51 protein-coding genes and 1 tRNA gene (2 of these 52 only partly in view) are annotated in these 57671 nt (G+C 70.1%); 27 read left to right on the top strand and 25 right to left on the bottom strand.

Translation table 11 applies throughout. The features are described from left to right. The 4 genes in view from ACH4TV_RS00890 to ACH4TV_RS00875 are tightly spaced (at most 28 nt apart) and all read right to left on the bottom strand, a layout consistent with a single transcriptional unit that may run on beyond the window. On the bottom strand, window positions 1–947 hold the 5' portion of the coding sequence (locus ACH4TV_RS00890; protein WP_398392843.1) for an NAD(P)H-dependent flavin oxidoreductase. It extends 109 nt beyond the left edge of the window; only the first 947 of its 1056 coding nucleotides appear in the window; the start codon lies at window positions 945–947; the stop codon falls past the left edge of the window. Between the two features lie 28 nt (window positions 948–975). Then, window positions 976–1707, bottom strand: coding sequence for a CoA-transferase subunit beta (locus ACH4TV_RS00885; protein ID WP_398392842.1), 732 nt, complete (start codon window positions 1705–1707; stop codon window positions 976–978). Next, window positions 1704–2582: a CoA transferase subunit A gene (locus tag ACH4TV_RS00880; RefSeq protein ID WP_398392840.1), complete on the bottom strand. Its 879-nt coding sequence runs from the start codon at window positions 2580–2582 to the stop codon at window positions 1704–1706. The genes ACH4TV_RS00885 and ACH4TV_RS00880 overlap by 4 nt, the downstream gene beginning before the upstream one ends. Next, on the bottom strand, window positions 2583–3326 hold the full coding sequence (locus ACH4TV_RS00875; protein ID WP_398392838.1) for an enoyl-CoA hydratase family protein: 744 nt from the start codon (window positions 3324–3326) through the stop codon (window positions 2583–2585). It abuts the gene before it with no gap. A 118-nt stretch (window positions 3327–3444) separates the two neighbouring features. On the opposite strand from ACH4TV_RS00875, the gene ACH4TV_RS00870 reads away from it, so the two are divergent. Both ACH4TV_RS00870 and ACH4TV_RS00865 read left to right on the top strand, forming a co-directional pair. After that, window positions 3445–4209, top strand: a complete 765-nt coding sequence (locus ACH4TV_RS00870) for an SDR family oxidoreductase (protein WP_398392836.1) — start codon at window positions 3445–3447, stop codon at window positions 4207–4209. 18 nt (window positions 4210–4227) lie between these two features. Beyond that, the gene (locus tag ACH4TV_RS00865) at window positions 4228–5136 is read left to right on the top strand and encodes an SDR family oxidoreductase (protein ID WP_398392834.1); all 909 of its coding nucleotides are present in this window, start codon (window positions 4228–4230) and stop codon (window positions 5134–5136) included. A gap of 197 nt (window positions 5137–5333) precedes the next feature. Here ACH4TV_RS00865 and ACH4TV_RS00860 read toward each other — a convergent pair whose 3' ends face one another. The 3 genes from ACH4TV_RS00860 to ACH4TV_RS00850 form a co-directional block, all read right to left on the bottom strand. Further along, window positions 5334–6071 carry an ankyrin repeat domain-containing protein gene (locus ACH4TV_RS00860; protein WP_398392832.1) on the bottom strand — a complete coding sequence of 246 codons (738 nt, stop codon included), beginning with the start codon at window positions 6069–6071 and terminating at the stop codon, window positions 5334–5336. Between the two features lie 75 nt (window positions 6072–6146). Beyond that, on the bottom strand, window positions 6147–7094 hold the full coding sequence (locus tag ACH4TV_RS00855; protein ID WP_398392831.1) for a hypothetical protein: 948 nt from the start codon (window positions 7092–7094) through the stop codon (window positions 6147–6149). 140 nt (window positions 7095–7234) lie between these two features. Further along, entirely contained in the window at window positions 7235–9004 is a 1770-nt protein-coding gene (locus ACH4TV_RS00850; RefSeq protein WP_398392829.1) for a beta-galactosidase family protein, read from the bottom strand. 116 nt (window positions 9005–9120) lie between these two features. Between ACH4TV_RS00850 and ACH4TV_RS00845 the strand changes: the two genes are divergently transcribed. The 6 genes from ACH4TV_RS00845 (at window position 9121) to ACH4TV_RS00820 (ending at window position 16850) form a co-directional block, all read left to right on the top strand. Next, complete coding sequence (locus tag ACH4TV_RS00845; RefSeq protein ID WP_398392827.1) at window positions 9121–10011, top strand: helix-turn-helix domain-containing protein; 891 nt, start codon at window positions 9121–9123, stop codon at window positions 10009–10011. 78 nt (window positions 10012–10089) lie between these two features. After that, window positions 10090–10434 (top strand): chorismate mutase, encoded by a 345-nt coding sequence (locus ACH4TV_RS00840; RefSeq protein ID WP_398392825.1) that lies wholly within the window; start codon window positions 10090–10092, stop codon window positions 10432–10434. 138 nt (window positions 10435–10572) lie between these two features. After that, entirely contained in the window at window positions 10573–11139 is a 567-nt protein-coding gene (locus ACH4TV_RS00835) for a two-component system response regulator (RefSeq protein ID WP_398392823.1), read from the top strand. Between the two features lie 102 nt (window positions 11140–11241). Continuing rightward, a complete protein-coding gene (gene pepN / locus ACH4TV_RS00830; RefSeq protein WP_398392821.1) occupies window positions 11242–13749 on the top strand; it encodes an aminopeptidase N in 2508 nt (835 codons plus the stop codon). Between the two features lie 261 nt (window positions 13750–14010). Further along, complete coding sequence (locus ACH4TV_RS00825; protein WP_398392819.1) at window positions 14011–15381, top strand: pyridoxal phosphate-dependent decarboxylase family protein; 1371 nt, start codon at window positions 14011–14013, stop codon at window positions 15379–15381. Continuing rightward, complete coding sequence (locus ACH4TV_RS00820; RefSeq protein WP_398392817.1) at window positions 15378–16850, top strand: lysine N(6)-hydroxylase/L-ornithine N(5)-oxygenase family protein; 1473 nt, start codon at window positions 15378–15380, stop codon at window positions 16848–16850. The genes ACH4TV_RS00825 and ACH4TV_RS00820 overlap by 4 nt, the downstream gene beginning before the upstream one ends. Window positions 16851–16893: 43 nt before the next feature. Here the strand turns inward: ACH4TV_RS00820 and ACH4TV_RS00815 are convergent, their stop codons facing one another. Further along, a complete protein-coding gene (locus ACH4TV_RS00815) occupies window positions 16894–18699 on the bottom strand; it encodes a bifunctional metallophosphatase/5'-nucleotidase (protein WP_398392815.1) in 1806 nt (601 codons plus the stop codon). A 150-nt stretch (window positions 18700–18849) separates the two neighbouring features. Here ACH4TV_RS00815 and ACH4TV_RS00810 point away from each other — a divergent pair, with 150 nt between their 5' ends. Together ACH4TV_RS00810 and pyk are read left to right on the top strand one after the other, a co-directional pair. Next, window positions 18850–19566: an SIMPL domain-containing protein gene (locus ACH4TV_RS00810; RefSeq protein WP_398392813.1), complete on the top strand. Its 717-nt coding sequence runs from the start codon at window positions 18850–18852 to the stop codon at window positions 19564–19566. Window positions 19567–19699: 133 nt separating this feature from the next. Continuing rightward, complete coding sequence (gene pyk / locus ACH4TV_RS00805; protein WP_398392811.1) at window positions 19700–21136, top strand: pyruvate kinase; 1437 nt, start codon at window positions 19700–19702, stop codon at window positions 21134–21136. 26 nt (window positions 21137–21162) lie between these two features. Here pyk and ACH4TV_RS00800 read toward each other — a convergent pair whose 3' ends face one another. After that, window positions 21163–21939, bottom strand: coding sequence for a helix-turn-helix domain-containing protein (locus tag ACH4TV_RS00800; RefSeq protein WP_398392809.1), 777 nt, complete (start codon window positions 21937–21939; stop codon window positions 21163–21165). A gap of 87 nt (window positions 21940–22026) precedes the next feature. Further along, a tRNA-Leu gene (locus tag ACH4TV_RS00795) sits at window positions 22027–22110 on the bottom strand. Between the two features lie 104 nt (window positions 22111–22214). Here ACH4TV_RS00795 and ACH4TV_RS00790 point away from each other — a divergent pair. Then, window positions 22215–22871 carry an ANTAR domain-containing response regulator gene (locus ACH4TV_RS00790; RefSeq protein WP_398392807.1) on the top strand — a complete coding sequence of 219 codons (657 nt, stop codon included), beginning with the start codon at window positions 22215–22217 and terminating at the stop codon, window positions 22869–22871. 74 nt (window positions 22872–22945) lie between these two features. Here the strand turns inward: ACH4TV_RS00790 and ACH4TV_RS00785 are convergent, their stop codons facing one another. The 8 genes from ACH4TV_RS00785 to ACH4TV_RS00750 form a co-directional block, all read right to left on the bottom strand. Then, a complete protein-coding gene (locus ACH4TV_RS00785; protein WP_398392805.1) occupies window positions 22946–23662 on the bottom strand; it encodes an ABC transporter ATP-binding protein in 717 nt (238 codons plus the stop codon). After that, a complete protein-coding gene (locus tag ACH4TV_RS00780) occupies window positions 23659–24546 on the bottom strand; it encodes an ABC transporter ATP-binding protein (protein ID WP_398392804.1) in 888 nt (295 codons plus the stop codon). The genes ACH4TV_RS00785 and ACH4TV_RS00780 overlap by 4 nt, the downstream gene beginning before the upstream one ends. Window positions 24547–24549: 3 nt before the next feature. Then, on the bottom strand, window positions 24550–26376 hold the full coding sequence (locus ACH4TV_RS00775; protein WP_398392802.1) for a branched-chain amino acid ABC transporter permease: 1827 nt from the start codon (window positions 26374–26376) through the stop codon (window positions 24550–24552). A 5-nt stretch (window positions 26377–26381) separates the two neighbouring features. Further along, entirely contained in the window at window positions 26382–27314 is a 933-nt protein-coding gene (locus ACH4TV_RS00770; protein WP_398392800.1) for a branched-chain amino acid ABC transporter permease, read from the bottom strand. Window positions 27315–27434: 120 nt separating this feature from the next. Beyond that, window positions 27435–28664: an ABC transporter substrate-binding protein gene (locus ACH4TV_RS00765; protein ID WP_398392798.1), complete on the bottom strand. Its 1230-nt coding sequence runs from the start codon at window positions 28662–28664 to the stop codon at window positions 27435–27437. 216 nt (window positions 28665–28880) lie between these two features. Continuing rightward, window positions 28881–29552, bottom strand: a complete 672-nt coding sequence (locus ACH4TV_RS00760) for a hypothetical protein (RefSeq protein WP_398392796.1) — start codon at window positions 29550–29552, stop codon at window positions 28881–28883. A gap of 222 nt (window positions 29553–29774) precedes the next feature. Further along, window positions 29775–30239, bottom strand: coding sequence for a PaaI family thioesterase (locus ACH4TV_RS00755; protein WP_398392794.1), 465 nt, complete (start codon window positions 30237–30239; stop codon window positions 29775–29777). Between the two features lie 48 nt (window positions 30240–30287). Continuing rightward, a complete protein-coding gene (locus ACH4TV_RS00750; protein WP_398392792.1) occupies window positions 30288–32567 on the bottom strand; it encodes an FdhF/YdeP family oxidoreductase in 2280 nt (759 codons plus the stop codon). Window positions 32568–32735: 168 nt separating this feature from the next. On the opposite strand from ACH4TV_RS00750, the gene polA reads away from it, so the two are divergent. Next, window positions 32736–35462 (top strand): DNA polymerase I, encoded by a 2727-nt coding sequence (gene polA, locus ACH4TV_RS00745; RefSeq protein WP_398392790.1) that lies wholly within the window; start codon window positions 32736–32738, stop codon window positions 35460–35462. Window positions 35463–35989: 527 nt separating this feature from the next. On the opposite strand, the gene ACH4TV_RS00740 is transcribed toward polA, so the two are convergent. Further along, window positions 35990–36904, bottom strand: coding sequence for a DUF4184 family protein (locus ACH4TV_RS00740; protein ID WP_398392788.1), 915 nt, complete (start codon window positions 36902–36904; stop codon window positions 35990–35992). 360 nt (window positions 36905–37264) lie between these two features. On the opposite strand from ACH4TV_RS00740, the gene ACH4TV_RS00735 reads away from it, so the two are divergent. From ACH4TV_RS00735 to ACH4TV_RS00725, 3 genes are all read left to right on the top strand, one after another. Then, entirely contained in the window at window positions 37265–39040 is a 1776-nt protein-coding gene (locus ACH4TV_RS00735) for a lytic transglycosylase domain-containing protein (protein ID WP_398392787.1), read from the top strand. Between the two features lie 169 nt (window positions 39041–39209). Continuing rightward, window positions 39210–39344, top strand: coding sequence for an SPW_0924 family protein (locus ACH4TV_RS00730; RefSeq protein WP_398392785.1), 135 nt, complete (start codon window positions 39210–39212; stop codon window positions 39342–39344). 30 nt (window positions 39345–39374) lie between these two features. Next, on the top strand, window positions 39375–40367 hold the full coding sequence (locus tag ACH4TV_RS00725) for a DUF3068 domain-containing protein (RefSeq protein ID WP_398392783.1): 993 nt from the start codon (window positions 39375–39377) through the stop codon (window positions 40365–40367). Here the strand turns inward: ACH4TV_RS00725 and hrpB are convergent. Further along, on the bottom strand, window positions 40357–42870 hold the full coding sequence (gene hrpB, locus ACH4TV_RS00720) for an ATP-dependent helicase HrpB (protein WP_398392781.1): 2514 nt from the start codon (window positions 42868–42870) through the stop codon (window positions 40357–40359). The genes ACH4TV_RS00725 and hrpB overlap by 11 nt on opposite strands. An 87-nt stretch (window positions 42871–42957) precedes the next feature. Then, complete coding sequence (locus ACH4TV_RS00715; RefSeq protein ID WP_398392779.1) at window positions 42958–43842, bottom strand: class I SAM-dependent methyltransferase; 885 nt, start codon at window positions 43840–43842, stop codon at window positions 42958–42960. Window positions 43843–44153: 311 nt separating this feature from the next. On the opposite strand from ACH4TV_RS00715, the gene rpsA reads away from it, so the two are divergent. From rpsA to ACH4TV_RS00690, 5 genes are all read left to right on the top strand, one after another. Beyond that, on the top strand, window positions 44154–45662 hold the full coding sequence (gene rpsA, locus ACH4TV_RS00710) for a 30S ribosomal protein S1 (RefSeq protein WP_398392777.1): 1509 nt from the start codon (window positions 44154–44156) through the stop codon (window positions 45660–45662). A gap of 359 nt (window positions 45663–46021) precedes the next feature. Continuing rightward, window positions 46022–47548, top strand: coding sequence for a flavin monoamine oxidase family protein (locus tag ACH4TV_RS00705; RefSeq protein WP_398395285.1), 1527 nt, complete (start codon window positions 46022–46024; stop codon window positions 47546–47548). A 114-nt stretch (window positions 47549–47662) separates the two neighbouring features. Beyond that, complete coding sequence (locus ACH4TV_RS00700) at window positions 47663–48601, top strand: PAC2 family protein (protein WP_398392775.1); 939 nt, start codon at window positions 47663–47665, stop codon at window positions 48599–48601. 194 nt (window positions 48602–48795) lie between these two features. After that, window positions 48796–49404 carry a dephospho-CoA kinase gene (gene coaE, locus ACH4TV_RS00695; RefSeq protein WP_398392773.1) on the top strand — a complete coding sequence of 203 codons (609 nt, stop codon included), beginning with the start codon at window positions 48796–48798 and terminating at the stop codon, window positions 49402–49404. A 50-nt stretch (window positions 49405–49454) separates the two neighbouring features. Then, entirely contained in the window at window positions 49455–49841 is a 387-nt protein-coding gene (locus tag ACH4TV_RS00690) for a tetratricopeptide repeat protein (protein ID WP_398392771.1), read from the top strand. A 46-nt stretch (window positions 49842–49887) separates the two neighbouring features. Here the strand turns inward: ACH4TV_RS00690 and ACH4TV_RS00685 are convergent, their stop codons facing one another. Next, the gene (locus tag ACH4TV_RS00685) at window positions 49888–50154 is read right to left on the bottom strand and encodes a DUF6343 family protein (protein WP_398392769.1); all 267 of its coding nucleotides are present in this window, start codon (window positions 50152–50154) and stop codon (window positions 49888–49890) included. Window positions 50155–50256: 102 nt separating this feature from the next. Between ACH4TV_RS00685 and ACH4TV_RS00680 the strand changes: the two genes are divergently transcribed. The 4 genes from ACH4TV_RS00680 to ACH4TV_RS00665 all read left to right on the top strand — a co-directional run bounded on the left by ACH4TV_RS00680 (window position 50257) and on the right by ACH4TV_RS00665 (window position 53100). After that, on the top strand, window positions 50257–51207 hold the full coding sequence (locus ACH4TV_RS00680) for an acyltransferase domain-containing protein (protein ID WP_398392767.1): 951 nt from the start codon (window positions 50257–50259) through the stop codon (window positions 51205–51207). Between the two features lie 74 nt (window positions 51208–51281). Further along, window positions 51282–51959: a class I SAM-dependent methyltransferase gene (locus ACH4TV_RS00675; RefSeq protein WP_398392765.1), complete on the top strand. Its 678-nt coding sequence runs from the start codon at window positions 51282–51284 to the stop codon at window positions 51957–51959. 49 nt (window positions 51960–52008) lie between these two features. Next, window positions 52009–52551, top strand: coding sequence for an MOSC domain-containing protein (locus ACH4TV_RS00670; RefSeq protein ID WP_398392763.1), 543 nt, complete (start codon window positions 52009–52011; stop codon window positions 52549–52551). Window positions 52552–52638: 87 nt separating this feature from the next. Next, window positions 52639–53100, top strand: coding sequence for a DoxX family protein (locus ACH4TV_RS00665; protein WP_398392762.1), 462 nt, complete (start codon window positions 52639–52641; stop codon window positions 53098–53100). A 105-nt stretch (window positions 53101–53205) separates the two neighbouring features. On the opposite strand, the gene ACH4TV_RS00660 is transcribed toward ACH4TV_RS00665, so the two are convergent. Next, window positions 53206–53763 (bottom strand): RNA-binding S4 domain-containing protein, encoded by a 558-nt coding sequence (locus ACH4TV_RS00660; RefSeq protein WP_398392760.1) that lies wholly within the window; start codon window positions 53761–53763, stop codon window positions 53206–53208. A gap of 98 nt (window positions 53764–53861) precedes the next feature. Here ACH4TV_RS00660 and ACH4TV_RS00655 point away from each other — a divergent pair, with 98 nt between their 5' ends. Together ACH4TV_RS00655 and pip are read left to right on the top strand one after the other, a co-directional pair. Continuing rightward, on the top strand, window positions 53862–54566 hold the full coding sequence (locus ACH4TV_RS00655; protein ID WP_398392758.1) for a uracil-DNA glycosylase: 705 nt from the start codon (window positions 53862–53864) through the stop codon (window positions 54564–54566). A gap of 69 nt (window positions 54567–54635) precedes the next feature. Continuing rightward, window positions 54636–55619 carry a prolyl aminopeptidase gene (gene pip / locus ACH4TV_RS00650; protein ID WP_398392756.1) on the top strand — a complete coding sequence of 328 codons (984 nt, stop codon included), beginning with the start codon at window positions 54636–54638 and terminating at the stop codon, window positions 55617–55619. Here the strand turns inward: pip and ACH4TV_RS00645 are convergent. Next, window positions 55616–56041 carry a (2Fe-2S) ferredoxin domain-containing protein gene (locus ACH4TV_RS00645; RefSeq protein WP_398392754.1) on the bottom strand — a complete coding sequence of 142 codons (426 nt, stop codon included), beginning with the start codon at window positions 56039–56041 and terminating at the stop codon, window positions 55616–55618. The genes pip and ACH4TV_RS00645 overlap by 4 nt on opposite strands. Beyond that, complete coding sequence (locus ACH4TV_RS00640; protein WP_398392752.1) at window positions 56038–56739, bottom strand: GntR family transcriptional regulator; 702 nt, start codon at window positions 56737–56739, stop codon at window positions 56038–56040. The genes ACH4TV_RS00645 and ACH4TV_RS00640 overlap by 4 nt, the downstream gene beginning before the upstream one ends. 180 nt (window positions 56740–56919) lie before the next feature. Here ACH4TV_RS00640 and ACH4TV_RS00635 point away from each other — a divergent pair, with 180 nt between their 5' ends. Continuing rightward, window positions 56920–57671 carry the 5' portion of an NCS1 family nucleobase:cation symporter-1 gene (locus ACH4TV_RS00635; RefSeq protein WP_398392750.1) on the top strand. It continues 715 nt past the right edge of the window, so the window shows 752 of its 1467 coding nt (coding positions 1–752); the start codon lies at window positions 56920–56922; its stop codon lies off the right edge, out of view.

Raw genomic sequence — 57671 nt, 5'->3', positions numbered from 1 at the left:
TGCCCGGACGCCATCACCCCCAGGTCCGTACGTCCGTCCACCATCGACGCCCTGAGCAGCATCGGTGTGTTCGCGGCGAGCAGGACCTGACTCCAGGACAGGTCCTTGCCGTGCCGCAGGGCCAGGCCGTCCCGGACCAGGGCCGGCCAGGTGAGGCCGGACAGCCTCCGGAAGCCCGCCGCGTGCCGCACCGCCCGCAACAGGGTCCGCGCACGTCCGTGCTTCTCCAGCGAGTCGACCAGTTCCGTACGCAGCATGCGGTGCGGCAGGCCGTCGACCGCCGTCGTGACGGTGACGTCCTTGACCGTCGCCGCCAGATACCTGGCCGTGACCGCGTCCGGGACCGTCGATTCCGACGTCAGCAGGAACCGCGTACCCATCGCGACCCCCGCCGCGCCGTACGCCAGCGCCGCCACCAGCCCCCGCCCGTCGAAGAAACCGCCCGCTGCCACGACCGGTATCCCGACCGCGTCCACCACCTGCGGCAGCAGCACGGTCGTCGCCACCTCACCGGTGTGCCCGCCCCCCTCACCGCCCTGCACGATCACCGCGTCCGCGCCCCACGCCGCGACCTTCTCCGCATGCCGCCGCGCCCCGACCGACGGCACGACCACCACCCCCGCCTCCTTGAGGTGCGCGATCAGCTCCCGGGACGGGGCCAGCGCGAAGGACGCGACGCGCACACCCTCGTCGACGATGATGCGCACCCGGTCCCCGGCGTCGGCCGCGTCCGCCCGGAGATTCACCCCGAACGGGGCGTCCGTACGGGACTTGACCTCCCGAATCGCCTCCCGCAGCCGCTCCGGGGTCATCGTCGCCGAGCCCAGGATGCCCAGCGCGCCCGCGTTCGCCGCCGCCGAGACCAGCCGGGGGCCCGCCACCCAGCCCATCCCGGTCTGCACGACGGGGTGCCGGACACCCACGAGCCGGGTGAACGCCGTCTCCATCAGGACACCTCCATGTCAGGGACCTCCATCAGGAGCGGACCTCGCGTGCCCGGGCGCCCGCCGGATCGATCACTTCCCGTATCAACCGCAGCTCCTCCGGGGTCGGTTCACGGGTGGGCGGTACGTCGTCGGCGATCGTCAGCGTGAAACCGGTCGCCTCCCGGACCTCGTCGAGGGACACCCCCGGATGCAGCGACGCCGGCCGCATCGAGTGGTCGGGCGTGGCGAAGTCGAACACGCCCAGGTCGGTGACGACCCGTGGGATGCGGTGGAAGCGCGCGGTGCCGGGAAGCTCGGCCGCCCGGTCGTACCCCACCCCGCACACCATGTCGACCTTCTCGACGAAGACCCGGCGCGAGTGCTTCGGGACCCAGTAACTCGTCGGGTTGTTCAGCGTGTTGACCGGCGCCCCGCGCACCCCGAGCAGCTGCCTTCTGGGCTGTGCCCAGTCGCCGATGCAGGAGATGTTCTGGTTGCCGAAGCGGTCGATCTGGCTCGCCCCCATCATCACGTGCCGCCGCCCGCCGGTGACCAGCGCCAGGTGCTGCCGGTAAGGCAACCAGCCCTCCGGTGTCCCCTCGGGACCTACCAGCAGTGCCTCGCCGTCGGTCAGGAGGAGGTCCGGCGAGAAGGTGCGCCGGGCCAGCCGGGCCCCTATCGACGGGATCACACCCATCGGGCTCGCGAGGATCTCCCCGGCGTCCCGCCATGCCTCGGCACAGGCGAGGACGCAGTACTCGGCGCGGGTCACTCCGCTCACGACGGTTCCTTTCCCGACGGTTCTTCTCCGGACCGCTCCCTGTGCCACGCATCCGTGGCCGACCGGTACCTCTGCTCGTCCCCGGCGAGGAACCGCTCGGCGAACTCCGGCCAGGGTGTGGTCGCGTAGTGCTTCTGGAAGGCCTCGTCCCGGTCGTGGTCGGGGGCGCAGGAGGTGAAGTGCGCGCCGTTCGGGGCCTCTACGACTCCGGTCACCGTGTGGCGCTTGATCAACAGGGTCTGCGGTGCCGCCTCCTTCGTCAGTTCCGCCGTGTCGACGAGCCGCTCGCAGGAGACGTACGCCGTGTCGGCCGCCTCGCAGAAGAGGTCGTCGAAGTACGGGTCGGGGCCCAGATACTGCCCGTTGCCCCGCCGGTCCGCGCGGTTGACGTGCACCAGGGCCGCGTCCAGCCGCAGGGCGGGCATCGCGACGAACGTCTCCTGGTCGTCGTACGGCGAAGTCACCGTGCGCAGGCCGGGGTTGACCCGCATCACGTCCGAGCCGAGACCCGCCCGCACCGGCAGGAAGGGCAGCCGGTTCGCGGCGGCGCGCAGCCCCCACATGAACATCGCCTCGTCGATCTCCGTCAGTTCGAAGGCGCCGCGCTCACGGGCCGCGCGGTAGTGCGGTTCGAGGGGGATCGAGTCGAGGGTGACGAAGGCGGCGACCAGCTTGCGGATCCGCCCCGCCGCCGCCAGCATCCCGACGTCCGGGCCGCCGTACGACACGACGGTGAGGTCGGTGATCTCCGACCGGAGCACCGCCCGTACCAGGGCCATCGGCTTGCGGCGCGAGCCCCAGCCGCCGATACCGAGGGTCATGCCGCTCTCCAGCCGGGAGACGACCTCCTCGGCGGTCATGGTCTTGTCGCCCATCTACCCGCCCTCCTTCCCGAATGTGTTCCGGACCCGGTCGGCCACCCCTGAGACGCTCGCCTCGTAGGTGAAGCCCTGCTCGAAGCGGTAGCTGCGGCGGACGTCGACCGGGTCGATGCCGTTGATGGCCGCCTTGGCCAGGCGGATCAGCTCCCCGTCCTTGGCGGCTATCTCGCGGGCCAGCTCCAGGGCCGCGGCGTGCAGTTCGGTCCTCGGCACCACCCGCCACACCGAGCCGTGCGCGTGCAGTTCGGCCGCGCTCGCGGTGCGCGAGGTGTAGTAGAGCGCGCGCATCAGATGCCGGGGAACCAGCCGGGCCAGATGCGTGGCGGCGCCCAGGGCTCCCCGGTCGAGCTCGGGCAGCCCGAAGGTGGCGTCGTCGCTCGCCACGATCACATCCGCGTTTCCCGCCAGCCCTATGCCCCCGCCCAGGCAGAATCCGTGCACTGCCGCGACCACGGGGACCTCGCACTCGTACACCGCGGAGAACGCCTCGAAGCAGCCGCGGTTGGCGCCGACCAGCGCAGCCGGCCCCTGCGCCTGTATCTCCTTGATGTCCACGCCCGCGTTGAAACCCCGTCCCTCGGCGGCCAGGACCACGCAGCGGACCTCGGGGTCGCGGCCCGCCGTGCGCACGGCGTCGGCCAGGGCGTACCAGGCCGCCACCGGCAGCGCGTTCACCGGCGGGACGTCGACCGTCACAACCGAAATCCCCTTTTCCGGGGACGAGGTGGAGACACCCATGAGCACATCAGCTACCTTTCCACCAAACATTTGTTAGGTGTGAGGCTTTGAAGCTAGCAGCCGACAGATCCGAGCGGGAGGCCCTGTGGATAACTCGATCCGCCCGCCGTCAGCACCCTTGAACAGTTGTCTGGACGGTCGTACCGCCGTTGTCACCGGCGGTACCCGTGGAGTCGGTGCGGGCATCGCACGGGCCCTTGCCGAGGCCGGTGCGCGGGTGGTGGTCTGTGCCCGGCGGCCCCCCGAAGTGCCGCTGCCCGGTGTGGAGTTCCAGCCCGTCGACCTGCGCGACCGGACCGCCGTACGCGACTTCGTCGACGGCCTGCCGCGCCTCGACGTGCTCGTCAACAACGTGGGGGGCAGCCCCTATCGGCCGTTGGCTGAGGCCGATACCGGGGCCGGTTCGGACGTCGAGCGGCATGCCCGGGTCATCGAGCTGAACCTGCTCACGCCGCTGACCGTCTCCCTCGCCGCGTACGAGCACCTGAAACGGGCCCGGGGATCCGTCGTGATGATCGGCAGCGTCAGCGGGAGCCGTCCCTCGCCCGGGACCGCCGCGTACGGCGCCGCCAAGGCCGGGCTGGAGCATCTCGCCCGTTCGATGGCCGTGGAATGGGCCCCCGACGTACGGGTCAACACCCTCGTCGTCGGCATGGTCCGCACGGAACTGTCCCACCTGCACTACGGCGGCACCGACGGCCTCGACGCCGTCGCCCGCACGGTCCCGGCGGGCCGCCTCGCCGACCCGTCCGACATCGGCGCCGCCGCCGTCTTCCTCGCCTCCGACGCCGCCGCGTACATCAGCGGGGCAAGCCTCCTCGTGCACGGCGGCGGAGAACGGCCCGCCTTCCTCGACGCGGCCACCGCCAACAGGGACTGTTGATAAGGGAGTTGAGCTGACATGAGTGGAATCTGCGACGGGCGGGTCGTCGCCGTCACCGGTGCGGGGCGCGGGCTCGGCCGCGCGCACGCCCTCGCGTACGCCGCCGAGGGCGCCCTCGTCGTCGTCAACGACCTCGGCGTCGGCCTCGACGGTACGCCCGGCCCGGGCAGCCCGGCCACGCTGGTCGTCGAGGAGATCCGTGCGGCGGGGGGCGACGCGGTCGCACACGGGGGCGACATCGCTACGACCGAGGGTGCCGCGTCCCTCGTCGAGACCGCCCTGGAGGCGTACGGCCGGCTCGACACCCTCGTCAACAACGCGGGCTTCCTGCGCGACCGGATGCTGGTCAACCTGGACGAGGACGACTGGGACGCCGTCGTGCGGGTCCATCTCAAGGGGCACTTCCTGCCGTTGAAGCATGCCGCCGGGTACTGGCGGGCGCAGGCCAAGGCAGGGCGGACGCCGGTGGCGCGGGTCGTCAACACCAGTAGTGGGGCCGGGTTGCTGGGCTCGGTGGGCCAGGGCAACTACAGCGCCGCGAAGGCCGGGATCGTGGGGCTGACGCTGGTCGCGGCGGCGGAGCTGGGGGTGTACGGGGTGCAGGTCAACGCGATCGCGCCGGCGGCTCGTACCCGTATGACGGAGGGCGCGTTCGCCGAGACGATGGCCGCGCCGGACGCGGGGTTCGACGCGATGGCTCCCGAGAACGTGTCGCCGCTGGTGGTGTGGCTCGGGTCCGGGGGCTGTACGGGCGTGAGCGGACGGGTGTTCGAAGTGGAGGGTGGGCGGGTTGCCGTGATGGAGGGATGGCGGGCAGGCGCCAGCACGGAGAAGGGCGCCCGGTGGGAGCCGGGGGAGGTGGGGGAAGCGGTGCGGGGGCTTCTCGCGGAGGTGGGGGAGGGGGCGCGGGTGTATGGGGCGCGGTAGGGGTGGGGGTGGGTTGGTTCGCCCCCGCCGCCCTTACCCGTTCCCATCCCTGGGGGCTGGCGCCCGCAGACCCCCGCTTCGGCCCTGGACGGGCTTTGTCCTCAAACGCCGGACTGGCTGAAAATGCGGGCTGGCATCGAGAGGTTCAAGGCCGCCTGGCAATCGGGCCGAGACGGGCGGGTGGGTGGGAAAACCCTTCACCGACCCCCCAGCACCCCCTCCAACACCTCCACGATCTCCGCGTGTCCCGTCCCCTGGTCAACCCCCGCCACCACCTCACCGTCCCGCACCAGCTCCACCGCCACCCCGTCCGCCCAGCGCCGCATGACGTACTCCCCGCCGAACCCGTGAGCCCGCTCCAGGCCGGCCCGCAGCTCCGACGCCACGTCCAGCCGTGACCAGCGGCGGGCCTCGGTCAGCGCCTCCTCCCGCGACCCCGCGCCGTGCGCCAGCAGGGACTGTACGCAGGCGGGAGAGCCCCGGCGGGCGGCCGTGACCAGGGGAGGCTCGCCGGTCGGACCGGGACGGTTCGGGTCCGCGCCCGCTGCCAGCAGGGCCTCCGTCACCGCCGCGTGGCCGCATCGCAGGGCCCAGGCCAGCGCCGTGAAACCGAAGGCCTCCACCGCGTCGGGAACGGCCCCCGAGGCCAACAGTGCGCGTACGACCTCCGCATGCCCGCCGCAGGCCGCCCCGCACAGCGGGAGGTCCGACCCCGCGCTCAGCCGGTCGGGCGCGGCACCGGCGGCCAGCAGCAGCCGTACGACGCCGGGCGCGTCGCCCACCGCCGCCGCGTACAGGGCGCTCTGGCCGTCCTCGTCCACCGCTTCCGGGCTCACACCGAGACGCAGCAGCCGTACGACCGCGTCCTCGTCACCCGCGTACACCGCCGTGAAGAGATCGCGCTCACTGCCGATATGCGGTCCTTGCCCGTTCATACCTTCCGACCTTCGCTCGCGATGGGCCGGTGAGGCAAAGGGTTTCGGGGTGAGGTGTCCCACGCCTCCCCGACCTCAGGTGTCGCACTCCAGCACCGTCCGGCACACCCCGCACCGCGCCCGCACCCGGCCCCGTACCGGCACCCTGATGCGCTGGTGGCAGGTCGGGCAGGGGAACGAGACGCGCAGCGGACTGTGGCTGTCATGGTCGGCACGGCTGTCGGGGGTGCCGGGGATGTCGGGGATGTCGAGGGTGAAGCTGTACGGGACGCCGCTCGGTTGCGACGCGCCCGGCGGGTGGTGGTCCTGGGCGTGGCGGCGGTCGCGTGCGTAGCGGCGGCGGCCCGCCCAGCCGGCCGCCGTCAGCGGGGGCTGGCGCGTGTCGCGGCGGGCCAGCTCCATGCCCGCCGTGTACGCCGTGTACGCCTGCGGGCTGGTGAACCAGATCGCGGGATCCTCGTCGAAGACCAGGGCACGCTTGGCCAGGACGTACCCGAACTCCTCCGGCGTGAGATAGCCCAGCTTCTGCGAGGAGTCCGCGTCCTCGCGGAACGCGTCGAGGAGCAGCCAGCCCGCGCCCAGGTACGCCGCCGCCGTGTCCGTGAGGATCTCGTTGTCGCGCGTTCCCGGGAAGGACAGGTCGAGGCGGTGCAGATAGACGTGCATCACCTCGTGCGCGAGGGCCGCACCGATGTCCCTGCGATGGGTACGGAAACGGTCGTTCAGCTCGATGAAGTACTCCGGCCCCGCCGCCAGTTCGACGTTCGCCGCATGGGACATCTCGCGGAAGCCGACGATCATGCGCGCGTCGGGAAGCCGGTAGTGACGCACCATTTCGTGGGCCACGCGCTGCGCGCCCAGATACAGGTCGTCGGTGTCGCAGAAGGCCACGTCGACCGGGGCCACACTGGTCGAGAAGGCCTGGACGGTGTCGTACGACAGCCTCTTGTAGAGCGCGTTGATCGCGGCCCGCACCGTCGCCAGGTGTGGGTAGCCGTGCTCGACCGGTCCGTCGTTCGCCACGTCCGTACCCCCAAGACGCCCTGAACTGTTTTCCACTTTGTGCCGGGTGAGCGGTACCGCGTCTTCCCCTGGTCGGGCGGGCCGTGCCCGTGCCCGTCGTAGGAGGAACGCCCGCCGCGCGGAACGAGTTCCCGGACGCGTCACCCCGTGCTCGGTCCCACCGGCCTCAAGGCCGGCCCCGTCCGCCCGGCGCCCTCCAGCTCCAGCACCCACACCTCGTTCGCGCCCTCCCGCAGCACCGGCCCGGGCACGTACAGCGAGCGCTGCGGGCCCACGGACCAGTAGCGCCCCAGGCAGAACCCGTTGACCCACACGAACCCCCGTGTCCACCCCGGCAGTCCGAGCAGGGCGTCCCCGGCCCCGCGCACCAGGACGGTCCCCCGGTACAGCCCGGGGACATCCTGAGAGGGCAGCCCCGCGAAGGGCAGCTCCCGTACGGCACGCTCCTCGAACGCGTCCAGCCGCAACCCGCGCGCCCGCACCCCGTGCAGAAACTGCCGCTCGTGGAGCACGCCCCCGGTGATGCCCTTGGGCTCGCCGATGCGCGGCCCGTAATTGACCCTCCCCAGGGACTCCACCCACAGCTCCACGCGCGCGTGCCCCGCGACCGGCTCCGCGAGCCGTGCATCCCCCTCGCCGAGCACCCCGGCCCGCACCCCGTCGACGTACACCACCGCCAGATCCCGCAGCCCGCGCACCGACAGCGGATACGGCCGCCGGGGCCCCGGAACGGTCACCGCGTAACGCACGAGACCGCGGTCCACGTCCAGTTCCTCGAAGGTGGGTGGCACGGCATGCTCCGTCTCGGGACCGCCGAGCGTGTCGAGTACGGCGGCGAGGGACGCCCAGTCGGACAGGTGTACGGCGGCGGGGGCGCCCAAGGGGGCAGGGGTGGGCGGCGGTTCGGGCGGCGGGGAGTCCGTGTACGCGGAGAGCACCTCCCTGAAGCGCCAGAACTTCTCCGTGGGGCGCCCGTGTTCGTCGATCGGGGCGTCGTAGTCGTACGACGTCACGTCCGGCTCCAGAGCGCCCTCGTGGACCTCCCCGAGATCCGCGCCGCCGGCCCGGTTCGCACCCGACCAGCCCGCGAAGCTCGTACCGCCGTGCGCCATGTAGACGTTGACCGACGCGCCGCACTCCAGGATCTCGCGGAGTGCCCGCGCGGCGTCCTGAGGATCCCGTACGGCGTGCTCGGCGCCCCAGTGGTCGAACCAGCCACACCAGAACTCCATGCACATCAGCGGACCCGTCGGCCGGTGCCGGCGCAGCGTCTCGAAGGCCACGCGCGCGTGGGACCCGAAATTCACCGTCGCCAGGACTCCCGGAACCGAACCGCCGGTCAGCATGTGGTCCTCGGGGCCGTCCGAGGTGAACAGCGGGACGCGCACGCCCCCGCCGCGCAACAGGCCGGCCAGCCGGCCCAGATACTCCTGGTCGGAGCCGTAACTGCCGTACTCGTTCTCGACCTGCACCATCAGCACGGGGCCGCCGCGGTCGACCTGACGGGACACGATCTCCGGGAGGAGACGCCCGAACCAGCGCTCCACGGCACGCAGAAAACGGGCGTCACGCGTGCGCGTGTGTCCCGTCAGCCAGTGCGGGAGACCGCCGTTCTCCCATTCCGCGCAGATGTACGGGCCCGGGCGCACGATCGCCCACAGTCCCGCCTCCCGCGCCGCGTCCAGGAAACGGCCCAGCCGTCCGACGTCACGGAAGTCACCAGGGCGCGGCTCGTGCAGGTTCCACGGGACGTACGTCTCCACACAGTTGAGGCCCATCGCCCGCAGCATCGCCAGCCGGTGCGCCCACTGCTCCTCGTGCACCCGGAAGTAGTGCAGGGCCCCGGACAGCAGCCGCAGCGGCCGGCCGTCCAGCAGGAAGTCCGTGTCCCCGACAGTGAACTCGCTCATGTGCCCCACCCTCACCTCTGGCGGCCGACAGCGTCCATGGACAAAGATCAACGCCAGTTGGACCGGGCTTCGACCGTCAACCGTCAACCGTCGGCCTTCGACCGGGAGGACCGCGGATGTACCGCACCTGGATGCGCTTCTTCACCCCCGCACCCGCCCACCACCGCCTCGGCCTCGTCTGCCTCGGCGTCGGCCTCCAGCACGGCACCCTGCCCACCGTCGGCCCGCGCACCCTCGACCACCACGTGGCCGTCGTCGTCAGCAGCGGCCGCGGCTGGTTCCAGGGCGCCGACGGACACCGCAGGACCGTCACTGCGCCCACCCTGATCTGGCTCACCCCCGGCGTACCGCACCACTACGGGCCCGACCCCGACACCGGCTGGGACGAGGGTTTCGTCGACTTCACCGGGCCCGCCACCGTCCCGTACACCGAACTCGGCTACATCGAACCCGAGCGGCCCGTCGTACCGCTCACCGACGCGGGCCCCGCCCGGGCCGTGATCGGGCGCACGGCCCGCGCCGCACGCCGCGGAAACCCCGTCCTGGAGGTCGAGACGGCCGCCGCCGTGCACGAACTCCTCGTCGCCCTGCGCCGCACCCGCGCCGACCTCGCCCCCGACGGCGACCAGGTCCTCGCCGCCCTCGCCCGCGACGCCTGCCGGCCCCTGACGGTCGCCGAACACGCGGCCCGGCACGGCATGACCCCCGCCGAACTGCGCACCGCGGTACGACGCGGCGCCGGTTGCAGCCCCAAGGACTACCTCCTCGGCATCCGGCTGGGCCGCGCCAAGGAACTCCTCGCCGCCACCGAACTGCCCGTCGCCGCCGTCGCCCGCCGCGTCGGCTACGACGACCCCGCGTACTTCTCCCGGCTGTTCACCCGCCGCGTAGGCATGGCACCCGTCCGCTTCCGTGCCCAGCAGGGACGCACCGTCCCCGGCGGCTGGAGCGACCGCGTCCCCGACCCCGCCGATCCACCGATGATCGAACACCCGCACGCCCCGTAACGCCGAGATCCCGCCTACCCCACGCGACCCCGACGCCCCACGAGCCCGCCCGAACCGTGCCACGTAGGGTGGACGCCCATGACCACCAGCAACAACCGTGAAGTCGACCCCGAGATCCGCGCGGAACTCGGCCGGCTGCGCGAGAGCATCGACAACATCGACGCCGCCGTCGTCCACATGCTCGCCGAGCGCTTCAAGTGCACCCAGCAGGTCGGCCACCTCAAGGCGGCACACCAGCTGCCGCCCGCGGACCCCAACCGCGAGGCCCAGCAGATCGCCCGCCTGCGCAGACTCGCCGAGAGCGCCAACCTCGACCCCGCGTTCGCCGAGAAGCTCCTCAACTTCATCATCGCCGAAGTGATCAGGCACCACGAGCGCATCGCCGACGACGCCGTGAACGGCGGGAAACCACCGGTGAATTGACCCCCGGGGCGTGACAGCCGGGCGCCCGCGGGGGCATGCTGCGCTGTGCACCTTGTGCACTCGTTGTCAGCTGACGGACACTGCGCGTCAGCACCTCGGGGCACAGACTGGTTGTCCACGCGGGAGGGACGTCGGGCCATGCCGTCGGATGCCAAGATCCTCATCGTCGACGACCACGAGGACACGCTGTACGCGCTGGAGAGCGCCCTGGCCCCGCTCGGCTACCTGCTCGCCCGCGCCACCAGCGGCGACGAGGCGCTCAAGCAGGTACTGCGCGGCCAGGTCGGCCTCCTCCTGCTCGACGTCCGCATGCCCGGCGTCAGCGGCCTCGACGTCGTGCGCTACATGCGCCGCCTGGAACAGACCCAGCACATCCCCGTCGTCCTGCTCACCGGCTTCGGCCCCGACGCCGAACTCACCTCCGCGGCCTTCGGACTCGGCGTCGCCGACCTGGTCATGAAACCCATCGACCCCTGGACACTGCGCACCAAGGTCCGCTACCTGTACGACGCCCACCGCCGCCACCGGGCACTCGAACAGGAAGTGCGGGAACTCCGCGCCCTCGTCAAGGACCACGACGTCCTCACCGAACACACCCCGCGCCCCGCCCTCCCGCACCCCGATGCCCTGGTGCCGAACCGGCGCGAGAGCCACGAGGAGCCTCCCCGGGCCCCCGACCCGAAACTGGAGGAGGGCCGCACATAGGCCCCGACCGGCCGGACCTGGGGCAGGGGCGCACGACCGGACAAAGGCCGTGTACCGATCCGCCCCTGTGCCCTGTCAGTGCGATCAGGCAGCATGTCCTCCATGTCCGTACTGACGCGCGATGAAGCGCAAGCCCGTGCCACCCTCCTGGACGTCCACCGGTACACGGTCGAACTCGACCTCACCACCGGGGACGACACCTTCGACTCCCGTACCGTGATCCGCTTCTCGGTGACGGCGGGCCACACCGGCGCGGACACGTTCATCGAGGTCAGGCCCGCCGAACTGCGCTCAGCCACCCTCGACGGCACCCCCCTGGACACCGCCGCACTCACCGACGGCCGGCTGCCCCTGAAGGACCTCGCCGAGGGCGAGCACGAACTGCGCGTGGACGCCGCGATGCACTACTCCCGCACCGGCGAGGGCATGCACCGCTTCACCGACCCCGTCGACGACGAGACCTACCTCTACACCCAGATGTCCCTGGAGGACGCGGCAGCCGTCTTCGCCAACTTCAACCAGCCCGACCTCAAAGCCGTCTTCGAGTTCACCGTGCGCGCCCCCGAAGGCTGGACCGTCCTCGCCAACGGCATCACCACCGAGATCGCCGACGGCCTCTGGCAGGCCGCCCCCACCCCCCGCATCTCCACCTACCTCGTCGCCGTCGCCGCCGGCCCCTGGCACTCCGTCCGCAGCGAACACCGCGGCCTCCCCTTCGGCCTGCACTGCCGCCGCTCCCTCGCCCCCCACCTCGACACCGACGCCGACGAACTCCTCGACATCACGCGCGCGTGCTACGACCGCTACCACGAGAAGTTCGAGGAGCCCTACCCCTTCGACTCCTACGACCAGGCGTTCGTCCCCGAGTTCAACTTCGGCGCCATGGAGAACCCCGGCCTCGTCACCTTCCGCGACGAGTTCGTCTACCGCTCCGCCGTCACCGACACCGAACGCCAGACCCGCGCCATGGTGATCGCCCACGAAATGGCCCACATGTGGTTCGGCGACCTCGTCACCCTCCAATGGTGGGACGACATCTGGCTCAACGAGTCCTTCGCCGAGTACATGGGCTACCAGACCCTCACCGAAGCCACCCGCTACACGGACACCTGGACCGACTTCGGGGTCTCCCGCAAGGCCTGGGGCTACGACGCCGACCAGCGCCCCTCCACCCACCCCGTCGCCCCCGAAGCCGTCGACGACACCGCCGCCGCCCTCGTCAACTTCGACGGCATCTCCTACGCCAAGGGCGCCTCCGCGCTACGCCAACTCGTCGCCTGGCTCGGCGAGAAGGACTTCCTCACCGGCATCAACACCCACTTCGCCCGCCACCGCTTCGGCAACGCCACCCTCGCCGACTTCATCGACTCCCTCGCCGCCGCCACCGAACGCGACGTCCACGCCTGGGCCGACGCCTGGCTGCGCACCACCGGCGTCGACACCCTCACCCCCCGCGTCACCACCGGCGAAGCCGGCATCTGCACCCTCACCGTCCGCCACGACGGCAGCCGCCCGCACCGCGTCGCCATAGGCCTCTACGACCACGACGGCGTCGGCGACGGCGGGCTCACCCTCCGAGAGCGCGTCGACCTCGACGTCCCGCAGGACGCCCCGCAGCCCATCGGCAAGCGCCCCGCCCTGCTCCTCGTCAACGACGGCGACCTGACCTACGCCAAGGTCCGCTTCGACCCCGACTCCTTCAAGACCGTCCGCACCGCCCTCTCCGGCCTCCCCGACCCGCTCACCCGCGCGGTCGTCTGGAACGCCCTGCGCGACGCGGTCCGCGACGGCGAACTCCCCCCTGCCGACTACCTGGAGACCGTCCGCGCCCACCTCCCGCGCGAAACGGACCTCGCCCTCGTCCAGGGCGTCCTCACCTTCGCGTCGGCCGTCGTCGCCGACCGCTACCTGCCCCCGCAGGAACGCCCCGCCGCCCTCGCCGCCCTCGCCTCCCTGTGCCGCGACCTCATCCGCCGCACCGAGGACGGCGACCACCCCGGCCTGCGCCTCATCGCAGTACGCCACTTCATCGACGTCGCCGCCCACCCCGACACCATCGCCGCCTGGCTCGCCGACGGCACGGTCCCCGGCGGACCCGAACTCGACCCCGAACTCCGCTGGCGCGTCCTGGGCCGGCTCGCGGTACTCGGCGCCGCCGACGAGGCGCAGATCGACGCGGAACTCGCCCGCGATCCCAGCGCCTCCGGCCAGGAAGGCGCCGCCCGCTGCCGCGCCGCCCTGCCCGACGACGAGGCCAAACTCCGAGCCTGGGAACAGATGTTCACCTCGGACGACCTCTCCAACTACCTCTTCGTGGCCACCGCCCAGGGCTTCTGGCAGCCCGAACAGGCCGACCTCACCGAGGAGTACGTCAAGCGCTACTGGACCGACGCGGTCGCCGTCGCCGCCCGCCGGGGCCCCGCCATGGCCGACGCCGCCGGCCGCTGGGCCTTCCCCGCCCACGCCGTCGACGCCGAGACCCTCCGCCTCGGCGAAGAGTGCCTCCGCGACGCCGACCCGATACCCGGCCTGCGCCGCAAACTCATCGACCAGCTCGACGACCTGGGACGCGCACTGCGCGTACGAGAAGGGGCCCAGAAGCAGGCATAGGGCCCGGACACGGGACCACACGCCGTACCGGCCTCCTGACACGAGGAGGCCGGCGCAGCGGGGCGCGTCCGTACGCCGACAAGCGCCGCAACCCCGCCTCGGCACCCGGCTGTTCAACGCCGCCGCCCCTTGCCCGCTCCACCCGCCCCACGCAACCCCCCCCGTACCCCCTTTCGGGTTCCGATCGTTGGTCTTCCTGGGCGTGTCGCCCCCACCCCGTACAAGCTGGAACTCCCCAGCCACGCGCCCCGGGAGGACCCCATGCGCACGCCTCCCCTCGCCTCGGGCCCCGAAGGCCCCGACGCCCTGCGGCCGTTGCTCGACACGGTCCTCACCGCGCTCGCGGACGGCGGACACGCGCGCGGCGGACCACTGCCGGCCGGCGGACCGCAAGCCGTCGCCGAAAGAGTGCGCGACGCCATCGGGGACGTACTCCCGGACAAGGGCGACGACAACGCCCTGTACGACCTCGTGCGCGCCCTCGCCGAAGGCGCCGCCGACCCCGCCCACCCCCACTGCGCCGCCCACCTCCACTGCCCGCCCCTCGCCGTCGCCACCGCCGCCGACCTCGCCGCAGGCGTCCTCAACCCGTCCCTCGACTCCTGGGACCAGGCCCCGGCCGCCTCCGAACTGGAAGCCCTCGTCACCCGCGCCCTCGCCGCCGAAGCCGGGGCCGCCGACGCCCTCGTCACCACCGGCGGCACCGAGTCCAACCAACTCGCCCTGCTCCTCGCCCGCGAAGCACACAGCGCAGGCCCGGTCCGGCTCGTGTGCGGGGCCAACGCCCACCACTCCCTGCCCCGCGCCGCCTGGCTGCTCGGACTCCCCGAACCCGTCGTCCTCCCCACCCCCGCCGGCACCCTCGACCCCGCCACCCTCGACGAGGCCCTGACGGAACTGCCCGGCCCCCGCGGCTCCCTGCTCGTCGCCGCCACCGCCGGAACCACCGACGCCGGACTCATCGACCCGCTGCCCCGGATCGCCGCCCTCTGCACAGCCCACGGCGCCCGCCTGCACATCGACGCCGCCTACGGCGGCGGACTCCTCTTCAGCGAACGCCACCGCACCAAACTCGCCGGCCTCGAACACGCCCACACCGTCACCCTCGACCTGCACAAACTCGGCTGGCAACCCGTCGCCGCCGGACTCCTCACCGTCAAGAACCCCCACGATCTCGACGCGCTCGCCCACCACGCCGACTACCTCAACGCCGACGACGACACCGACGCAGGCCTCCCCGACCTCCTCGGCCGCTCCCTGCGCACCACCCGACGGCCCGACATCCTCAAAATCGCCGTCACCCTCAAAACCCTCGGCCGCGACGGACTCGGCGCCCTCGTCGACCAGGTCTGCGCCCACGCCCGGGAGTTCGCCCGGCTCGTACAGACCCACCCCGGCTTCGAGCTCTACGACCCGCCCACCATCAGCACCGTGCTGTTCCGGCCCGCCGAGGCATCCGACGACGCCGTCGCCGACGTACGCCGAAAGCTCCTCCACGACGGACGCGCCGTCCTCGGCCGCGCCCTCCTCGACGGCCGGCTCTGGCTCAAGGTCACCCTCCTCAACCCCCACACCCGGCCGGGCGACCTGGCCGCACTCCTGAAGCTGGTGGAAGGAAACACCCCCCTATGACACCCCCCACACCCCCCATCGATCCAGCCGCAGCCCCCACCCCCGACGCCGAAGCCCCCCGCGACCTCGTCGGCATCGGCATCGGCCCCTCCAACCTCTCCCTCGCCGCGCTCGCCCACCCGCTCCCCGAACTCGACACCGCCTTCTACGAACAACGTCCCTGCTTCGACTGGCACCCCGGACTGCTCATCGACGGCGCGACCGTCCAGGTCCCCTTCCTCGCCGACCTGGTCACCCTCGCCGACCCGTCCAGCCCCTGGTCCTTCCTCAGCTACCTCAGGACCCGCGACCGGCTCTTCCCGTTCTACTTCGCCGAGCGCTTCCACATCCAGCGCGCCGAATACGACGCCTACTGCCGCTGGGTCAGCGAGAACCTCCCCGGGCTCCACTTCGGCCACCAGGTCGACGCCGTCCGCTGGAACCCCGAACGCGACCTGTTCGAAGTCGACTTCACCCAACTCGACACCGACGGAGAAGCCGAAGCCCTGGGACGCACCTACACCAGGAACATCGTCCTCGGCATCGGCAGCGAGCCCTACATCCCCGAACCCCTCAGACCGCTCGTCGACGCCCCCACCGTCCCCGTCCTGCACGCCGCCGACTACCTCGCCCACCGCGACCGCCTCCTCGCCGCCGAACACGTCACCGTCATCGGCTCAGGACAGACCGGCGCCGAAGTCTTCCTCGACCTCCTGCGCCACCGCCCCGCCGGACGCGAGAAAATCCACTGGCTGGGACGCGCCGAAGCCTTCGCACCCATGGAGTACTCCAAACTCGGGCTCGAACACTTCACCCCCGACCACACCCGCTACTTCCACGCCCTCACCGAACCCGTACGCGACCGGCTCGTCGCCTCCCAATGGCAACTCCACAAAGGGATCGGCGCCGACACCATCGCCGCCATCCACGACGAGCTCTACCGCCGCACCCTGCACGGCGGCTGGCCCGAAGCCGTCCTCACCCCCGGCGTCCACGTCCGCACCGCCGGCCGCGTCGCCACCACCAAAGTCGAACTCCACCTCGAACACACCCAGCAGGGCACCCGCTCCCGCCTCACCACCGACGCCGTCGTCCTCGCCACCGGCTACCGCGACCGCCCCCTCGACCGCGTCCTCGCGGGCCTCGACCCCTACCTCCGCCGCGACAGCGCCCACCGACCCCGCATCGACGAACAGTTCAGACTCGTCCTCGACCCCTCCGTCACCGGCACCGGCTGCCACATCTACGTACAGAACGCCGAACTCCACACCCACGGCGTCGGCGCCCCCGACCTCGGACTCGCCGCCTGGCGCAGCGCCACCATCCTCAACACCCTCACCGGCAAGACCCCCTACCCCCTGCCCACCAGAACCGCCTTCACCACCTTCGGCCTGGAACCAACACAGCCCCAGGTCCCGACCCCCCGGCAGAGCCCGGAACGAGAACAGGGCCAGCACTATGTGCTGACCCCTCTCGTGGACGGAACCTGAGGCAACCCACGGCCCAACGGCCGCAGCCCAGCGGCTCAGCGGCTCAGAACACCGGCGTACCGTCGCGCGTCAGCTTCCAGTCCACCGACGCGAACTCCTTCGGATCCAGCACACCCTTCGCCGTCGCCCACTCGGAGATCCGCGTACGGATCTCCGTCGACTCCGACCACAACTCCTGCGCCGCCGCCACATGCGGGAACGCCCCACCGCCATTGGCACGGTAGTTGTTCACCGCGAACACGAACTGCTGGGCATCGTCCAACGCGGCACCGTTGTAGGCGAGGTTCTTGATCCGCGACCCCGCCGCCTGCGCGATGTCGATGTCGTACGTCAGCCCCGACACATAGTCGTAGTTGTAGTCCGGCCGGTTGCCCGCGTTCGTCAGCTTCGCCACGTCGACCACCGCGTCCGCCGCCGTCTGCACGAAATACTGCGCCGAGTACTCCAGGTACGCCCGCACCTGCGCACCCGTCATCAACTTCGCGACCAGCGTGTTGTCGTACACATACAGACTCGACAGATCCCGGATCGTCACCTCGCCGGCCGGGATCGCCGAGGTCCGCGAGAACGGCGACGCCTGCGCGATCACCGGCAGCGACGCATACGACGTCCCCACCAGGGCCGCCTTCACCACGTCCTCCTGGACCTTCGTGATCAGGTCGATGATCGGAGCGTCCTTGTAACGCGCCTCCACCGTCGTCAGCGTGTCCGTCGCCGTACCGACCACCTGATTGACATACGCCACGACCACGTCGTGCTCGTCCTTCAGCAGCTTGGTGATCCTCGGATCATCGGCGACCGTCTTCGAGTCACGAACCGTCGCCGCGACCGACTCGACGGCCCACTTCCCCTTCTCGAAGACCAGCCCGATGTCGAACAACGACAACCGCTCCGCATACGCAAGCGGCTCCGACAGAACCACCGTCTTCCCCGTCGCCGTGTTCGTGACCTTCAGCTCGGCGATCTCCGTGTGCGCATGCCCGACAAGAATCGCGTCGATCCCCGGTACCTGCTGCGCCACGAGCGCCGCCGAGTTCTCGATGTACGGCAGCTGATCACCGTACGAAGAAGTCCCCGAAGACCCCGAATGCGCCGACACCACCACCACATCCGCGCCCATCGAACGCAGCTTCGGCACCCACTTCGCCGCCTGCTCCTCCAGCCCCGGGAACGTCAACTTCCCCTGGACATACGCCTTGTCCCAGATCGCGATACCAGGATTCGTCAGCCCCAGCACAGCCACCTTCACCGGCGGAGCACCCTGCACCCGGAACGTCTTCATGAAGTACGGAGGAAACGCCGGCTTCAGCGTCTTCGCGTCCAGCGCGTTCGCACCCAGCAGCGGAAAACGGCACTGCGACTCGAACTTGCGCAGCGTCTCGATGCCGTAGTTGAACTCGTGGTTGCCCAACGCCACCGCGTCGTACCCGATCGCGTTCATCGCCTGCGCCATCGGATGCACCGGACCACCCTTCGCGGTGATCGGGTCGACCTTCGCGTAGTAGTACGTCAACGGCGTGCCCTGAATCGTGTCGCCCGCGTCGATCAGCAGCGTGTTGCAACGCCCCTTCTCCTTGCGGACCTGATCCACCAGCGTGGAGATACGGGCCAGCCCCTGCGCGTTGCCCTGGGCGTCGGCGTACTCCGCGTTCTTGAAGTAGTCCCAGTTGAAGATGTGACCGTGCAGGTCGGTCGTGCCCATCACGGTCAGCGAGTACCGCTTCACCGGCTTCGCGGGCTTCTTCGCCTCCGCGGCCTGCGCCGCCGGAGCCACGACAGCACTGGTCAGAGCGACCCCTGCCCCGGTCACAGCGGACTTCTTCAAGAACTTCCGACGGTTCAACGGCATGTTTCGGGCTCCTAGGGCAATGGTCAACGACGCGCGTAGATTCTGACCCGAGCATGACCGGCGGCAACAGCCCCCAAAGGTTTCGATCTGGTGACCGGCAGCCTCCACAACCAGCACCGCGACCAGACCAGGACTGACAGAGTGGGACGTATGACCTCCACCCCGGAGCACCCCTCAGCCGTCCCCTACGGCACCCCCGACGCCCCCCGCATCGCCGTCCGCGGCGAAGCCCACCTCGAAGTCGACCCCGAGATCGCCCGCATCGGCATCACCGTCAGCGCCAGGGGCACAGACCGCCGCTCCGCCCTCGACGACCTCACCCGCCGCAACACCACCGTCCTCGACCTGGTCAAAACCTACGGCGACGCAGTGGAACGCCTGGAAACAGGCGCCTTCTCCATCGCCCCGGAACTCACCAGACACGGCCGCGGAGAACGCGTCCGCGCCTACCACGGCCGCGTCCACCTCACCGCCGAACTCACCGACTTCACAGCGCTCGGCGAACTGACGAGCCGCCTCGCCGACCTCGACCTCACCCGCGTCGACGGCCCCTGGTGGGCCCTGCGCCCCGACTCCCCGGCCCACCGCGACGCCCGCCGACAAGCGGTACGCGAAGCGGTACAACGAGCCCGCGAATACGCGGAAGCCCTGGGAACCTCACTGGCGGCCCTGGTGGAACTGGCCGACGTAGGAGCGGAGGACGCACAACCCATGGGGTACGAGGTCCAGTCCCGCTCCCTGAGCCGCGCGGCCTTCGCCGGCGCCGAGGTCGCGGACGAGGCGGCACCGCTCGACCTGGAACCACAGCGGCAACAGGTGTACGCCCAGGTGAACGCCCGCTTCACGATGGTGCCACCGGCACTGTGAACAGACCGCCGAAATGCTCATCGGAGCGACCTTGCGCACAATTCAACAGTTGTCAATAACCCTTCACCCAAAGGTTGTTGAGTAGTCATGCACGGCGAATTCGCTACCCACCGGTAAGGCCTACGCTCGAAACATGCGCCGAGCAAAAATCGTCTGTACCCTGGGCCCCGCCACCGACTCGTACGACCAGATCAAGGCACTGGTCGACGCCGGAATGGACGTAGCCCGATTCAACCTCAGCCACGGCACCCACGCCGAACACGAGGTGCGATACCAGCACGTCCGCAAGGCCGCCGACGAGACCGGCCGCAGCATCGGCCTCCTCGCCGACCTTCAAGGCCCGAAGATCCGACTCGGCCGCTTCACCGAAGGCCCCGTACTCCTTGAACGCGGCGACACCTTCACCATCACCGTGGAAGAAGGCGTCGAGGGCGACCGCCTCACCTGCGGAACGACCTACGCGGGCCTCGCCTCCGACGTCACCCCCGGCGAACGCATCCTCGTCGACGACGGCAAGGTCTGCCTCGAAGTCACGTCCGTCGACGGCCCCCGCGTCCACACCACGGTCGTAGAAGGCGGAGTGATCTCCGACCACAAGGGCCTCAACCTCCCGGGTGTAGCGGTCTCCGTCCCCGCCCTCTCCGACAAGGACGAGGCAGACCTGCGCTGGGCACTGCTCACCGGCTTCGACGTCGTCGCCCTCTCCTTCGTACGCAGCGGACGCGACATCGACGACGTCCACCGCATCATGGACGAGGAACACCGCCGCCTCCCGGTCATCGCCAAGGTCGAGAAGCCCCAGGCGGTCGACGCGATCGACGGCATCGTCGCGGCCTTCGACGGCATCATGGTCGCCCGCGGCGACCTCGGCGTCGAAATGCCCCTGGAACAGGTCCCCATCGTCCAGAAGCGCGCGATCAAACTGGCGAAGCGCAACGCCAAGCCGGTCATCGTCGCGACGCAGATGCTCGACTCGATGATCGAGAACTCGCGCCCCACGAGGGCGGAGGCCTCGGATGTCGCGAACGCGGTCATCGACGGCACGGATGCGGTGATGCTGTCCGGTGAGACGAGCGTGGGCAAGTACGCCATCGAGGCGGTGCGGACGATGGCGAAGATCGTGGAAGCGGCCGAGGAGGACATCCTGGCCAAGGGCCTGCCTCCCCTGACGGAACGCAACAAACCCCGCACCCAGGGCGGCGCAGTGGCCCGTGCGGCTGCGGAAATGGGCGACTTCCTCGGCGCCAAGTTCCTGGTGGCGTTCACCCAGTCCGGCGACACGGTGAAGCGCCTGTCCCGGTACCGGTCCCCGATCCCCCTCCTGGCCTTCACCCCGGACCCGGCGACGCGCTCTCAGCTGTCGCTGACGTGGGGTGTGGAGACGTTCCTCGGCCCGCATGTCGGCTCGACGGACGCGATGGTCCACCAGGTGGACGAGCTCCTGCTGAAGTACGGACGCTGCCAGAAGGGCGACGTGGTGGTCATCACGGCCGGCTCCCCGCCCGGCGTTTCCGGCTCGACCAACCTGGTACGGGTCCACCACATCGGCGAGGACGACGGTCCCAAGTAGACGTCCGCTGAAGGGCCCTTCGCGATTCAGTGCTTGGGGCCCACGTGAACGTCCATCAGGGCTACTGAGGCTTTGCGGGCGACGGAGATGTTGCGGAAGTTTGCCTGCTTCCAGTCGACACCAACCTTGTCGAGAGTGTCGGTGTAGAGCTGTCTGATGTCCTCGGAGAGGTTCGAGAAGAAGTACCGCGGGTATTCGTAACGCTTCTTCTCGCCCGCGATGACGCGCGTGGTCCAGTTGGTCATACGGCAACCGTCGGAGTGGATGAGTCCCCGGATGAACTGCCACGGGTGTGAATCGACGATTGCCTGTTGCCATGGTTCGAGAGCGATGAGGCGTTCGTGCTTTTTGCCGGGGCCGTGCTGTGGGAACAGACAGCGAAGGTGGTTGGAGCAGAGCTTCACGTCGTGACAGCCGATCTTGCGGGCGCGGCAGACCGAGTTGTCTGGGAAGACCGCGCGCATGGCCAGTTCGCACTCGTCCATAAGACCGGGCCAGGAGTCGTCGCAGGTGATGGCGAGGCTGGGACTCCGGTGACCAGACCACTGGACGATGTATCCGTCGCCAAGATAGAGGCCAAGCAAGTAGGCGTACGCAACCTCGTCGAGGGGCCGATCGTCGCAGCGGGGGCACCTCGGCACTCGTCGCCCGGGGCACTCCCCGCGCTTTGCGCGATCCACGTGGAGCCACTTGCCGACAGTGCCCGCGGGGACATTGAGTCGCCGTGCGACATCCGCGTTTCGCATGCCACCGCGCAGAAGGGTGATCGCCTTATCCCGCACGTCAGTACCGTGAAAGTTCATGCGAACACTCTGTGTCACTGATCGTGACGGCGCGCAGCAAAAAGCGGATGTTCACGAGAACGTGGACATCCGCTTTTCTGGTGAAAGTACCCGGTGTGGGATTCGAACCCACACGCCCCGAAGGGCACGGCGTTTTGAGCGCCGCGTGTCTAGCCATTCCACCAACCGGGCAGGCCAGGTGACCGATGAGAAGTGTACCGGGTCACCGTAGCTCCCCGCCGCTAGGTAGTCTGCATAAGCAGCACTACCTGCCCGGCCCGTAACAAGGAGCCCCCGTGACCGCCCCCGAGTCGCCCCAGCCCGCAGACGCGCCCGACGACGACAAGTCGCACGTGCCTCCGCTGACGACCCGTGTCGTCATTGCCGAGGACGAGGCGCTCATTCGGCTCGATCTCAAGGAGATGCTCGAAGAAGAGGGCTACACCGTCGTCGGTGAGGCCGGCGATGGTGAGGAGGCCGTGGAGCTTGCCCGTAAGCACCGGCCCGATCTCGTCATCCTCGATGTGAAGATGCCGAAGCTCGACGGCATCTCGGCGGCCGAGAAGATCGCCGAGGAGTCCATCGCGCCGGTGCTCATGCTGACCGCCTTCTCGCAGCGCGACCTCGTCGAGCGGGCCCGCGATGCCGGCGCCATGGCGTACCTCGTGAAGCCGTTCAGCAAGAGCGATGTTGTACCCGCGATCGAGATGGCCGTCTCGCGGTTCAGCGAGCTGCGGCAGCTGGAGAACGAGATCGCGGACCTCACCCAGCGCCTGGAGACCCGCAAGCTGGTCGACCGGGCCAAGTCCGTTCTCCAGACGGAGTACGGCCTGACCGAGCCCGCCGCCTTCCGGTGGATCCAGAAGACGTCGATGGACCGCCGGATGTCCATGCAGCAGGTCGCCGAGGCCGTCATCCTGGATGCCGAGGAGAAGAAGGCCGCGAAGGACTAGCCCTCACCCGGTACAGCGGAAGAGGCCCGCGCCCCTGTCAGGGGCGCGGGCCTCTTCGTACGTCTGGGGAGGGTTCAGTCCTCGCCGAGGTACGCCTTCCGCACGGACTCGTCGTGCAGCAGGTCCTGCCCGGTGCCGGAGAGCACGATGTTACCGATCTCCATGACGTGTCCCTGGTCGGCGAGGGAGAGCGCCGCCTGGGCGTTCTGCTCGACGAGGAGGATGGTCGTACCGGATGCCTTGAGTTCGGCGATGGTGGCCATGATCTTCTGCATCATGATCGGCGAGAGGCCCATGGAGGGTTCGTCGAGCATCAGCAGTTTGGGCTGTGACATGAGCGCGCGGCCCATGGCCAGCATCTGCTGTTCGCCGCCCGACAGCGTTCCCGCGGCCTGCTTACGGCGCTCGCCCAGGATGGGGAAGAGGTCGTAGGCGCGCTGGATGTCCTTCTCGATGCCCGCCTTGTCGTTGCGGAGGAAGGCGCCGAGCCGCAGGTTGTCCTCGATGCTCATGCGGGGGAAGATGTGCCGCCCCTCGGGGGAGTGGGCGAGCCCCAGGGAGACGATCTGGTGGGCGGGGGTCTTCTTCAGCGACTTGCCGTCGAACTTGATCTGGCCTCCGGCGGGCTTGAGGAGGCCCGACAGGGTGCGCAGTGTGGTGGTCTTGCCGGCGCCGTTGGTGCCGATGAGGGTGACCACCTGGCCGGCTTCGACGCTGAAGGAGATGCCCTTGACGGCTTCGATCTTGCCGTAGGCGACCCGGAGGTCCTCGACTTCCAGGAGTGCGGTCATCGGTCGGTCTCCTTGCCGGGCGCGGCGTCCTTGGTGGTGTCGACGTGCGCCTCGGCTGCCTCGACCTCGGCGATCTCCTCGTCGCCGGGGGCGCCTTCGAAGGGTTCTCCGAGGTAGGCGGCGATGACTCGCTCGTCACCCTGCACGGTCGCGCTGTCGCCTTCGACGAGCTTTTCGCCCTGTACCAGGACGGCGACGCGGTCGCAGAGATTGAAGATGAACCGCATGTCGTGCTCGATGACGAGTACGGCGATGCCCTGGTCGCGGATGGCGAAGACGAGTTCCTCGGTGGCCCGGGTTTCCTGCGGGTTCATGCCGGCGGTGGGCTCGTCGAGGAGGAGCAGGCCGGGCTCGCTGGCCAGGGCTCGCGCGATCTCGAGCTTGCGCTGCTCGCCGTACGGAAGGTTCCTGGCGAGGTGGTCGCGCTTGTGGGCCAGGCCGATGAACTCCAGGAGTTCCATGGCGCGTTCTTCGGAGGCCTTCTCGGCCTTCTTGAAGCCGGGGCCGCGCAGGAGTGCGGACCAGAGGCCTTCTTTGGTGCGGGTGTGGCGGCCGACGAGCACGTTTTCGAGGACCGTCATGTTGGCGAAGAGACGGATGTTCTGGAATGTGCGTGCGACGCCGGCCGCGGTGACCTTGAAGGACTTGGGCGGCAGGATGGCGCCCTTGTAGCGGACCTCTCCCTCGGTGGGGATGTAGAGGCCGGTGAGGCAGTTGAAGAAGGTCGTCTTACCGGCGCCGTTGGGGCCGATGAGTCCGACGATCTCGCCGCTGTTGACGGTGAGGTCGACGTTGCGTACGGCGGTGAGGCCGCCGAAGCGCATCGTGACGCCGCGGGCGTCGAGGACGGTCGTCCCGAGGGCGGTGTTGGTGTCGGTGGTCATGTGTCAGGCCCCTGTCTTGCCGAGGACTGTGGGCGCTTCGGCCTCTTCGTGGAATTCGAGCTGGCGGCGCCGGTTCGGGATGAGGCCCTCGGGGCGGAAGCGCATGAGGAGGACGAGCGCGAGTCCGAAGGCGAAGAGCTGGTAGTCGCCGAGGAACTGGAGCTTGGCCGGGATGAGGTAGAGGAGTGCGGCGCCGACGAGGGGGCCGGCGATGGTGCCCATGCCGCCGAGGACGACCGCTGCGAGGAGGAAGGCCGAGTTGGGCGGTACGACGTGGGCGAACTGGTACTGCTCAGGGGTCACGGTGTAGGTGACGTGGGCCTGGACGGCGCCGGCGAGGCCGGCGAGGGAGGCGCCGAGAGCGAAGGCGATGAGCTTGACGCGGAAGCCGTTGATGCCCATGGCGAGGGCGGCGGTCTCGTCTTCGCGGATGGCGATCCAGGCGCGGCCGATGCGGGAGTCGCTGCTGCGTTGGAAGACGACAACGACGATCAACGTGATGACGAGCATCAGCAGGAAGTAGTTGGCGAATCGCGCGATGGTGAACCCGAGGATGGTGTGTTCGGCGCCGAAGTCGAAGCCGAGGATGTTGAGGTTCGGGATCGAGGAGATGCCGTTGGAGCCGTTGGTGATGTCGGGTCCTGAGGTGCCGTCCATGTTGAGGACGGTGATGCGGAAGATCTCACCGAAGCCGAGGGTGACGATGGCGAGGTAGTCGCCGCGCAGTCGGAGGGTGGGGGCGCCGATGAGGACGCCGAAGACCATGGCGACCGCGGCGCCGAGGATTGCGGAGAGCCAGAACGGCAGGTGGATGTCGAACGGGGAGGAGGGGGAGCCGGAGACCATGGCCGCGGTGTAGGCGCCGACACCGAGGAAGGCGACGTATCCGAGGTCGAGGAGGCCGGCGAGGCCGACGACGATGTTGAGGCCGAGGGCGACGGTGGCGAAGATCAGGATGTAGACGCCGATGGTCGCGTACTGGTCGTCGGACTGGGTGAAGGGGAAGAGCGCGGCGGCGATGAACGCGCCGAACATGGTGATGGTGCGGTGCTTGCCGGTGATGGCCGAGACCCGGGCCACGAGCCCGGCCTTGGCGAGGGCGGCGAAGCCGAAGCTGACGGTGATGAGGAAGCCGACGAATTGTTCGTCGTACTCGGTGCCGATGCCATAGGTGAAGACGGTCAGGCCGACGGCCATGGCGGCGACGATGACCAGGATCTCGGCGTAGGCGGGGAGCTTGGGTGCCTTGCTGGGGGTGCCGGAGGCGATGGCCGCTTTGAAGATGGACCAGTTGTGGCGTGCGGTGTGCCTGAACTGCTCCCAGCCGGTGTCGTCGGGGTCGAAGGGGTCGGGCTCCGGCCGGGTGAAGGGCAGGGCGAAGGAGCCGAGGACTGCGGCGAGGGTGACGATCGCAGCGATGTAGGCGCCGGGTTCGAGGTTGACGACGCCGCCGAGCTGGGCGCTGATGGCGATGGCGGTGTACCAGGCGGTGGCGAAGGTGCCGAGTGCGGCGAGTTTGAGGGCGCTGTCGGCGCCGGCGGGGGTGAGCCAGCGCAGGCCCTTGACGCCGTAGGAGGCGAGGCCGAAGAGCGCGGTGAGGGCGCCGCCGATGAGGACGAGGACCTGGAGGCCGCCGGGGTAGCCGTAGACGGTGAGGTCGCCGGGGAATTCGCTGGTCCAGGTCCATGCGAGGAAGGTGGAGACGACGGCGAGGACGCCGCCGGCGGTGGCAAGGGCGCGGCCGACGTTCTCGGGGAGGCCGATGAGGCCCTTGGCGTTGCCGTCCTTGCTGACGGGGGCGCTGGGGTTTTCGGTGGTCTGTGTGGTCATCGGTGTCACGCCCTGTCAGCGACGCGCTCGCCGAGCAGGCCTTGTGGCCTGACCAGGAGTACGAGGATGAGGAGTACGAAGGCCCAGACGTTGGCCCAGGACTGGCCGCCGAGCAGGTCGAAGCCGGGGACGTCGGAGATGTAGGCCGTTGCCATGGTCTCGGCGAGGCCGAGGACGAGGCCGCCGAGCATGGCTCCGTAGATGTTGCCGATGCCCCCGAGGACGGCTGCGGTGAAGGCCTTGAGTCCGAGAATGAAGCCCATGCGGAACTGGACCTGGCCGTACTTGAGGCCGTAGGCGACGGCTCCGACGGCGGCGAAGACGGCGCCGAGGGCGAAGGCGACCACGATGATGCGGTCGGTGTTGATGCCCATGAGTTTCGCGGTGTCGGGGTCCTGGGCGGTGGCCTGCATGCCGCGGCCGGTGCGGGTCTTCATGACGAAGTAGGCGAGGATCGCCATGCTGATGGGTGCGGCGACGAACAGGAAGACGTCACCGGTCTGGATGATGACGCTGCCGATCTCGAAGGGGCCGCCCGCGATCTCGGGGAAGTTGATGGATTCCTTGGCCCCGGGGTACCAGGCCCACACCGCCTGCTGGAGGGCGAGGGAGAGGCCGATGGCGGTGATGAGGGGGGCGAGGCGTGGTGCGGTGCGCAGCGGGCGGTAGGCGAACCGTTCCGCTCCTACGGCGACGAGGACTGCGGCGATGACGGCTCCGAGGAGCATCAGTGGCAGTGCGAGCCACATGGTGGTGCCGTCGGGCAGTACGTACAGATAGACCGTGAGGGCGCCGAATCCTCCGATCATGAAGATCTCGCCGTGGGCGAAGTTGATGAGCTGGACGATGCCATAGACCATTGTGTAGCCGATGGCGACCAGCCCGTACATGGATCCCAGTAGCAGGCCGTTGACCAGCTGCTGCGGCAGTTCGTTCACCGCATGTCCTCCGAGACTTCGGATTGGTTTCGACGGATGTGTGGCCGGATGCGAGTCCGCGCGGGGCGCCAGTGGAACAGCGCCCCGCGCGGCTCGTTCAGGTGGTGCTGCGGGTCTCGATCAGCCTGTGTAGGTGCCGGACTTGACGGCCTTCCAGGCGCCGTTCTCGACGGCGTAGACGGTGAGCTGCTTGTTGGTGGCGTCACCGTACTCGTCGAAGGAGACCTTGCCGGTCACACCGTCGAACGACACGTTCTGGACGGCGGCGGTGATCTTCGCGCGGGCGTCGGACGGCAGCTTGCCGTCGTTGTCCTCGACGACCTTCTTGACGGCGAGGATGATCGTCCAGGCGGCGTCGTAGGAGTAACCGCCGTAGGCGGCGTAGTCGTCCTTGTAACTGGCAGCCTTGTAGTCGGCGACGAACTGCTTGGCAGAGGCGAGCTCCTCGACCGGGGCGCCGACGGAGGTGGCGAGGTCGCCGGCGCTGCCCGCGCCCGCCAGCTCGACGAACTGCGGGTCGAAGATGCCGTCGCCGCCGACGAGCGGGATCTTGGCGCCGGACTGCTTGATCTGCTTGCTGAGCGGGCCGGCCTGCGGGTATTCGCCGCCGTAGTAGACGACGTCGGCGCCGGAGTTCTTGACCTTGGTGGCGACCGCGGAGAAGTCCTTGGAGTCCGGGTCGATGTGGTCGGTGCCGACGACCTTGCCGCCGAGCTTCTTGAACTCCTCGGTGAAGGTGGCGGCGAGGCCGGCGCCGTAGGTCTTCTTGTCGTCGATGACGAAGACGTTCTTCTTCTTGGCGTCGTTGAAGACGTACTGCGCGGCGAAGGGGCCCTGGATGGCGTCCGTGGTCGCGGTGCGGAAGTACGACTTGTAGGTGCGGACCTTCTCCTTCTGCCAGTTGACACCCTGGGTGAGGGCCGGTCCGGTGTTGGCGGGGGAGATCTGGACGAGCTTGGCGTCGTCGAAGACCTTCTGCATGGACTCGGCCACGGAGGAGTTCAGCGGGCCGACGGCGCCCAGGACGGACTTGTCGCTGACGAGCTGGACGGCGTTGGCCTGGCCCGAGGAGGGCTGGGCCTGGTCGTCGAGAGATTTGATCTTGAAGGTGACGCCGTCTACGAGCTTCTGCTTGTTGGCGATGTTCGCGGCGAGGTCGACGGAGTTCTTGATGCCGAGGCCCAGCGCGGACAGGTCGCCGGTCAGCGGGGCGTCGACACCGATGGTCACGGTGGTGCCACTGCTGCCGGGGTCCGAGCCACCGTTGTCGTCGCGCGAGCCGCAGGCGGTGAGGGTGAGAGCTCCTGCCGCCAATGTGGCGGTTATGGCTATGAGCGAGCGTTGACGCACGATCAGTCCTTTCCTGGCACGTCCCTTCCCCGTGGAAGCGACTGAGTCGAGCGCTGGGCCGAAACGACTTCGAGTCCGATGGCGCGGTGACTGGCCGTGACTCTAAGCCTGGTCCGAGCGTGGAGGCATTGTGTGGGCTGGCTTGTGACTTTCTTGTTATGACGTGCCGCTTGATGACCCCTGGGAAGTAGGCGTTATTGGTGCATTTGTCAAGACTTAGCCTCGGTCCACATTTTGAGAAGTTGCACTTCCCGTTGCCCGTGGGCTTGGCCGCGAGGGCACCGGGCCGCAGGCCACGTGGAGCAGTTCGGAGAGGTCGTCAGGGTACGCGCCACCGAAGATGAAACTGTGGTGCTGTATTGCGCGTGTGTTACGCAGCGTTACGTCAAGAAAGGGCATGCCCGCGTCGAGGGGGAGTCCCTCGCAGTCGACCACGGATATCTGGACGGTGAGGCGACGGGTGGTCCCGGCGCTGATGGTGAAGGTCTCGGCGGGTGTGATGCGGGCGGCGAGACCGTCGAAAGCGGCGCCGGTGACGCGCACGGTGACGGGTGGCCCGCTGTGCACGGTGACCGCGAACCGGAACAGTCCGCTGGCGGGCGTGGAGTCGAAGGTCGCGGCGAGTCCTGTGTACCGGAACGTGGTGACGTTCGCGGGCCAGGGCATCGGCGTGAGGGTGCCGGGCGGGGTGGACTGATGCGGGGGCAGGAGGACGATGACTCCGGCCGCCGCGGCGGCCAGCGCGGCCGTGCCGAGCGCGGCTCTGCGAACGCGCGGCGGCAGGCCCCGCCAGCGGTCCGTGAGGCGTGGTGCGTCGGCACCGATGACTTCGTAAGTCTCTTGCGCGTCCGGCGAGTTGACGGGTTCGACGGGGCCGATGCCGGTCATGGTCGCAGCCTCATGGGGGAACCGTAGTGGGGGTTGGGGCCGAGGTCGATGCGGGTCCGGCGTTCGAGAGGTGGGGTCGATGCCGTCCGGGCGCTTTTTCAGCCCGTCCGGCGTTTTGAGGAGGGGGCCTGTCCGGGGCCGTGGCGGGGGCCTGGGGGGCCCAGCATCCAGGACGGGACGGGGGACGACGGGCAGGGGAGGCGGGGCGAGCCCCTGGGGTCCTCAGCCCGCCGCCGGCGCGTCACGCAGCAGGCACGTCAGACGGCCCGTGCACACGCGCTTGTCGTTCTCGTCCGTGATCACGACCTCGTACGTCGCTGTCGAGCGCCCCCGGTGGACGGGTGTGGCCACGCCGGTGACCAGGCCGGAGCGGGCTCCGCGGTGGTGGGTGCAGTTCAGGTCCACGCCCACGGCGATCTTCGTGCTGCCCCCGTGCATCATGGCGCCCACCGACCCGAGCGTCTCGACCAGCACCGCGGACGCGCCCCCGTGCAGGAGCCCGTACGGCTGTGTGTTGCCCTCGACGGGCATCGTGCCGACGACCCGGTCGGCCGACGCCTCCACGATCTGGACGCCCATCCGGTTCCCCAGGTGTCCCGCGGAGAACATGGCGACCACGTCCACACCGAGCGCCGCGTACTCGTCTATGACCTCTTGCGGGAACTTCACATGCTGCTGCTCACCCATGGGGCCCGGCTCCGTTCGTCGACCTTCGTCCGTCCGCTGAGCAAACGCTCAGTCGGTGGCCGATTGTTCCAGACGCACGACCACGGACTTGCTGGCCGGGGTGTTGCTGGTGTCGGCGGTGGCGTCCAGCGGGACCAGGACGTTGGTCTCGGGGTAGTAGGCCGCCGCGCATCCCCGGGCCGTCGGGTAGAACACGACCCGGAATCCGGGCGCCCGCCGCTCGACGTCGTCCTTCCACTCGCTCACGAGGTCGACGTACGAACCGTCGGCGACCCCGAGGGTCCGTGCGTCCTCGGCGTTCACCAGGACCACCCGGCGGCCGTTCTTGATGCCCCGGTAGCGGTCGTCCAGGCCGTAGATCGTGGTGTTGTACTGGTCGTGCGAACGCAGGGTCTGAAGGAGCAGGCGGCCTTCGGGGAGCTTGGGGAACTCGACGGGGGCCGCGGTGAAGTTGGCCTTGCCGGTGGCTGTCGGGAAGCGGCGCTCGTCGCGAGGTGCGTGCGGGAGGGTGAAGCCCGAAGGGTCGGCCACGCGCGCGTTGAAGTTCTCGAAGCCCGGGATGACGCGCGCGATGCGGTCGCGGACCGTGGCGTAGTCCTTCTCGAACTCCTCCCAGGGGGTGCGGGACTCCTCGCCCAGGACGCGCCGGGCCAGGCGGCAGACGATGGCCGGCTCGGAGAGGAGATGCGTGCTCGCGGGCTCCAGGCGGCCCCGGGAGGCGTGCACCATGCCCATGGAGTCCTCGACCGTCACGAACTGCTCGCCACTGCCCTGGAGGTCGCGCTCGGTGCGGCCGAGCGTCGGCAGGATCAGGGCACGCGCGCCCGTGACGGCGTGCGAACGGTTCAGCTTCGTCGAGACGTGCACGGTGAGGCGGGCGCGCCGCATGGCGGCCTCGGTGACCTCCGTGTCGGGGGAGGCGGAGACGAAGTTGCCGCCCATGGCGAAGAAGACCTTGGCCTCGCCGTCGCGCAGGGCGCGGATCGCCCGTACGACGTCGTAGCCGTGCTCGCGGGGCGGGGCGAAGCCGAACTCCTTCTCCAGGGCGTCCAGGAAGGCGGGGGCGGGGCGTTCGAAGATGCCCATCGTGCGGTCGCCCTGGACGTTGGAGTGGCCGCGGACCGGGCACACACCCGCGCCCGGGCGGCCGATGTTGCCGCGCAGGAGAAGGAAGTTGACCACCTCGCGGATGGTGGGCACGGAGTGCTTGTGCTGGGTCAGGCCCATCGCCCAGCACACGATGGTGCGCTCGGAGGCCAGGACCATGCCGAGGGCTTTTTCGATCTCCGAGCGCGTGAGGCCCGTCGCGGTGAGGGTCTCGTCCCAGTCGGCGGCGCGGGCCGCGTCGGCGAACTCCTCGTAGCCGTGGGTGTGTTCGCGGACGAACGGCTCGTCGACGGCACCTTCCGTGTCGAGGATCAGCTTGTTGAGGAGGCGGAAGAGGGCCTGGTCGCCGCCGATGCGGATCTGCAGGAACAGGTCGTTGAGTGCGGCGCCCCTGAACATGCCCTGGGGGGTCTGCGGGTTCTTGAAGCGTTCCAGGCCCGCCTCGGGCAGCGGGTTGACGCTGATGATCCGCGCGCCGTTCGCCTTCGCCTTCTCCAGGGCGGAGAGCATCCGGGGGTGGTTGGTGCCCGGGTTCTGGCCGGCGACGATGATCAGATCGGCCTTGTAGAGGTCCTCCAGGAGGACGCTGCCCTTGCCGATGCCGATGGTCTCGGAGAGCGCGGAACCCGACGACTCGTGGCACATGTTCGAGCAGTCGGGGAGGTTGTTCGTGCCCAGTTCGCGGGCGAACAGTTGGTAGAGGAACGCGGCCTCGTTGCTGGTGCGGCCCGAGGTGTAGAAGAGTGCCTCGTCCGGCGAGCCGAGAGCCTTGATCTCCTCGGCGACGATGCCGAAGGCACGCTCCCAGGAGACCGGTTCGTAGCGGTCGGCGCCCTCGGGCAGGTACATGGGGTGGGTGAGGCGGCCCTGCTGGCCCAGCCAGTAGCCGCTGCGGCCGGCCAGGTCGGTCACCGTATGGGCGGCGAAGAACTCCGGGGTGACACGGCGAAGGGTGGCTTCCTCGGCGACCGCTTTCGCGCCGTTCTCGCAGAACTCCGCGGCGTGCCGGTGCTCGGGCTCGGGCCAGGCGCAGCCCGGGCAGTCGAAGCCGTCCTTCTGGTTGACGCGCAGGAGGGTGAGCGCGGTACGGCGGACGCCCATCTGCTGCTGGGCGATGCGCAGGGTGTGGCCGATGGCGGGCAGTCCGGCCGCGGCATGCTTCGGCTCGGCGACCTGCGGCGCGTCCTGAACCGGATCACCCTTGGGCGGCTTGCTGGCCATTGCTGAACCCCTTCCCTTGCACGTGTCTCTCCGCTTGCACGCGGTGGGCGTGCGCATGGTTCACCTGCGTGTCTGCCACCTGTTCGATCCTCGCACGGGGTGGCGACAACCGCGGTGCTGGGTTCTGGACGGCCCGCGTTGTCAGTGGCACGTGGCAGGATCGGGGTCGTGGCAGAAACAGCAGCGAAGAAGACCGAGAAGACCTCCGGCACGGGCCGCCCCCTGCTGATGCTCATGGACGGGCATTCGCTGGCGTACCGCGCGTTCTTCGCGCTGCCCGCGGAGAACTTCACGACCGCGACGGGCCAGCCGACGAACGCGATCTACGGCTTCGCGTCGATGCTCGCCAACACGCTGCGCGACGAGGCGCCCACGCACTTCGCGGTGGCGTTCGACGTGTCCCGCAAGACCTGGCGCTCCGAGGAGTTCACGGAGTACAAGGCGAACCGGTCGAAGACGCCGGACGAGTTCAAGGGGCAGGTCGAGCTGATCGGCGAGCTGCTCGACGCGATGCACGCGGAGCGGTTCGCGGTCGACGGTTTCGAGGCCGACGACGTCATCGCCACGCTGACCACGCAGGCCGAGGCCGCCGGCTTCGACGTACTGATCGTCACGGGTGACCGGGACTCCTTCCAGCTGGTCACCGAGCACACGACGGTGCTGTACCCGACGAAGGGCGTCTCGGAACTGACCCGGTTCACTCCGGAGAAGGTCTTCGAGAAGTACGGGTTGACGCCGGCGCAGTACCCGGACTTCGCGGCACTGCGCGGCGACCCGTCCGACAACCTTCCCGGTATCCCGGGGGTCGGTGAGAAGACGGCGGCGAAGTGGATCAACCAGTTCGGGTCGTTCGCGGACCTGGTCGAGCGGGTCGAGGAGGTCAAGGGCAAGGTCGGGCAGAACCTGCGCGACCACCTGGACGCCGTCAAGCTCAACCGCCGGCTCACCGAGATGGTCCGGGACGTCGAACTCCCGAAGACGGTCACGGACTTGGAGCGCGCCGCATACGACCGTACGGCGGTCGCGATGGTCCTCGACACCCTGGAGATCCGGAACCCCTCGCTGCGCGAGCGGCTGCTGGCCGTCGATCCGGGCGCCGAGGAGGCCGACGCCGGACCGGTCGCCGAGGCCGGTGTCGAGGTGGACGGGACAGTGCTCGGCGCGGGCGAGCTGGCCCCCTGGCTCACCGAGCACGGCACGGAGGTGCTCGGCGTCGCCACGGTCGACACCTGGGCGCTGGGCAGCGGCTCGGTCGCCGAGGTCGCGCTCGCCGCGCCCGGGGGAGCGGCCGCCTGGTTCGACCCGGCGGAGCTGGACGAGGCCGACGAGAACGCGTTCGCGGCCTGGCTGGCCGACACCGGCCGGCCCAAGGTGTTCCACAGTGCCAAGGGCGCGATGCGGGTCTTCGCGGAGCACGGGTGGACCGTGGCCGGGGTGAGCATGGACACGGCTCTCGCCGCGTACCTGGTCAAGCCGGGGCGCCGTTCCTTCGACCTGGACGCGCTGTCCCTGGAGTACCTCGGCCGTGAACTGGCGCCCGCCGCGACGGCGGACGGCCAGCTGGCCTTCGGTGCGGACGAGGGCGCCGAGGCCGATTCCCTGATGGTGCAGGCCCGCACGATCGTCGACCTGGGCGAGGCGTTCGGCGCGCGCCTGAAGGAGGTCGGCTCGGCGGACCTGCTGCGGGACATGGAGCTGCCGACGTCCGCGCTGCTGGCCCGCATGGAGCGGTACGGCATCGCGGCGGACCGGGCCCACCTGGAAGCCATGGAGCAGATGTTCGCGGGCGCGGTGCAGCAGGCGGTGAAGGAGGCGCACGCGGCGGCCGGCCACGAGTTCAACCTCGGCTCGCCCAAGCAGCTCCAGGAGGTCCTCTTCGGCGAGTTGGGCCTCCCGAAGACAAAGAAGACCAAGACCGGCTACACGACGGACGCTGACGCCCTGGCCTGGCTGGCGGGCCAGACGGACAACGACCTGCCGGTCGTCATGCTCCGCCACCGCGAGCAGGCGAAGCTGCGGGTCACCGTCGAGGGCCTGATCAAGACGATCGCCGCGGACGGCCGTATCCACACCACCTTCAACCAGACGGTGGCGGCGACGGGCCGCCTGTCCTCCACCGACCCCAACCTCCAGAACATCCCCGTCCGTACGGACGAGGGCCGGGCCATCCGCCGCGGCTTCGTGGTCGGCGAGGGCTTCGAGTCCCTCATGACCGCGGACTACAGCCAGATCGAACTCCGGGTGATGGCCCACCTGTCGGAGGACGAGGGTCTGCTGGAGGCGTTCACGTCCGGAGAGGACCTGCACACCACGGTCGCCTCCCAGGTGTTCTCGGTCGAGCGGTCGGCGGTGGACGCGGAGATGCGCCGCAAGATCAAGGCGATGTCGTACGGATTGGCGTACGGCCTGTCGGCCTTCGGTCTGTCCGGGCAGCTGAACATCGACGCGGGCGAGGCACGCGTCCTGATGGACACGTACTTCGAGCGCTTCGGCGGCGTACGGGACTATCTGCGCCGGGCCGTCGACGAGGCGAGGGCGACGGGCTACACGGAGACCCTCTTCGGCCGCCGCCGCTACCTGCCCGACCTGAACAGCGACAACCGTCAGCGCCGCGAGATGGCCGAGCGCATGGCCCTGAACGCCCCGATCCAGGGCACGGCCGCGGACATCGTCAAGATCGCCATGCTGAAGGTCGGCCAGGCGCTGGAGGAGGCGAAGCTCAAGTCCCGCATGCTGCTCCAGGTCCACGACGAAATCGTCCTGGAGATCGCCCCCGGTGAGCGCGAGGCGACAGAGGAACTGGTCCGCCGGGAGATGGCGGGCGCGGTGCAGCTGCGGGCACCGCTGGACGTGTCGGTGGGGTCGGGGCTCGACTGGGAGTCGGCGGCACATTAGCTCCGCTGGTTGGGCGGTTTGTTGTCTGCGGCCCGGTGGGGGCTGATCGCGCAGTTCCCCGCGCCCCTTGAGAGCAGGGGCTGCGCCCTGCAGACGAAAGACAGGGGCGCAGCCCCGTCTTTCAGGGGCGCGGGGAACTGCGCGACCAGCCACGACGGCGCCGCAGACAACAAACTGCCCAACCCCCGGAGGGCCCGTCACCCGCGTGGCCCCCGCAGGCACGCCTCCGCAAGGGGTGCCCGCCAGGATGCGGGCATGGGTATACGCACGCTCACCCGCCGGATCGACCCCACGCGAACCTCCTCGGTGCAGGCATTCGCGGCCGACGCGAGCACCGCCCGCGTTCCCAGGAGCAGCCCCATCACCGCACCCCTCAGGTGCCGCACCGACGTACTCCGGCATGCACTCGCCCCGCGCCCCGCTCACCTCGGCTCGCGTCCCGGCCTCCCCATACCCGGCCGCGCGCGGGCCTGGCGCCGCTGGACCGGCTGGGGGCGCGGGTGGCTGCGCCGGCCGTTTCGCACAGGTCAGCGAGAACCCGTACGCCCTCCGGCCCGCCCTCCCGCGTGATCCGCGGCCTCCCCCTCCGTGCGCTCTTCCTCTGTACGGCGGTGACGGTCTTCCGGGGCACGAGCCCCCGTCCGCTCCCCCAGGCGCCAGAACCTGACGCCCGCGGCGTACAGGATCAGCCCCGGCAGCAGGCCCGCGCCCGCTCCGAAGCACACTGTCGGGATCAGCTCGTAGGCCTCCGCCGTAGAACCCCAGGACGCCCACCAGCGCAGCGCCCGCTGCACCGCGCCCACCGCCGCGCAGCCGCCGATCACGGCGCAGGCCAGCCACCGGTCCCGTACCGACAGCACCGGCACGCCTGCCGGTCTGCCCGGGGCGGTCCGCCGCAGCGCGTGGTACACGAATCCGGCGATCACCGCCGCGGCCAGCGCCGAACCTCCGTACTGGAGGTACCAGTACAGCGGTGAGCCCCCCATCTCGCGGTCCAGGACGGGGAACAGCCGCAGCCCCCACCGGTCGTGGTGCGTGAACGCGTCCCAGACGACATGGGTCAGTGCGCCGAGCGCGGCCGACGCGTACCACCGGAGCGTCAGGGACGGCGTCGTCCGCGCGCGTGGGGCTCCGCAGCGCAGCAGGGTCGCCGTCCTGCCCTGCCGGGCGCGTGGCAGCAGGGCCACCAGTGGCTCGCGGAGCAGCAGCCACAGGCCCACCAGTGCCCAGGCGACGGCTACGTCGATCGTGAAGACGCCGGGGAAGGAGTGGGTGACGTCGCCGAACTCCATCGCCTCGGGCAGGAAGCTCGCCGCGTAGTAGGTCATGTCGGGGGAGAAGGAACCGGCGACGAGTACCGCCGGTACCAGTCGGCCGCGTCCGGTTCCGTCGGCGCGTACGGCGGGCAGTACGGCCGCCGCATGGCTGAGAGTGAACGGCAAGTGGGCTCCCTGGGGCGGATGTTGACGGGGGCGAACCGCCCCGGTGATCACCGGCGTCCAGTATGACGGGACGGCATGGGACCGCGCCGGGCTGCACGGGTCCCACGCAGACCGTAGGAGGGGAGTGTGAAAAGCCGCGTGAGGGCCACCCGGGTCCGCGGAACGCGGCAGAATCACATATGGCCAATCGGTGAATATCGGGCACGAACGGGTGTTCGCGCAACGGAAGTTGTCGTAGGGTCGCCTGGGTCGGTCTACGGGGAGAGTGCGGGGGAGTACGGCCGAACGCGGAAGCGCAACGAAGGCGAAGGAAAACGGGCGGAACAGGGCGACTTGTCGCCCGCGGGAGGGGTTCTCTGTATGGCGGCGTACATCGGCAGGAGGCTCCGCAAGGGGGCGGCGACCACCGCTGTGGCCGCGCTCGCGGTCGCGGCTCTGTCCGCATCCCAGGCTCCGGGGGTGACGGTCGACGACCAGGGCAGACGGACCGCCAGTGACTCCCAGCCCACGTCCGATTCGGCGGCCGACGACAGCGCCACGGGCAACTCGCCGTACTACACGGACCTTCCGCCGCTCAACAGTCCGAACCCCAGCCCGAGTCCGTCGCAGTCGTCGACCATAGGCACGCCGGTCTCACGCGGTGAGGCCGAGGCAGGCATACCCGCGACCGTCCTCGACGCCTACAAGAAGGCCGAGGCGGCGCTCGGCACGGCCAAGCCCAGCTGCAACCTGCCCTGGCAGCTGCTCGCGGCCATCGGCAAGGTCGAGTCGGGCCAGGCCCGCGGGGGCAGGGTCGACGCGAACGGCACCACGACCAGCCCGATTCTGGGCCCGCAGCTGGACGGCAACGGCTTCGCGCTCATCAGGGACACCGACAACGGCGCCTACGACGGCAACAGCAGCTACGACTCGGCCGTCGGGCCCATGCAGTTCATCCCGTCCACCTGGGCGTGGGCCGCCCGCGACGGCAACGGCGACGGCAAGGAAGACCCCAACAACATCTACGACGCGGCCCTCGCCGCCGGCCACTACCTGTGCCGGTACGGCTGGGACCTGTCGACGCAGGCCGACCTCAACCGCGCGATCCTCAGCTACAACAACTCGACGGACTATCTGAACCTCGTCCTGTCGTGGCTGGAGTACTACCGCAAGGGCACCCACGAGGTCCCCGACGGTACGGGTACGGTGCCCGTCAGCCGCAGCGACGACAACGTCGCGGCGAGCCGCTCACCGTCACCGACCCCGGGTACGACGACGCCGAGCCCGAGCCCGTCTCCCGCCAAGCCGGGCACCGCGCCCCCGGCCAAGCCCGCCGTGCCGACCCCGACACCCCCGCCCACGCAGACGCCGACGCCGACTCCCACCGACACGGTGCACCACCTGGAGGACGCGGGTACTGCCAAGCTCACGGCGATGGCGGGCGACACGTTCACCAAGAAGATCAGTACGCGCGCGGAGACCGCGGCCGGCAAGGCGGTCGGCAAGGTCAGGATCCGCTTCACGATCGTCGGCGACACCGACACCGTCTTCACCGGCGGCGAGAGCGTCGCCACGGTCGTCACCAGCAGCACCGGAGTCGCGGTCGCGCCCGCGCTCAAGGCCGGTGAGAAGACCGGCGACTTCACGGTCCGCGCGGTCGTCGTCGGCCGTACGGTCGGCGCCCTCGACTACGCGGCCACCGTCACCGCCCGGGCCGCCGACACCCTCGCCCGCACCAGCACCACCGCGCTGACCTGCGTGGCGGGCGGAGAGTTCGCCGACCAGGTCGAGCTGAAGGCGACGTACGCGGGAGCCGTCGCGGACGGTGTCGCGGCCACCGCGACCCTGATCGCGTCGGCCGACGACGCGACCGCGAACGACAAGGGCCCCTACTTCAAGGACGCGGACGGCAAGACGGTCCGCACCCTCACGGGCCTCGAAACGGACGCGAACGGTCTGCTCAAGCTGCCGAAGCTGTACGCGGACGGCACCGCCGGCACCTTCCTGCTCCGCGTCACCACCACCGGCGGCGCAACCGTGACGGTCGAGCTGACGGTGACGGCGCCGGCCACCCCGACCGAACCGGCCACCCCGACGGAAACGTCGACTCCCATGGAGTCGGCCACCCCCTCGGACTCCGCCTCCCCGAGCGCGTAAACCGCCGTACGTACTTGTACGTACGAAATACGCATGAAAGCGGCACCCCTCCGATGCGAGGGATGCCGCTTTCGCGTGTGCGGGTTGTTCTCATCTCGCCCGCCCGTTGCTACGGTGCCCCCGACCTGACACCCCGTCAGTTCACTGTCGGCAGCCGGGGAGGACCCGTATGCGTGCCCTGATCGCCGCCGCGACCGGACTCGCCGTCGCGTTCGCGCTCGTCCTCACGATCACGGCCATGGGCGCGCCGACGGGCACGACATCCCCGAAGCCGCTGCTCACGACGGTCCCGTCACACCCGTAGCCGCCGCACCTCTTTGGGAGGGAGGCCGAGATGCGCCGCAAATCCGGCCTGGTCCTGCTCGCCCTCGCCGTGTTCTTCGCGGCGCTGTCCCCCCTGCTGCGCTGGTACGCCTTCCCGCGCCTCGCCAAGGTCCCGGCGAACCAGTACCAGGACATGGTCCTGGAGGCGAAGAACGCGACCCTTCTCGACTACGACGGGTTCACGGCCAAGAAGGTCCCCAAGGTCACCATCGTCCAGACCCTCAAGGGCAACGTCGAGGCCTCGGAGGCGATCGAGAAGACGGCGGGGCGTGACGTGGTCGTCTGGGACGGCCTCTCCTATGTCCAGGGGCCCGACGGGAAGATGGTGTCGAAGATCCCCGAGCGCTACATCTTCGACGCGCACACCCAGGAACCGGTCCACGCCACCGGCGAGGCGGTCGACGGCGACCCGGTGAAACGGGAGGGCATCGAGTTCAAGTGGCCGTTCCTGGTGGAGAAGCGGGACTACGAGTACTTCGACGCGCAGACGCGCACGACGGCCCCCATCCACTACAAGGGCACACGGGACTTCCGCGGTGTCCAGGTCTACTACTTCGAGCAGACCGTCCCGTGGACGAAGGTCGCGTTCCCCAAGTCCATGCCGGTCAAGGGCATCACGCCCGCGATGGTCGCCGCGACCGGCACCACGCGCTGGTACACCACGGTCCGTAAGTTCTGGGTGGAACCGGTCACCGGTGCACCCGTCTACGGCGAGGAGATCCACCAGGAGGAGCTGCGCGGCGGCACCCTCCTGGGAGGGCGCGAAAAGGTGACGGCCTTCTCCGGGCACGTGAAAATGCGCGAGGACTACATCAGGTCGACGGTCGACCTGGTCAAGTCGCAGCGCGTACTGGTCCTCCTGATGACGTCGTACCTGCCCTGGGGCTTCCTGACCCTGGGTGTGCTCCTGCTGGCCCTCGCCCTCTACCTGGAGGCGCGCGGCCGAAGGCCCGCCGACCCCGTGCCCACGGAGACCTCCGCCCCCGAGCCGGTCACCGCCTGAGCCGCGCGTTCGTGTACCGGGTCGGCTCGGCGGTCGCCGGATCCTCGGGCCACGGATGCTTGGGATACCGCCCGCGCAGCTCGGCGCGTACACCCTTGTAGCCGCCCTTCCAGAAGGAGGCGAGGTCCGCGGTGACGGCGGCCGGCCGCCCGGCGGGCGACAGCAGATGAACGAGAACGGGCACACCGGCCACGGCGGGCGATTCCTGGAGCCCGAACATCTCCTGCAACTTCACGGCGAGCACAGGCCGTTCGGGATCGGAGTAGTCGATCCGGATTCTGGACCCGCTCGGCACCGCCAGCCGCTCGGGCGCGAGCTCGTCGAGGCGGCCGGCCTGACCGGAGGCCCACGGCAGAAGCCGATTCAGCGCCTGCCCCGCCTCGATCCGCCCCAGGTCCGCCCGCCGCCGCGCCCGGCTCAGCTCCGGCTCCAACCACTCGTCCACGCGCGCGTGGAGGGCGTTCTCGGAGACGTCCGGCCACGGAGCCCCCAGATGCAGATGAAGAAAGGCGAGCCGCAGCCGCAGCACCCCGGCATCCGCGGACCACCGCAACAGCCCGAGCCCGTCCTGCCGCAGCCCCTCAAGAAGTGCGTTGCGTACGAGTACGGGGTCGGGGTTCCGCAGCGGACGCACCGCCAGCTCCACCGCCCCTAGCCGCTCGACCCGCCGGGCGACGACATCCCCGTCGGCCCAGTGGACCTCCTCGCCCGTGGAGTGCAGGGCACCGGCCGCCGACCGCGCGGTGTCCTCGTCGACGGTGGCGGCGAGCCGCACGCGCGCGTGCCCGGCCCCGACCGGCCGGTCCGCCACGGCGACCGCGATCCAGGGAGCGCCTCGCAGCGCGGAACCGTCACCGGCCTCGGCGCGGGTACCGGACAGCATCAGATACGAACCGCCCTGAGCCCTGGCGAGCCGCTCGGGAAACGCCAGCGCGGCGACGAGCCCCACGGCACGGTCGTCCCCGACGGCGGGGGCGGGTTTGTGGGGCGCGGGATCCGGTGCCGCCGAGCGCAGCCGCCGGGCCTCCGTCCGCCAGCGGGCGGCGTACGCGTCGCCTCCGCGCCGGGCCGCCCGCCAGGCCGCCGCGAGGTCGTCGCCGTACTCCCGCGGCGGCTCCTCGCTCAGCAGTGCGACCACCTCCGCGGCCCGGACCGCGCCCACCTCGGGCGCCGCGTCCAGCAGGGCCCGGGCCAGCCGGGGGTGCAGACCGAGGCGGGACATGCCGACGCCCCGGTCCGTGGCCCGCCCGCCGGCGTCCACCGCGCCGATCGCCCTCAGCACCGCCCGCGCCGCCGCCATCGCCCCGCCCGGCGGCGGGTCCAGCAGTGCCAGCCCGGAGGCGTCAGGATCGCCCCAGCAGGCCGCCTGAAGCGCGAACGCCGTCAGGTCGGCCACTTTGATCTCCGGCGACGGGAAGCGCGTCAGGCGGGCGTCCTCAGCCTCCGTCCAGCAGCGGTACACCGCCCCCGACGCCTCACGCCCGGCCCGCCCCGCCCGCTGCCGTCCCGCCGCCTGCGAGGCCCGCACCGTCGCCAGTGCGCTCAGCCCGCGCGCGTGGTCCACCCTCGGCTCCCGGGCCAGCCCGGAGTCGACGACCACCCGAACCCCCGGAACCGTCAGCGACGACTCCGCCACCGACGTGGCCAGCACCACCCGGCGACCCGCCCCGCCCGCCAGCACCGAGTCCTGCACCGCCGCAGGCGCCCGCCCGTGCACCTGGAGCACCTCGACCGCAGGCCCTAGGTCCCGCAACTGGCCCGCCACGCGCGCGATCTCCCCGACGCCGGGCAGGAAACACAGCACGTCCCCCGCACGCTCGGCCAGCGCCCGCCGCACCACCGACGCCACATGCGTCAGCAACGCCGGGTCGACGCGCATACCGTGCGGTGGCCGTACGGGCCGCACCGGTGGCGCCCACACCACGTCCACCGGATACGACACGCCCGCCGCCTCGACCACCGGCGCGCCGCCCAGCAGCCGCGCCCAGCCCTCGGCATCGGTCGTCGCCGACGCCGCCACCAGCCGCAGTTCGGGGCGCAGCGCCTCCCGTACGTCGACCAGGAACGCCGCCGCCGTGTCCGCGTCCAGGTGCCGTTCGTGGCACTCGTCGAGCACGACCACGTCGACGCCCGGCAACTCCTGGTCCCGCTGGAGTCGTTGCAGCAGCACACCCGTCGTGACGACCTCCACGCGCGTGCGGCGCCCGACCACCCGCTCCCCGCGCACGGTGTACCCGACGCTGTCGCCCACCCGCTCGCCCAGCAGCCACGACATCCGTCTCGCCGCCGCCCGCGCGGCGATCCGCCTCGGCTCGGCGACCACGACCCGCCGCGCCGGCCCGCCGTCCTCCAGCAGTCCCGCCAGCGCCAGCGGCACCAACGTGGTCTTGCCGGTGCCGGGCGGTGCCACGAGCACCGCGGTGCCGTGTGCGTCGAGCGCGTCGGTCAGGCCGGGCAGGGCCCCGCGTACGGGCAGGACGTCCAGGGCGTCGTAACGGATCACGCCCCCAGTGTCGTACGTCGACGGAAAACGCCCTCCACGCGTGCGTGGAGGGCGTTTGGCACAGTGGGTTCTTCCGGGCCGGGTTACTCAGTCACGCTCGCACACGAAGATCGCCGTCCCCGGGATGAGACCGCCGCGCAACGGGGACCAGCCGCCCCAGTCGGAGGTGTTCCAGGACGGCCACTGCGGCTCGACCAGGTCCACCAGCCGCAGGCCGCCGGCCACGATGTCCCGGACGCGGTCGCCGATCGTCCTGTGGTGCTCGACGTACACCGCGTTGCCGTCGTCGTCCTGCTCGACGTACGGCGTGCGGTCGAAGTACGAGCCGGAGACCGACAGCCCCTCGGGGCCGGGCTCGTCCGGGAACGCCCAGCGGATGGGGTGCGTCGTCGAGAAGACGAAGCGCCCGCCCGGACGCAGCACCCGGCGCACCTCGCGCAGCACCAGCACCGGGTCGGCGACGAAAGGCATGGCCCCGTACGCCGAGCACACCAGGTCGAAGGAGCCGTCGGCGAAGGGGAGGGCGCCCGCGTCCGCCTCCACCAGGGGGACCCCGCCGCCGATGCGCAGGGCGTGCTGGAGCTGGCGGTGGGAGAGGTCCAGGGCCACCGGGCGGGCACCCTGGGCGGCCAGCCAGCGCGAGCACTGGGCCGCGCCGGCGCCGATCTCCAGGATGTCCTTGCCCTTGAGGTCCTCGGCCGGACCGAGCAGCTCGGCCTCCACCTCGTCGAGGCCCTCGGGACCCCACACGAAACGGTCGTCGCCGAGGAAGGTGCCGTGCTCGTTCTGGTAGTCGTCCGCGTTCCGGTCCCACCAGCCCCGGTTGGCCCGGGAGCTCTCCGTGACTCCGGCGTCACGCCGGGTGGCCTCCGGCTCGGACGATTCGGGCTCTTGGATGATCGGCTCCCTCGTATTAGTCTGCGGGCTCTTCCGCCCGGCAGGTCCCGGTGGCCGACACGAATGGGGCGCCATCGCGCCCGCGTGGCCTCCTGGGACACGTCTTGTGCCGGGTATGCGGCGATCCGCCCCGGGTGTGCGCCTTCGCGCATTGACCCTGCCCGGCTGCCCCCGTATGCTACAAGTTGCGCTGCGGGCCTGCGCACCTCAGACGTAGCAGGCTGCGCTCGCATCTGTATGTATGTCCCCTCGGTTGTCGAGGCGCCACCGGATCATTCGGTCCTGGTGTGGCGCTTCCTTGGCTGTCCGGCCTTCTGCAGAGCGAAACGGGCTCCCGGCGTAAGCAGTACCTACGACTCTCTGTCCGTACCGGAGCCCTTTCCCACATGACGAGCAGCACCGAGATCACCGCCACCACCCCGCAGGTTGCGGTCAACGACATCGGTGACGAGGAAGCATTCCTCGCCGCTATCGACGAGACGATCAAGTACTTCAACGATGGTGACATCGTCGACGGCGTCATCGTCAAGGTTGACCGGGACGAGGTTCTCCTCGACATCGGTTACAAGACCGAAGGTGTCATCCCGAGCCGCGAGCTCTCGATCAAGCACGACGTCGACCCCAATGAGGTCGTCAAGGTCGGCGACGAGATCGAAGCCCTTGTTCTCCAGAAGGAGGACAAGGAAGGCCGCCTGATCCTCTCGAAGAAGCGCGCCCAGTACGAGCGCGCCTGGGGCACCATCGAGAAGATCAAGGAAGAGGACGGCATCGTCACCGGCACCGTCATCGAGGTCGTCAAGGGTGGTCTCATCCTCGACATCGGCCTCCGTGGCTTCCTGCCGGCCTCCCTTGTCGAGATGCGCCGCGTCCGCGACCTCCAGCCCTACGTGGGCAAGGAGCTCGAAGCCAAGATCATCGAGCTGGACAAGAACCGCAACAACGTGGTCCTGTCCCGCCGTGCCTGGCTCGAGCAGACCCAGTCCGAGGTTCGCCAGACGTTCCTCACGACCCTGCAGAAGGGTCAGGTCCGCTCCGGCGTCGTCTCCTCGATCGTCAACTTCGGTGCCTTCGTGGACCTGGGTGGCGTCGACGGTCTCGTGCACGTCTCCGAGCTCTCCTGGAAGCACATCGACCACCCCTCCGAGGTTGTCGAGGTCGGCCAGGAAGTCACCGTCGAGGTCCTCGACGTCGACATGGACCGCGAGCGTGTCTCCCTGTCGCTGAAGGCGACGCAGGAAGACCCGTGGCAGCAGTTCGCCCGGACGCACCAGATCGGTCAGGTCGTCCCGGGTAAGGTCACGAAGCTCGTCCCGTTCGGTGCGTTCGTCCGCGTGGACGAGGGCATCGAGGGTCTGGTCCACATCTCCGAGCTGGCCGAGCGCCACGTGGAGATCCCGGAGCAGGTCGTCCAGGTCAACGACGAGATCTTCGTCAAGGTCATCGACATCGACCTCGAGCGCCGCCGCATCAGCCTCTCGCTGAAGCAGGCCAACGAGTCCTTCGGTGCCGACCCGGCCTCGGTCGAGTTCGACCCGACGCTGTACGGCATGGCCGCGTCGTACGACGACCAGGGCAACTACATCTACCCCGAGGGCTTCGACCCCGAGACCAACGACTGGCTCGAGGGCTACGAGTCCCAGCGTGAGGTGTGGGAGAACCAGTACGCCGAGGCGCAGACGCGCTTCGAGCAGCACCAGGCTCAGGTCATCAAGTCCCGCGAGGCGGACGCCCAGGCCGAGGCCGAGGGTGTCACCACCCCGGGTGCGGCTCCGGCCGCCTCCGGTGGTGGCGGCGGCGGCTCGTACTCCTCGGAGTCGGACGACACGTCCGGCGCCCTGGCGTCGGACGAGGCGCTTGCCGCGCTGCGCGAGAAGCTGGCCGGTGGCCAGAGCTGATCGCAGCCGCTTGGCTTAGCAGCTAGTTGAAGGGCCCGCACCTCTGAGGTGCGGGCCCTTCAGCCTTGTGCGGTGCCGGTTGTCGTTCGGGTGCGGGTCCGGTGTGGCTGGTCGCGCCCACGCGGCGGAGCCGCACATCGATGCAGCCCCGCGCCCCTAGGGGGGGTGACCTTGCCGTCTTGCAGAAACGTGGGGGATACAGCAGTAACTGACGGGCCGTAACCGGACGTTGGGAGGCTTCCCCGGTCATTTGTGATCGGAAAAGGGGAGCCGAAGACATGACGCAGCCTCAGAACGGTTCGGGCGGCAGTCGCCGCGCGTTTCTGCGCAACGTGGGTCTCAGTGGCGGTGCCGGGGCGATGTTCGCCACGATGGGGGCCCTGGGCCTCGCGCCCACCGCGCAGGCCGCCCAGCGCGAGCAGGCCTTCCAGCCGCCCGGGCCGGGCGACTTCACGCTCACCGGACGCGCCGCGGCCAAGGTCGTCATCGTGGGCGGTGGCATAGCCGGTCTGGCGGCCGCGTACGAGCTCGGCAAGGCCGGCTACGACTGTACGGTCCTGGAGGCCAGGGACCGCACCGGCGGACGCAACTTCACCGTCCGGGGCGGTGACTCGGCCACCGACCTCCACGGCCACCGGCAGACGGCCCGGTTCGCAGACGGCCACTACATGAACGCCGGACCCGCCCGCCTCCCGCAGTGGATGGTCACCCTTGACTACTGCCGCGAACTCGGAGTCCCCGTGGAGGTGTTCACGAACGCCAACGCGGACGCGTACCTCTACAACGAGGCGGCCGGAATGACCGCGCCGGTGCGCTACCGCACCGCCAAGGCCGATGTGTACGGCTACGTCTCCGAGCTGCTCGCCAAGGCGACGGGCAAGGGCGCCCTCGACGAGGAGTTGACGGCCGCCGACCGGGAGCGGCTCGTCGAGTTCCTCAAGGACTACGGGGACCTCGGCGACACCCTGAAGTACGAGGGTGGCGAGCGCCGCGGGTACACGACCGTCCCGGGCGCCGCCGGCACCCCCGGTGTGCTGCTCGGTGACGTCCCGACCGCCTCCGAGGTGTTCGCCGACGGTGTCGGGCGCTACTTCTCCTTCGAGTTCGGTTTCGACCAGGCCATGCTGATGTTCCAGCCGGTGGGCGGCATGGACCGGATCCCCGAGGCGCTCACCAGAGTGATCGGTCCTCATCGCATCCGCACCGGGACGGTCGTCTCGGAAATCACCGATACCGGGAGCGGTGTTTCCGTCACCTACACCCAGGGCAGCCGTACCAAGGTGGTCGACGCCGACTACTGCATCGGCGCACTGCCTCCGAACATCCTCGCGAAGATCCCGCACAACCTCGGCTCCGGAGTGCAGTCGGCCCTGGAGGCGATCACCCCGTCGTCCGCCGCCAAGATCGGCCTGGAGTACCGGTCCCGCTGGTGGGAGCTGGACCACCGGATCTACGGCGGCATCACCGAGACCGACCAGGACGTCGTGCACATCTGGCACCCGTCGTACGGCTTCCACGGGGAGCGAGGCATCGTCATCGGCTACTACAACTACGGCACCGACGCCGACTCGTACGCGCAACTCACCCCCAGGGAACGCGAGAAGCGGGCCGTGGCCGCGGGCGTGAAGATCTACGGCGGCAAGTACCGCACCGAACTGGCGTCCTCCTTCTCCCACCACTGGCGTCAGACGCCTCACCTGGAGGCGGCCTGGCACAACACCCCCGGCGGGCCCGACGACGCCCGCTACAAGCCGCTCAACGAGCCCACCGGGCGCGTGTACTTCGCCGGTGACTGGCTCAGCCACACCGTCGCCTGGCAGCACGGCGCGTTCACGTCCGCCCGCAAGGCCGTGACCGCGCTCCACGCGCGCGTGCTGTCCGGCTGAGGAACTGCGGGCGCGTGACGGGCGGGCAAGTCGTATCTGTGAGCGGGGTCCGGGCGGGAATGCCCGCGCCCCGTGCCACGTTGTGCAGTACGAACACGAGGAGGAGCGGTCACTGTGCTTGATCCGCAGGGTTTGTACGCATGGGAGCCGAAGGGCCTGGCAGTCGTCGACATGGCGCTGGCGCAGGAGTCGGCCGGTCTTGTCATGCTCTACCACTTCGACGGGTACATCGACGCGGGCGATACCGGCGACCAGATCGTCGACCGGCTGCTCGACACGCTGCCCCACCAGGTGGTGGCCCGCTTCGATCACGACCGGCTCGTGGACTACCGCGCGCGCAGGCCGTTGCTGACGTTCAAGCGTGACCGCTGGACCGACTACGAGGTGCCCACACTCGATGTGCGACTCGTCCAGGACGCCACCGGGGCGCCCTTCCTGCTGCTGTCCGGCCCCGAGCCGGACGTCGAGTGGGAGCGCTTCGCCGCGGCCGTCCAGCAGATCATCGAGCGACTCGGCGTACGCCTCTCGGTGAACTTCCACGGCATCCCCATGGGCGTTCCGCACACGCGCCCCGTGGGCCTCACTCCGCACGGCAACCGCAACGACCTCGTGCCGGGCCACCGCAGCCCCTTCGAGGAGGCGCAGGTCCCCGGCAGTGCGGAGTCGCTCGTCGAGTACCGCCTCGTGGAGTCCGGTCACGACGTCCTGGGCGTCGCCGCGCACGTCCCGCACTACATCGCCCGGTCCCCGTACCCGGACGCCGCGCTGACCGTCCTGGAGGCCATCACGGCCGCCACCGGTCTGGTCCTGCCCGGCATCGCGCACGCGCTGCGCACGGACGCCCACCGCACCCAGACGGAAATCGACCGCCAGATCCAGGAGGGCGACGAGGACCTCGTGGCTCTGGTCCAGGGTCTTGAACACCAGTACGACGCGGCTTCGGGCGCCGAGACGCGAGGCAACATGCTCGCCGAGCCGGTCGACATCCCGTCCGCCGACGAGATCGGACTCGAGTTCGAGCGGTTCCTCGCGGAGCGGGAGGGCGAGGGCTGAGCCCTCGCCGGCGACCTGTCGGGACCGTTGTCAGCGGCAGGCCCTAAGACCGACCGGCAATCGGAGGGCGGCGTCGCGGGGTCTGGCACGCACTCCCCCACTGCCTTAAGGGTGCCTTAAGGGCGTGGGGGGACCCCCATCGCCCTCGCTCCTTCTCCCACCCTCCGATTGCCGGTCGGTCTAAGCTGCCGGGCATGCTGACAGTGGGCCTGACCGGCGGCATCGGGGCCGGCAAGAGCGAGGTGTCGCGGCTGTTCGTCGCACGGGGCGCCGTCCTGATCGACGCGGACCGCATCGCGCGTGAGGTCGTCGCGCCGGGGACCGAGGGCCTCGCGGCGGTCGTCGACGCCTTCGGCACGGAGGTGCTCGCCGAGGACGGCGGCCTCGACCGGCCCAAGCTGGGCTCGATCGTCTTCGCCGACCCGCAGAAACTCGCCGTACTGAACTCGATCGTGCACCCCTTGGTGGGCGTCCGCTCCCGCGCCCTGGAAGCCGCCGCTGCCGAGGACGCCGTGGTGATCCACGACGTCCCGCTGCTCGCGGAGAACGGCCTCAAGTCGCTGTACGACCTCGTGATCGTCGTCGACGCGAGCCTCGAGACCCAGCTCGACCGGCTGGTCCGGCTGCGCGGTATGACGGAACAGGACGCACGCGCACGTATGGCCGCCCAGGCCACCCGAGAGAAGCGTCTGGAGATCGCGGACGTGGTCATCGACAACGACGTGCCCCTGGCGGAGCTGAAACGGCGCGTGAGCGACGTGTGGGCGGATCTTGTGCACAGGGCGCGGGTGTCCCAGGAATAGCGTTGCCGCGTCCGGGCGTTGAACACCCGTAGCGAGGGAAGGACTCAGCCGTGCCCGAGATGAGCGGATGGACCGGACGGACTCCGGAGACGCATGTCATCGACTTCCGCGCGGCCGAGCGACTGCTCGCCGCGCGTGATCCCCGTGGCGCGGTGAAACTGCTCGACCCGGTGATAGCCGCACACCCCGAGAACACGGCCGCCCGGCTGCTGCGTGCGCGTGCTTTCTTCGCCGCCGCGCAACTGCGCCCCGCCGAGCTGGAGTTCACGATCGTCCTGGAGCGCGAGCCGGACAACGCGTTCGCGCACTACGCGCTCGCCCGCACCTACGAACGCCAGCGCCGCCCGGACCAGGCCAAGCGCCACTTCCGCCTGGCGGCGGCGCTCGACCCGAACCCGCGCTATCTGCAGGCGGCGCGCTTCGACTCGCAGCCCTGACGGACGGGGCGATCCCGACGGGTTCGGGGCGCCCGCGCGCGTGTCCTCAGGCGCCACCGTTCTCCGGTGGCCGGTACGGCGGGACGTCGGGGCCCGGCTGGTAGTGCGGGCCCTGTCGGATGTGCCGGAGGATCATGGCCAGGTCGACCGTGACGATCACCCACAGCACCCCACAGGCAGCCGCCCATCCGGGGCGCCCCGCGAGTGCGAACGCGGCCGTCCCGGCGATGGCCCAGATCAGCCCCCACACGCTCAGCCAGAGACGCGCCCGCAGGGCACTGCGCGCTGTCGTCGGCTCACTGCCTGTACGCATCGGGACCACTGCTCCTTCCTGCAACTTACTCTTCGGCCCGGACGTTCACCAGGAGTCCGCGGCCGGGCCGCCGGTCGCTGAAACGACGGGGAGAACCACACCGTGCTGCCGGACGCCGACGACCTTCCCGAGATCCTGCTCGACCTGGCCGTGCCCCACGAGGACATCAACGAACTGGTCGCACTGCGCGGGCTGCTGACCCGCGACCCCGGCGCGATCTCGCTCCTGGAGGAGTGTGTCGAGGGGCTGGTGCGGGACATGGGCGAGATCGGCGGAGCGGCGTCCTGGCCCGGCGAACGGATCGCGGAGGTGCTCGTCGGTCAGGCGCACGGACGGGCGGGCGGGGATCCGGGGGCGCTGGGTCGGTACTTCGCCGTATACGTGTTCGTCGCGGCGCTGCCGTACGTACGAGCCCACCACCGGGCACTCGGGGTGGCCCCCGAGGTGTCCCGCCGTACGCTCGCCGACCTCGGGCGGAACATGGCGGTGCACCGGAGGAGGCATGGCCGGGGCGGTGTGCAGGCCCCGTGGTGGCTCGCGCTGCACTTCCACGGGGAGCTGTTCCAACTGGGGCGGCTTCAGTTCCAGAGGGCGCTGGTGGGGGAGCGGACGGCGGGGCTGCTGGCCGGCACCGGTCTCGCGCCGGACGCCGACGCGCACTGTCTCAGCCTGCACATACCCGACTTTTACGGACCGCTGTCCCCGGCCGCCTGCGACCGGTCCCTGGAGCTGGCCCGGGACTTCTTCGCGAGGCACTTTCCGGGAGAGCGGTACACGGCCGGGATCTGTCACTCCTGGCTGCTCGATCGGCAGCTGAAGCGGTATCTGGGGGCGGATTCCAACATCGTCCGCTTCCAGGAACGCTTCCGGATCGCGGACGAGGCGGGAGAGCCCGCAGACGACGAACCGGTCCAGTTCGTGTTCGGTGGTCCGGAGCTGCCGGTGGGTGAGCTGTCGCGGCGGACGACGCTGGAACGGGCCGTCGGGGACCACCTGAGGGCGGGCGGTCACTGGTACATCGGGCACGGATGGTTCCCGCTGCTGACGGTTTGACTCGAACGGGTGAACAGGGTGAGAGCGGGAACGGCCGTGCGGGCGCGGGCCGTTGTGCGGGCATGAGGCTGGAGATGCGAGAAGGATATGAAGGCACGGGACCCGGTGCGATCACCCCGGACGGCTGCGCGGTCGAGTTCTACTCGCGGCTGCCGATCGGGGACGAGCCGGACATCATCGCCGCCGCGGTGCCCGCGGGTGCGCACATCCTCGAACTCGGCAGCGGCGTCGGGCGCATGACCCACCCGCTCCTGGAGCGAGGCTTCACGGTCACGGCGGTGGACGAGTCCGCGGAGATGCTGGAGCGCGTCCAGGGAGCGCGCACGATATGCAGCCCCATCGAGGACCTCGACCTCGGCGAGAAGTTCGACGTCGTGATGCTCGCGTCGTTCCTCGTGCACGCCGGGGACGCCGAGGTGCGGCGGGGGCTGCTGCGCACCTGCGCACGGCACGTCGCGGAGGGCGGCCACGTCCTGATCCAACGGGAGGGTGCGGACTACCACACGAACCTGCCCCGCGAGCGGGTCGACCCGAGCGGCTTCACGGTGCGCCTGGCCTCGTCGGAGCCGGTCGGGGACGGCGTCAACTCGGTGCACGCGGAGTATGTGTTCCCGGACGCGGTATGGACACAGACCTTCCTGGCCCGGCCGTTGACACCGGAGCAGTTCGAAGAGGCGTTGGGGGAAGCGGGGTTGAGGGTGGATCGGTATCTGACGGCTGACGGGGTCTGGGTGAGGGCGGTGAAGGGGTAGGGGGCACTGTGTGACGGAGACGGGATACGTGACGGAGGGGGCTCGGAGGATGAGCGGCATGGTCGTGGCGGTCAGCAGCAACGGCGGGTACTCGTTCAGCAAACCGAACCGGGACAGCGTCAGACTGCTCACCGGGCTCGGCGTGGAGGGGGACGTGCACGCCGGGACGACCGTCAAGCATCGCTCGCGCATGGCGCAGGACCCCACCCGGCCGAATCTGCGCCAGGTCCATCTCCTGCACGAGGAGCTCTTCGCCGAGGTCGGTGAGGAGGGCTTCGAGGTGGTGCCCGGAGAACTCGGCGAGAACATCACCACGCGGGGCGTCGACCTGCTCGCCCTTCCGGTCGGGACCCTGCTGCACATCGGCGACGACGTGGTGCTGACGGTGACCGGCCTGCGCAATCCCTGTCTGCAGATCGACAACTTCCAGGACGGACTGCTGAAGCGGGTCGTCGGGCGGGACGACGCCGGGAACGTCGTCCGCAAAGCAGGGATCATGAGCATCGTGAAGGAGGGAGGTGAGGTGTGCCCCGGCGACACGATCAAGGTCGAGCTTCCCGACGGGCCGCACCAGACTCTGGGCCCGGTCTGAGAAGTCCCGCCGGTCGGCGATGAGTTCCGGGCCGACGGGTGGTCTACCTCTGTGACAGCAACGCCACCGCTCACACAGGAGACCCTCATGTCCGAGACCACCGTTCCCGTCCCCCCGATCGACTCTGCCGCCTCTGCTGCCTCCGCCGAGTCCGTGGCCGCTCGTGGGCGGCGTGCCCGGATCGCGTTGCGGGCGCTCCAGGTGGTGCTCGCGCTCTTCTACGGGTTCGCGAGTGCGCTGCCCAAGCTGATCGCCCACCCGTCGGCCACCGAGTCCTTCGACACGCTGGGCTGGGGCAGCGCGGGCATGTACACCATCGGGCTGCTCGAACTGGCCGGAGCGGTCGCGCTGTTGGTCCCGGTGCTCCAGTCGGTGGCGGCGATGGCGCTGGGCGCGCTGATGGTGGGCGCATTCGTCGTGCAACTCGCCGTCTTCGACGGGGAGTACGCGGCGACACCGCTGATCCTCATCGTGCCGCTCGCCCTCATCGCCTGGGCCCGCCGAGGGCACAACGACGAGCTGCTGCGGCTGGTGCGGCGACGGGCGTGACAGCTTCGGCGTACGGGGAGGGTGGCGTCCGGCGGGTCGAGGGGACCCGGTCGGGCGCCGCTGCCGTGTACGCGGCACCCTCCGGTGTGCTGTCCGTGCGGGGCGCTACGGGGTGTCGTCGGGTGCGGTGAGGCCTCGCAGGCGTTCCATGTCGCGGCGGTCGCGTTTGGTCGGGCGGCCCGTGCCGCGGTCGCGGATGCCGGCCGGGGCGACGGCCTCGCGGGGCGGCGGAGGAGGGCTGTTGTCGACGTAGCACTGGATGGCCACCGGGGCTCCGACCCGCTTGCGGATCAGGCGCTTCACCACGACGATCCGTTCCAGGCCGGCGTGGCGGAGACGTACCTCGTCACCGACGCGCACGGCGTACGCGGGCTTCACTCGCTCGCCGTTGACGCGTACGTGGCCGCCTCGGCAGGCGGTCCCGCCCATGGAGCGGGTCTTCACGAGGCGTACGGCCCAGATCCAGCTGTCGATGCGGACGGTTTCGCCGCTCGTGGGACGGGCGGCGTCGGCCGCGGCCACCGCCGGGGAGACCGGCGAGGTGCCGGTGACGATGCCGTCCTCTGTGTGCGCGGCGCCATCGCGGGGCGCGCCGCCATTGATGGCCGTGCCACCTTTGACGGCCAGGTCGTCCACGTTGTCGGAAGCCCTACCAGATGCCATGCCCTCGACTTTAGTACTCCGGGCCGGGCGGACCGGAGGGGATTTCCCGGGTTCGGGTCTCGTCCGCCGCTGTGTCGCTGTCGCTCTACCGTGGAGGTATGGACACGAGTGGTCTGGCCGGGCTCGACGAGCGGATCGCCGGATGCCGGGTCTGTCCGCGGTTGGTCTCCTGGCGGGAGGAGGTCGCCCGTACGAAGCGGGCCGGTTTCGCCGACTGGGACTACTGGGGGCGGCCGGTGCCGGGATTCGGGGCGGCGGATGCCCGGCTGCTGATCGTCGGGCTGGCGCCCGCGGCCCACGGCGGGAACCGGACCGGGCGGATGTTCACCGGGGACCGATCCGGAGATGTGCTGTACGCGGCGCTGCACGAGGTGGGGCTGGCGTCGCAGGCCGGCTCGGTGAGCGTCGACGACGGGCTCGAACTGTACGGCGTACGCGTCACCTCGCCCGTGCACTGTGCCCCGCCCGCCAACAAGCCGACGCCCCAGGAGCGGGACGCGTGCCGGCCGTGGATGGTGAGCGAGCTGGAGCTGCTCCGGCCGACACTGCGGGCCGTGGTGGCGCTCGGCGCGTTCGGCTGGCAGGCGACGCTGCCCGCCCTCGACGCGGCCGGCTGGAGCGTGCCGCGTCCGCGGCCCGCCTTCGCCCACGGGGCGCAGGTCGAGCTCGGCGGCGGGCTGCGGCTCTTCGGCTGCTTCCATGTCAGCCAGCGCAACACCTTCACCGGTCGCCTCACGCCAGAGATGCTCCGGGCCGTGCTGCGGGGCGCGGCGAGCGCCGCGGGCCTCCCGCATCGCCGGTGACGTGCCCGTCGCCCATGCGCCCATGAAATCGACGCGACCCGACCGGCGGACACACGTTATGTTGCCCTGATGGGCCTGTATCCGGAGATCGAACCGTACGACCACGGCATGCTCGACGTCGGTGACGGCAACCGCGTGTACTGGGAGGTCTGCGGGAATCCGCAGGGCAAGCCGGCGGTGGTGCTGCACGGTGGGCCGGGGTCGGGGGCCGGCGCGAACTTCCGGCGGTACTTCGATCCGGCCGCGTACCGGATCGTGCTGCTCGACCAGCGTGGGTGCGGGCGTTCGACACCGCACGCCAGCGCGTACGACACCGACATGAGCGTCAACACGACGGGCCACATCATGGCCGACCTGGAGCTGCTGCGGCGGCACCTGGGGATCGGGCGCTGGCTGGTGTGGGGAGTGTCGTGGGGGTCGGTGCTGGGGCTGCGGTACGCGCAGACGCATCCGGGCGCCGTGTCCGAACTGGTGCTCACGGCTGTCGCGACGGGTGCGGATGCCGAAGTGGCCCTCATGACCAGGGGCCTCGGGAATCTGTTCCCGGAGGCGTTCGAGACGTTCCGTGCAGGGGCGCCCGAGGATGAGCGCGACGGAAACCTGGCCGCCGCGTACAACCGGCTGCTGGAGTCGCCCGACCCCGAGGTGCGGGCGCGGGCCGCGCGGGCGTGGACCGACTGGGAGACGGCCGTCGTCCCGGCGCCGCCCCGCTCCGTACCGCGCTACGAGGACCCGGTGTTCCGCATGGGCTTCGCCCGGACCGTCACCCACTACTGGGGCGCCGACCACTTCCTCGGCGAGGGGAACGAGGGCGCGGAAGGCGTCGTACTGCGCGACGCGCACCTGCTCAAGGACATCCCCGGCACCCTCGTCCAGGGCAGCCTCGACCCCGGGAACCTGCTCGGCACGGTGTGGCGGCTCCATCACACCTGGCCCGGCAGTGAGTTGATCGTCGTCGACGAGGTGGGACACAACGCGGGAGCGCCGGGCATGGTGGACGAGCTGGTGGCGGCCACGGACCGGTACGCGGCCCGTGGCCGAGCGGGCGGCTAACGACGTCGGGTCGTCCGGTCCCGGGTCCGTTCGCCCGCCGACTGTACGAACTGGAGTTCCAGCGAGGAGGGTGGCGCCGTGACTCCGGGGCCGCCCGCCTCGGCCCAGCGGAGTATCTCGTCGGTGCAGTCGTCGCCCATGGACCAGCCGATCCAGACCGCCTTGCCGCCACGCCTGCGACCCTCGCCCGACGGCTGTACGACGATGATGTTCGCCTGGTCGCAGGGGCCGAGGCAGTCCGTCGTACGGACCGCGAGGCGTCCGCCCGAGGCCGCGGCCGCCGCGCGCAGCCGCTCCAACTGGCCGTCGTGGTCGTAGCCGGGGTACTTGCGCGCGACCCCGCAGCAGCAGCCGCGGCAGACGACGAGGGTGCAGGGGCGAGTGCGCGCCGCGCCTATCAGGGTGCGGGAGGGGGTGCTCACAGGGCTCCCTCACCGTGGGAGCCGACGGCGTCGGTCGCTCGGGCCGTGTCGACCGCGTCCCCGAAGAGGTGCCGTACCGTCGAGCGGTGGTTGGCCTGGACGTGGGTCAGGGCGTGGGCGCGGGCCCGCGCCGGGTCGCCGGAGGCGATCGCCTCGTACAACTCACGGTGTTCGGTGAGGAGTTGGGGCCACTCCTCGTTGCGGCGGGTGAGCCAGCGCAGGCGGCCGTCGACCGGTTCCATGACCGAGATCAGCAGGCTGTTGCCGGCCGTGGCCAGGATGCGGTCGTGGAAGCGGGTGTTGATGTCGGTGATCGTCTCCGCGTCGTCCGCCGCCGTTGCCGCGGCGGCCCTGTCCAGGAGTTCCGCCAGTTCCGCCAGGTCCGCCGGCGTTGCCCGGGACGCGGCGAGGCCGGACGCGTAGACCTCCAACGCCTCGCGGAGTTCGAAGAGTTCGGCCACGTCGGTCGGGGTGAGACGGCGTACGACCGCGCGTCGCGGGGTCTCGAAGAGGACGAAGCCCTCGGCGACCAGGGCGCGGATCGCCTCCCGGACCGGGACCCGGGACACCCCGAAGCGCTCGGCCAGTTCGCGTTCGACCAGCCGGTCGCCGGGACCAAGGCCGCCCGCGATGATCTCCTCCCGCAGAGCCGCCAGGACCCGCTCGCGTACCGCTCCGAGCGGTTCGATCTTCGTCATGGGCCCATCTTCGCCGACTCGGGGGTGTTTTACGGAGCCGTAACGGAGCGGATATCGGCCATGACTCTTGACGGAGAGAGCATGGCGGCAGTTTGGTATACCAAAACGCGCCGGTTGTTGCTCCACCCCCCACTGCCACCCCCCGCTCGCGTCCTTCGTCCCCTCGCCCCTGGAGCCCCCGTGTCCCTCGCCCCCAGCGCCGAAGCCACCGGCACCCCGGCCTTCGTCCCCGATCCCCGGCTCACCAACGAAGATCTCGCCCCCGCGGGCAAGCGCAACTGGAAGGTCTTCGACCTTTTCGCGTTGTGGATGTCCGACGTCCACAACCTCGGCAACTACACGTTCGCGGCGGGGCTGTTGGTCCTCGGTATGAACGTCTGGCAGATCTTCACCTCCCTGCTCGTCGGGTTCGTGATCATCTACGTCGGCATGAACTGGATGGGGAGGATCGGCCAGCGGCACGGCGTTCCGTTTCCCGTCATCAGCCGGATCAGCTTCGGCGTCTGGGGCGCCAACATCCCGGCGCTCATCAGGGCCGTCATCGCCATCATGTGGTACGGCATCCAGACCTATCTGGCCTCCGTCGCCGTCAACGTCATGCTGTTCGCGGCCTGGCCGGGTCTCGAATCCTGGACACACAGCTCGTTCCTCGGGCTCGACGCGCTCGGCTGGGTGTCCTTCGTCTCGCTGTGGCTGATTCAGGCGCTGATCATCAGTCAGGGCATGGAGTCCGTACGGAAGTTCCAGGACTTCTGCGGTCCGGCCATCTGGGTGGTCATGATCGCGCTCGCCGTCTGGATCCTCTCCAAGGCCGGCTGGACCATCTCGCTCACCTCCACCCCGAACCCGGTCTCCGTCGGCGAGCAGTGGAGGCAGTGGTTCGGCGCGATCGGGCTGGTCATCGCCACGTACGGCGCGCTGATGCTCAACTT

Source organism: Streptomyces sp. NPDC020898 (assembly GCF_044333925.1).
Lineage (GTDB): Bacteria > Actinomycetota > Actinomycetes > Streptomycetales > Streptomycetaceae > Streptomyces.
The sequence above is the reverse complement of the archived record's forward strand: the minus strand, read 5'-3'. Positions and strand labels throughout refer to the sequence as shown.

Bases quoted from the DNA above. Each gene is read 5' to 3' on its own strand.
- ACH4TV_RS00880 (WP_398392840.1), bottom strand. From the start codon at position 2,582: ATGGGCGACAAGACCATGACCGCCGAGGAGGTCGTCTCCCGGCTGGAG.
- ACH4TV_RS00875 (WP_398392838.1), bottom strand. From the start codon at position 3,326: ATGGGTGTCTCCACCTCGTCCCCGGAAAAGGGGATTTCGGTTGTGACG.
- ACH4TV_RS00865 (WP_398392834.1), top strand. From the start codon at position 4,228: ATGAGTGGAATCTGCGACGGGCGGGTCGTCGCCGTCACCGGTGCGGGG.
- ACH4TV_RS00860 (WP_398392832.1), bottom strand. From the start codon at position 6,071: ATGAACGGGCAAGGACCGCATATCGGCAGTGAGCGCGATCTCTTCACG.
- ACH4TV_RS00850 (WP_398392829.1), bottom strand. From the start codon at position 9,004: ATGAGCGAGTTCACTGTCGGGGACACGGACTTCCTGCTGGACGGCCGG.
- ACH4TV_RS00845 (WP_398392827.1), top strand. From the start codon at position 9,121: ATGTACCGCACCTGGATGCGCTTCTTCACCCCCGCACCCGCCCACCAC.
- ACH4TV_RS00840 (WP_398392825.1), top strand. From the start codon at position 10,090: ATGACCACCAGCAACAACCGTGAAGTCGACCCCGAGATCCGCGCGGAA.
- ACH4TV_RS00835 (WP_398392823.1), top strand. From the start codon at position 10,573: ATGCCGTCGGATGCCAAGATCCTCATCGTCGACGACCACGAGGACACG.
- pepN (WP_398392821.1), top strand. From the start codon at position 11,242: ATGTCCGTACTGACGCGCGATGAAGCGCAAGCCCGTGCCACCCTCCTG.
- ACH4TV_RS00825 (WP_398392819.1), top strand. From the start codon at position 14,011: ATGCGCACGCCTCCCCTCGCCTCGGGCCCCGAAGGCCCCGACGCCCTG.
- ACH4TV_RS00820 (WP_398392817.1), top strand. From the start codon at position 15,378: ATGACACCCCCCACACCCCCCATCGATCCAGCCGCAGCCCCCACCCCC.
- ACH4TV_RS00815 (WP_398392815.1), bottom strand. From the start codon at position 18,699: ATGCCGTTGAACCGTCGGAAGTTCTTGAAGAAGTCCGCTGTGACCGGG.
- ACH4TV_RS00810 (WP_398392813.1), top strand. From the start codon at position 18,850: ATGACCTCCACCCCGGAGCACCCCTCAGCCGTCCCCTACGGCACCCCC.
- pyk (WP_398392811.1), top strand. From the start codon at position 19,700: ATGCGCCGAGCAAAAATCGTCTGTACCCTGGGCCCCGCCACCGACTCG.
- ACH4TV_RS00800 (WP_398392809.1), bottom strand. From the start codon at position 21,939: ATGAACTTTCACGGTACTGACGTGCGGGATAAGGCGATCACCCTTCTG.
- ACH4TV_RS00785 (WP_398392805.1), bottom strand. From the start codon at position 23,662: ATGACCGCACTCCTGGAAGTCGAGGACCTCCGGGTCGCCTACGGCAAG.
- ACH4TV_RS00780 (WP_398392804.1), bottom strand. From the start codon at position 24,546: ATGACCACCGACACCAACACCGCCCTCGGGACGACCGTCCTCGACGCC.
- ACH4TV_RS00775 (WP_398392802.1), bottom strand. From the start codon at position 26,376: ATGACCACACAGACCACCGAAAACCCCAGCGCCCCCGTCAGCAAGGAC.
- ACH4TV_RS00760 (WP_398392796.1), bottom strand. From the start codon at position 29,552: ATGACCGGCATCGGCCCCGTCGAACCCGTCAACTCGCCGGACGCGCAA.
- ACH4TV_RS00755 (WP_398392794.1), bottom strand. From the start codon at position 30,239: ATGGGTGAGCAGCAGCATGTGAAGTTCCCGCAAGAGGTCATAGACGAG.
- ACH4TV_RS00750 (WP_398392792.1), bottom strand. From the start codon at position 32,567: ATGGCCAGCAAGCCGCCCAAGGGTGATCCGGTTCAGGACGCGCCGCAG.
- ACH4TV_RS00735 (WP_398392787.1), top strand. From the start codon at position 37,265: ATGGCGGCGTACATCGGCAGGAGGCTCCGCAAGGGGGCGGCGACCACC.
- ACH4TV_RS00730 (WP_398392785.1), top strand. From the start codon at position 39,210: ATGCGTGCCCTGATCGCCGCCGCGACCGGACTCGCCGTCGCGTTCGCG.
- ACH4TV_RS00725 (WP_398392783.1), top strand. From the start codon at position 39,375: ATGCGCCGCAAATCCGGCCTGGTCCTGCTCGCCCTCGCCGTGTTCTTC.
- ACH4TV_RS00715 (WP_398392779.1), bottom strand. From the start codon at position 43,842: ATGGCGCCCCATTCGTGTCGGCCACCGGGACCTGCCGGGCGGAAGAGC.
- rpsA (WP_398392777.1), top strand. From the start codon at position 44,154: ATGACGAGCAGCACCGAGATCACCGCCACCACCCCGCAGGTTGCGGTC.
- ACH4TV_RS00705 (WP_398395285.1), top strand. From the start codon at position 46,022: ATGTTCGCCACGATGGGGGCCCTGGGCCTCGCGCCCACCGCGCAGGCC.
- coaE (WP_398392773.1), top strand. From the start codon at position 48,796: ATGCTGACAGTGGGCCTGACCGGCGGCATCGGGGCCGGCAAGAGCGAG.
- ACH4TV_RS00685 (WP_398392769.1), bottom strand. From the start codon at position 50,154: ATGCGTACAGGCAGTGAGCCGACGACAGCGCGCAGTGCCCTGCGGGCG.
- ACH4TV_RS00675 (WP_398392765.1), top strand. From the start codon at position 51,282: ATGCGAGAAGGATATGAAGGCACGGGACCCGGTGCGATCACCCCGGAC.
- ACH4TV_RS00670 (WP_398392763.1), top strand. From the start codon at position 52,009: ATGAGCGGCATGGTCGTGGCGGTCAGCAGCAACGGCGGGTACTCGTTC.
- ACH4TV_RS00665 (WP_398392762.1), top strand. From the start codon at position 52,639: ATGTCCGAGACCACCGTTCCCGTCCCCCCGATCGACTCTGCCGCCTCT.
- ACH4TV_RS00660 (WP_398392760.1), bottom strand. From the start codon at position 53,763: ATGGCATCTGGTAGGGCTTCCGACAACGTGGACGACCTGGCCGTCAAA.
- ACH4TV_RS00655 (WP_398392758.1), top strand. From the start codon at position 53,862: ATGGACACGAGTGGTCTGGCCGGGCTCGACGAGCGGATCGCCGGATGC.
- pip (WP_398392756.1), top strand. From the start codon at position 54,636: ATGGGCCTGTATCCGGAGATCGAACCGTACGACCACGGCATGCTCGAC.
- ACH4TV_RS00640 (WP_398392752.1), bottom strand. From the start codon at position 56,739: ATGACGAAGATCGAACCGCTCGGAGCGGTACGCGAGCGGGTCCTGGCG.